Source organism: Salinivibrio sp. PR5, assembly GCF_001996085.1.
Lineage (GTDB): Bacteria > Pseudomonadota > Gammaproteobacteria > Enterobacterales > Vibrionaceae > Salinivibrio > Salinivibrio proteolyticus.
Window position 1 is genome coordinate 1 of sequence record NZ_MUFK01000025.1, and the last position, 48,104, is coordinate 48,104.

Annotated in this window: 44 protein-coding genes, 2 pseudogenes and 1 other annotated feature; of the genes and pseudogenes, 17 read left to right on the forward strand and 29 right to left on the reverse strand. The window is 49.1% G+C overall.

The features are described from left to right. Nucleotides 1–325: 325 nt before the first annotated feature. Together BZG82_RS09915 and BZG82_RS09920 are read left to right on the forward strand one after the other, a co-directional pair. Nucleotides 326–1,468 carry an efflux RND transporter periplasmic adaptor subunit gene (locus tag BZG82_RS09915; protein WP_077765751.1) on the forward strand — a complete coding sequence of 381 codons (1,143 nt, stop codon included), beginning with the start codon at nt 326–328 and terminating at the stop codon, nt 1,466–1,468. After that, nucleotides 1,461–4,586, forward strand: coding sequence for an efflux RND transporter permease subunit (locus BZG82_RS09920; protein WP_077765752.1), 3,126 nt, complete (start codon nt 1,461–1,463; stop codon nt 4,584–4,586). The genes BZG82_RS09915 and BZG82_RS09920 overlap by 8 nt, the downstream gene beginning before the upstream one ends. Here the strand turns inward: BZG82_RS09920 and BZG82_RS09925 are convergent. From BZG82_RS09925 to sohB, 3 genes are all read right to left on the reverse strand, one after another. Next, nucleotides 4,573–5,496 (reverse strand): TIGR01212 family radical SAM protein, encoded by a 924-nt coding sequence (locus BZG82_RS09925; RefSeq protein WP_077480186.1) that lies wholly within the window; start codon nt 5,494–5,496, stop codon nt 4,573–4,575. The genes BZG82_RS09920 and BZG82_RS09925 overlap by 14 nt on opposite strands. A gap of 141 nt (nt 5,497–5,637) precedes the next feature. After that, complete coding sequence (gene topA / locus BZG82_RS09930) at nt 5,638–8,271, reverse strand: type I DNA topoisomerase (protein ID WP_077480185.1); 2,634 nt, start codon at nt 8,269–8,271, stop codon at nt 5,638–5,640. Between the two features lie 398 nt (nt 8,272–8,669). Next, nucleotides 8,670–9,722: a protease SohB gene (sohB, locus tag BZG82_RS09935; RefSeq protein ID WP_077480188.1), complete on the reverse strand. Its 1,053-nt coding sequence runs from the start codon at nt 9,720–9,722 to the stop codon at nt 8,670–8,672. 125 nt (nt 9,723–9,847) lie between these two features. Between sohB and BZG82_RS09940 the strand changes: the two genes are divergently transcribed. Next, on the forward strand, nt 9,848–10,591 hold the full coding sequence (locus BZG82_RS09940) for a YciK family oxidoreductase (RefSeq protein ID WP_069590141.1): 744 nt from the start codon (nt 9,848–9,850) through the stop codon (nt 10,589–10,591). Between the two features lie 43 nt (nt 10,592–10,634). Here the strand turns inward: BZG82_RS09940 and BZG82_RS09945 are convergent, their stop codons facing one another. From BZG82_RS09945 to rnm, 5 genes are all read right to left on the reverse strand, one after another. Continuing rightward, nucleotides 10,635–12,770 (reverse strand): TonB-dependent siderophore receptor, encoded by a 2,136-nt coding sequence (locus BZG82_RS09945; protein WP_077765753.1) that lies wholly within the window; start codon nt 12,768–12,770, stop codon nt 10,635–10,637. An 83-nt stretch (nt 12,771–12,853) separates the two neighbouring features. Further along, the gene (locus tag BZG82_RS09950) at nt 12,854–13,753 is read right to left on the reverse strand and encodes an AraC family transcriptional regulator (protein ID WP_198928548.1); all 900 of its coding nucleotides are present in this window, start codon (nt 13,751–13,753) and stop codon (nt 12,854–12,856) included. Between the two features lie 179 nt (nt 13,754–13,932). Continuing rightward, the gene (gene rluB / locus BZG82_RS09955) at nt 13,933–14,916 is read right to left on the reverse strand and encodes a 23S rRNA pseudouridine(2605) synthase RluB (RefSeq protein ID WP_077765755.1); all 984 of its coding nucleotides are present in this window, start codon (nt 14,914–14,916) and stop codon (nt 13,933–13,935) included. Between the two features lie 291 nt (nt 14,917–15,207). Continuing rightward, the gene (locus BZG82_RS09965; protein WP_077662973.1) at nt 15,208–15,828 is read right to left on the reverse strand and encodes an L-threonylcarbamoyladenylate synthase; all 621 of its coding nucleotides are present in this window, start codon (nt 15,826–15,828) and stop codon (nt 15,208–15,210) included. Nucleotides 15,829–15,918: 90 nt separating this feature from the next. After that, nucleotides 15,919–16,821 (reverse strand): RNase RNM, encoded by a 903-nt coding sequence (gene rnm, locus BZG82_RS09970; RefSeq protein ID WP_077765757.1) that lies wholly within the window; start codon nt 16,819–16,821, stop codon nt 15,919–15,921. A gap of 415 nt (nt 16,822–17,236) precedes the next feature. Continuing rightward, nucleotides 17,237–17,331: a sequence feature (Trp leader region), on the forward strand. 83 nt (nt 17,332–17,414) lie between these two features. Between rnm and aroF the strand changes: the two genes are divergently transcribed. The 7 genes from aroF (at nt 17,415) to trpA (ending at nt 25,243) form a co-directional block, all read left to right on the forward strand. After that, nucleotides 17,415–18,428 carry a 3-deoxy-7-phosphoheptulonate synthase gene (gene aroF, locus BZG82_RS09975; protein ID WP_077765780.1) on the forward strand — a complete coding sequence of 338 codons (1,014 nt, stop codon included), beginning with the start codon at nt 17,415–17,417 and terminating at the stop codon, nt 18,426–18,428. Next, nucleotides 18,425–20,029 (forward strand): anthranilate synthase component 1, encoded by a 1,605-nt coding sequence (locus BZG82_RS09980; protein WP_077765758.1) that lies wholly within the window; start codon nt 18,425–18,427, stop codon nt 20,027–20,029. The genes aroF and BZG82_RS09980 overlap by 4 nt, the downstream gene beginning before the upstream one ends. Next, nucleotides 20,026–20,640 (forward strand): aminodeoxychorismate/anthranilate synthase component II, encoded by a 615-nt coding sequence (locus tag BZG82_RS09985; RefSeq protein ID WP_046073433.1) that lies wholly within the window; start codon nt 20,026–20,028, stop codon nt 20,638–20,640. The genes BZG82_RS09980 and BZG82_RS09985 overlap by 4 nt, the downstream gene beginning before the upstream one ends. 80 nt (nt 20,641–20,720) lie before the next feature. After that, nucleotides 20,721–21,725 (forward strand): anthranilate phosphoribosyltransferase, encoded by a 1,005-nt coding sequence (trpD, locus tag BZG82_RS09990; protein ID WP_077765759.1) that lies wholly within the window; start codon nt 20,721–20,723, stop codon nt 21,723–21,725. Further along, complete coding sequence (trpCF, locus tag BZG82_RS09995; protein ID WP_077765760.1) at nt 21,722–23,110, forward strand: bifunctional indole-3-glycerol-phosphate synthase TrpC/phosphoribosylanthranilate isomerase TrpF; 1,389 nt, start codon at nt 21,722–21,724, stop codon at nt 23,108–23,110. Before trpD ends, trpCF begins: the two co-directional genes overlap by 4 nt. A 121-nt stretch (nt 23,111–23,231) precedes the next feature. Next, nucleotides 23,232–24,425, forward strand: coding sequence for a tryptophan synthase subunit beta (trpB, locus tag BZG82_RS10000; protein ID WP_077577960.1), 1,194 nt, complete (start codon nt 23,232–23,234; stop codon nt 24,423–24,425). After that, the gene (gene trpA, locus BZG82_RS10005) at nt 24,425–25,243 is read left to right on the forward strand and encodes a tryptophan synthase subunit alpha (RefSeq protein ID WP_443216483.1); all 819 of its coding nucleotides are present in this window, start codon (nt 24,425–24,427) and stop codon (nt 25,241–25,243) included. Before trpB ends, trpA begins: the two co-directional genes overlap by 1 nt. Before the next feature lie 32 nt (nt 25,244–25,275). On the opposite strand, the gene BZG82_RS10010 is transcribed toward trpA, so the two are convergent. The 4 genes from BZG82_RS10010 to cls all read right to left on the reverse strand — a co-directional run bounded on the left by BZG82_RS10010 (nt 25,276) and on the right by cls (nt 29,339). Further along, nucleotides 25,276–26,493, reverse strand: coding sequence for a GGDEF domain-containing protein (locus BZG82_RS10010; protein WP_077765762.1), 1,218 nt, complete (start codon nt 26,491–26,493; stop codon nt 25,276–25,278). A 10-nt stretch (nt 26,494–26,503) separates the two neighbouring features. Then, complete coding sequence (locus BZG82_RS10015) at nt 26,504–27,046, reverse strand: hypothetical protein (RefSeq protein WP_077765763.1); 543 nt, start codon at nt 27,044–27,046, stop codon at nt 26,504–26,506. 304 nt (nt 27,047–27,350) lie between these two features. Next, on the reverse strand, nt 27,351–27,656 hold the full coding sequence (locus BZG82_RS10020; RefSeq protein WP_069590104.1) for a hypothetical protein: 306 nt from the start codon (nt 27,654–27,656) through the stop codon (nt 27,351–27,353). Nucleotides 27,657–27,878: 222 nt separating this feature from the next. Then, nucleotides 27,879–29,339: a cardiolipin synthase gene (cls, locus tag BZG82_RS10025; protein WP_069590102.1), complete on the reverse strand. Its 1,461-nt coding sequence runs from the start codon at nt 29,337–29,339 to the stop codon at nt 27,879–27,881. Between the two features lie 566 nt (nt 29,340–29,905). On the opposite strand from cls, the gene BZG82_RS10030 reads away from it, so the two are divergent. From BZG82_RS10030 to yciA, 3 genes are all read left to right on the forward strand, one after another. Continuing rightward, nucleotides 29,906–31,249: a sodium-dependent transporter gene (locus BZG82_RS10030; RefSeq protein WP_077765764.1), complete on the forward strand. Its 1,344-nt coding sequence runs from the start codon at nt 29,906–29,908 to the stop codon at nt 31,247–31,249. A 150-nt stretch (nt 31,250–31,399) separates the two neighbouring features. Further along, nucleotides 31,400–31,942 carry a septation protein A gene (locus BZG82_RS10035; RefSeq protein ID WP_077480171.1) on the forward strand — a complete coding sequence of 181 codons (543 nt, stop codon included), beginning with the start codon at nt 31,400–31,402 and terminating at the stop codon, nt 31,940–31,942. Between the two features lie 93 nt (nt 31,943–32,035). Continuing rightward, nucleotides 32,036–32,434 carry an acyl-CoA thioester hydrolase YciA gene (gene yciA / locus BZG82_RS10040; protein ID WP_069590096.1) on the forward strand — a complete coding sequence of 133 codons (399 nt, stop codon included), beginning with the start codon at nt 32,036–32,038 and terminating at the stop codon, nt 32,432–32,434. 126 nt (nt 32,435–32,560) lie between these two features. On the opposite strand, the gene BZG82_RS10045 is transcribed toward yciA, so the two are convergent. The 8 genes from BZG82_RS10045 to BZG82_RS10080 form a co-directional block, all read right to left on the reverse strand. Then, complete coding sequence (locus tag BZG82_RS10045; protein ID WP_077480170.1) at nt 32,561–32,920, reverse strand: hypothetical protein; 360 nt, start codon at nt 32,918–32,920, stop codon at nt 32,561–32,563. A gap of 157 nt (nt 32,921–33,077) precedes the next feature. Beyond that, nucleotides 33,078–33,818: an SDR family NAD(P)-dependent oxidoreductase gene (locus BZG82_RS10050; RefSeq protein ID WP_077765765.1), complete on the reverse strand. Its 741-nt coding sequence runs from the start codon at nt 33,816–33,818 to the stop codon at nt 33,078–33,080. Between the two features lie 31 nt (nt 33,819–33,849). Continuing rightward, on the reverse strand, nt 33,850–34,245 hold the full coding sequence (locus tag BZG82_RS10055) for a GFA family protein (RefSeq protein ID WP_077765766.1): 396 nt from the start codon (nt 34,243–34,245) through the stop codon (nt 33,850–33,852). Beyond that, the gene (locus BZG82_RS10060) at nt 34,242–34,739 is read right to left on the reverse strand and encodes an ASCH domain-containing protein (RefSeq protein WP_077765767.1); all 498 of its coding nucleotides are present in this window, start codon (nt 34,737–34,739) and stop codon (nt 34,242–34,244) included. Before BZG82_RS10060 ends, BZG82_RS10055 begins: the two co-directional genes overlap by 4 nt. A gap of 21 nt (nt 34,740–34,760) precedes the next feature. After that, nucleotides 34,761–35,309, reverse strand: a complete 549-nt coding sequence (locus tag BZG82_RS10065) for a GNAT family N-acetyltransferase (RefSeq protein WP_077765768.1) — start codon at nt 35,307–35,309, stop codon at nt 34,761–34,763. A gap of 56 nt (nt 35,310–35,365) precedes the next feature. Further along, nucleotides 35,366–35,704, reverse strand: coding sequence for a hypothetical protein (locus tag BZG82_RS10070; protein ID WP_077765769.1), 339 nt, complete (start codon nt 35,702–35,704; stop codon nt 35,366–35,368). A gap of 348 nt (nt 35,705–36,052) precedes the next feature. Further along, complete coding sequence (pip, locus tag BZG82_RS10075) at nt 36,053–37,003, reverse strand: prolyl aminopeptidase (protein ID WP_077765770.1); 951 nt, start codon at nt 37,001–37,003, stop codon at nt 36,053–36,055. Nucleotides 37,004–37,399: 396 nt separating this feature from the next. Next, on the reverse strand, nt 37,400–37,876 hold the full coding sequence (locus tag BZG82_RS10080) for a GNAT family N-acetyltransferase (protein ID WP_077765771.1): 477 nt from the start codon (nt 37,874–37,876) through the stop codon (nt 37,400–37,402). A gap of 30 nt (nt 37,877–37,906) precedes the next feature. Here BZG82_RS10080 and BZG82_RS10085 point away from each other — a divergent pair. Then, nucleotides 37,907–38,134: pseudogene (locus BZG82_RS10085) on the forward strand (IS110 family transposase); the annotation flags it as partial. A 338-nt stretch (nt 38,135–38,472) separates the two neighbouring features. On the opposite strand, the gene BZG82_RS10090 reads toward BZG82_RS10085, so the two are convergent. The 3 genes from BZG82_RS10090 to BZG82_RS10100 form a co-directional block, all read right to left on the reverse strand. Continuing rightward, complete coding sequence (locus BZG82_RS10090) at nt 38,473–38,886, reverse strand: hypothetical protein (RefSeq protein ID WP_077765772.1); 414 nt, start codon at nt 38,884–38,886, stop codon at nt 38,473–38,475. Between the two features lie 465 nt (nt 38,887–39,351). Beyond that, nucleotides 39,352–39,699, reverse strand: a complete 348-nt coding sequence (locus BZG82_RS10095; protein ID WP_077482047.1) for a hypothetical protein — start codon at nt 39,697–39,699, stop codon at nt 39,352–39,354. Nucleotides 39,700–39,815: 116 nt separating this feature from the next. Further along, nucleotides 39,816–40,463 (reverse strand): HAD family hydrolase, encoded by a 648-nt coding sequence (locus tag BZG82_RS10100; protein WP_077663537.1) that lies wholly within the window; start codon nt 40,461–40,463, stop codon nt 39,816–39,818. Between the two features lie 215 nt (nt 40,464–40,678). On the opposite strand from BZG82_RS10100, the pseudogene BZG82_RS10105 reads away from it, so the two are divergent. After that, nucleotides 40,679–40,903 (forward strand): annotated as a pseudogene (locus BZG82_RS10105) (IS110 family transposase); the annotation flags it as partial. Nucleotides 40,904–41,062: 159 nt separating this feature from the next. Here BZG82_RS10105 and BZG82_RS10110 read toward each other — a convergent pair. Next, a complete protein-coding gene (locus BZG82_RS10110) occupies nt 41,063–41,452 on the reverse strand; it encodes a hypothetical protein (protein WP_241837366.1) in 390 nt (129 codons plus the stop codon). 75 nt (nt 41,453–41,527) lie between these two features. Between BZG82_RS10110 and BZG82_RS10115 the strand changes: the two genes are divergently transcribed. Then, nucleotides 41,528–42,727, forward strand: a complete 1,200-nt coding sequence (locus BZG82_RS10115) for an IS4 family transposase (protein ID WP_077765774.1) — start codon at nt 41,528–41,530, stop codon at nt 42,725–42,727. A gap of 206 nt (nt 42,728–42,933) precedes the next feature. Further along, nucleotides 42,934–43,977: an IS110 family transposase gene (locus tag BZG82_RS10120; RefSeq protein WP_077765775.1), complete on the forward strand. Its 1,044-nt coding sequence runs from the start codon at nt 42,934–42,936 to the stop codon at nt 43,975–43,977. Nucleotides 43,978–44,398: 421 nt separating this feature from the next. Here the strand turns inward: BZG82_RS10120 and BZG82_RS10125 are convergent, their stop codons facing one another. From BZG82_RS10125 to BZG82_RS10145, 5 genes are all read right to left on the reverse strand, one after another. Then, nucleotides 44,399–44,923: a GNAT family N-acetyltransferase gene (locus BZG82_RS10125; RefSeq protein WP_077479192.1), complete on the reverse strand. Its 525-nt coding sequence runs from the start codon at nt 44,921–44,923 to the stop codon at nt 44,399–44,401. Nucleotides 44,924–44,950: 27 nt separating this feature from the next. Beyond that, nucleotides 44,951–45,649, reverse strand: a complete 699-nt coding sequence (locus tag BZG82_RS10130) for a hypothetical protein (RefSeq protein ID WP_077765776.1) — start codon at nt 45,647–45,649, stop codon at nt 44,951–44,953. A gap of 111 nt (nt 45,650–45,760) precedes the next feature. After that, the gene (locus tag BZG82_RS10135; protein WP_077765777.1) at nt 45,761–46,129 is read right to left on the reverse strand and encodes a hypothetical protein; all 369 of its coding nucleotides are present in this window, start codon (nt 46,127–46,129) and stop codon (nt 45,761–45,763) included. Nucleotides 46,130–46,210: 81 nt separating this feature from the next. Beyond that, nucleotides 46,211–47,002 (reverse strand): hypothetical protein, encoded by a 792-nt coding sequence (locus BZG82_RS10140; RefSeq protein ID WP_077765778.1) that lies wholly within the window; start codon nt 47,000–47,002, stop codon nt 46,211–46,213. Nucleotides 47,003–47,091: 89 nt separating this feature from the next. Beyond that, the gene (locus BZG82_RS10145) at nt 47,092–47,715 is read right to left on the reverse strand and encodes a hypothetical protein (RefSeq protein ID WP_077765779.1); all 624 of its coding nucleotides are present in this window, start codon (nt 47,713–47,715) and stop codon (nt 47,092–47,094) included. Nucleotides 47,716–48,104 lie beyond the last annotated feature (389 nt).

A 48,104-nucleotide genomic window follows, 5' to 3' on the forward strand; every position in this document is an offset into this window, starting at 1 on the left:
GTGATCACCCGCACTAATTGATGAAACATGAAATTTTAAAACGAAAAATAAGAACAACCAATCAAAGCCATCTAAGCATGTGCAACTGACGATATAAGGGATCGTCAACATAAGCGAAAACGTATTACTAAACATAGCGATGAACATGGACATATTGCTGATGAGAGGCGAAGGGAGTTAAACCTTTAAAAACAAGACCATCATCAAAGGTTCATGACGAGCACAGTCCGTCAAACGGTTTTGCGTGATAACTTGGTCAATACTTAATAGGAAAATCAGACACGTCGTCTGTAACGATAACCAGCTGAACAGGGATCCACTGTAAATGAAAGGACTTCGTTGGGTTGCGCCACCGCTTATTCTTGCCCTTGGCTACCTTGCCTATACGGCAATCGCTGCGACTGAACCTCAAACTGAGGCAGACATTGTTTCACAAGCCGCGCCAGTGGTAGAAACCCAAGTCATCTCTCCGATGCAACACCAAGTGGTACTCCGCGCTCACGGTGAAGTGATGCCGCTTGAGAGCACCCAAGTCTCGGCTCAGGTTTCAGGCGAAGTGGTCAGTTGGCATCCAAGCTTTGTTGCTGGCGGTATTGTGAAACGTGGAGAAATCCTTTTTGCCATCGAACCCGATAATTATGAGGCTGCTGTGCTAAGCGCTGAAGCGGATCTCGCCAGTGCCAAAGCCGCGCTGATTGAAGAACAAGCGCAAGCCGCTGTCGCTCAGCGACAAGCGAAGACACTCCCCGCCTCACAAGTAACAGACTTGTACTTGAGAAAGCCTCAAGTTTTGAGTGCACAGGCGCGCGTCAAATCCGCACAGGCCGCGCTCAAACGCGCACAGCGCGATCTTGAAAACTGTAAGGTGACGGCACCTTATGATGCGTTAGTCGTATCTCGCGAAATTGGGGTTGGCCAATACATCAACGTCGGAACGCCTATCGCCACTCTCAACAATATTGAATCAGCGGAGATTCATCTCCCCATTCCCGGCTTTGACAGTGCTTTTCTGCCGACGCAGTTGGCTGATATCGGGGCCACTATTACACGTAACAGTGCGCAACCCGTTTCTCGGCAAGGAAAGGTCGTTAGAGATTTAGGGGTGGTTGAAAAGCGCACCCGAATGATGCAAGTGGTTGTAAGGCTTGATGACCCTTATGGGATCAATAGCGACGCAATGCCTCTTCCGTTCGGTAGCTATGTCGAAGTCACGTTTACGGGCACCACACTGAGTAACGTTTTTAAATTACCTCAGGAGTTAATTCAGAATCGACAAGTTTGGGTGGTAAACGATAACAATGAACTGATGCCACGGACGATACGAGTCGTCCGCACGGAAGGCGAATTTATGTTTGCCGACCAAGGTCTAGAGCCAAACGACAGGCTGGTCCTCACCCTACCGGAATTTCCAGAAAAGGGAATGACGGTACGCCTCGCCTCTCAAGTCGCGGAGGCCAATGATGAGTGACACGACACAATCACGTGGCCTGATCGCCTACTTTGCCCATAACCCGGTCGCAGCCAACCTGATCATGATTTTTATTATTGTGATGGGGGTCGCTAGCTACTTTTTTATCCAGCGTCAGATGTTCCCCAACATTGAAATCAATTATATCCATATCACCGCCGACTACCCTGGCGCCTCACCACAAGAAGTTGAAGAAAGTATCTTGGTCAAAGTGGAGGAAGCCATCAAAGATGTCAGTGGCATTGAGTCTGTGGTTTCTACGGCAAGACGAGGCTATGGCCGCGTCGCGATTGAAGTCGATGTCGGCGAAGATCTCAACCTTGTCCTTGATAGAGTCAAACAAAAAGTCGATGCCCTATCAAACTTACCCGGCAATATGGAACCACTGACTGTCGCGCAAGTTGAGTTTCGACAAACCGTAATAAGCATGGCGGTGGTAGGAGATAAACCCCTCACCGAGCTTAAGCCTGTGGCGCAGAAAATTGAAGATGAACTGCTCCAACTTGAAGACGTAACACTGGTTGAACTCAGCGCTCCTACCTATGAAATTGCGATTGAAGTCCCTCCACAGGTACTACAGAAATACAATCTCACCTTGAATCAGGTCAGTGATGCCATCGCCCGTTATTCTGCGAATTTCTCTGCGGGTGAAGTTCGCACCAACAATGGCATGATCTCCATTAGGGTTGAGAACCAGCGATATCGCGGTGACGAATTCCGCTCGATTCCGATCAAAATTGGTCCCAATGGCAGCCGTTTGCTGCTTCAAGATATTGCCACTATTAAAGATGGCTTCACCGAAGGCGATCTGTATTTTAAATACTCAGGGCAAAATGCCATTTTCTTAAATGTACAAGCGACCGCATCCGAAAATATGGTGACGGTCGCCGACGCGGTGAACCAGTACATTGACGCCAAAAACCAGACCTTACCGCCAGGGTTAAAGCTAAAGTCGGTCGTTGATATGACCTACTACCTAAACGCTCGCCTCGATATGATGCTTAAAAACCTGCTTCAAGGGGCGGTATTAGTTGCGCTATTGCTTACCGTTTTCTTGCGTTTCAAGCTCGCGATGTGGGTAATGATTGGCCTACCAGTGTGCTTTTTAGGTGCCGTGATGTTAATGCCATTGATTGGCGTGAGCATCAATATTGTCTCGCTCTTCGCATTTATTATGGTGTTGGGGATTGTTGTCGATGATGCCATCGTAATCGGTGAAAGTGTCTACACCCAAGTTGAAAAAGTCGGCGGTGGCGTGGATAACGTGGTTAAAGGGGCACAACGCGTCGCGACACCCGCCACATTCGGCGTACTCACCACCATTGCGGTGTTCGCTCCCTTTATCATGTCTAGCGGCCCAGAGCGCGCCTTTTTCTTCGGTATCGCATCGATCGTCATGTTGTGTCTGGTGTTTAGCTTAATTGAGTCTAAGCTGATTTTACCGGCTCACCTTGCACACACCCATTTTACGCCCCCCAAGCACCACAGTGTGAGGGAGCGATTCAACCAACAATTCCAACGGTTTATCCGTGGCCCCTACCAACGAGCAGTCACATTCTGCGTCCATTGGCGCTGGTCGGTGCTTGCCACCTTCATCACCCTGCTGGCGATTGCGATTGGTCTGGTTACTGCGAACCATGTGCGTATGGTGCCAACACCTAAAGTCCCGCATGACTTTCCTAGCATCAATCTGACCATGAATAACAATGCGTCCAGTGAACAAACCATTGACGCCCTCAAAGCGATTGAGAGCATGGTATATCGCGTTGATGACCAAATCGCGTTAGAAACTGGGCAACACATCATTAAAGACACCCTCGTATTTAACGATGGGCGCACATCTGGCGAGTTGGTGATCCCCTTGGTCGATGACGACGTTCGTCCTTTCACCACCTTTGAGCTGTCTCGTCGTTGGCGCGAAGCAATGCCAGATATTCCCGGTGTGAAAACACTCACGATTCAGGATGATGTTAATGGCGGTGAAGACGGCGACGAGTTTGGCTACCTCCTGTTCGGACCCGATATCACTACCTTGAATCAAGCGGGGCGTGCACTGATGTCTCGACTTAATCAGCAGCCCGGTCTTTATGATATCTCCTCATCAATTGATTCAGGGAGTCAAGAGGTACTCATCTCACTTACACCCATCGCTTATGATCTCGGGCTCGATCTCACTACCATTGCCATGCAAGTAGGAGGGAGCTTTTATGGCGGCGAAGCGCAACGAATGATCCGCGACGGCGAAGAGGTGAAAGTGATGGTGCGTTACCCCAAACTCACCCGTGAAGCCTTCTCATCTCTGCGTTATGCCATCATCACCACGCCATCAGGCCAACAAGTGATGTTGGGAGATGTCGTGGAGCTAAAACAACAGCCGGGCGTGAACAGTTTACGACGAGAGGCTGGGTTCCGTACCGTGTATGTATATGGCGCGATCGACGAAGAACAAGTGGAGCCTAGCGCAATTATCAACACCATCGATCAAGACATCCTTCCCGAAATTCTGACGCGTTATCCCGATGTCACCACCGAGCTCAGCGGCTCAATAGAAGAACAGCAAGCGCAGCAAAACGAGCAAATTTTATTCTTTATTGCAGGGATGATTGTGGTGTATGCCCTGCTCGCAGTACCGCTAAAAAGCTACACGCAGCCGTTGATCATTATGTCCGTGATCCCCTTTAGCCTAACCGGCGCCATCTGGGGGCACTATTGGTTTGATATCGATCTGAGCTTGATGTCGACATTTGGTCTGATCGCAGCTGCAGGTGTGGTGGTGAATGACTCCTTGGTGATGACGGATTACATCAATCGTGCGCGAGAAGCGGGGGTTGCCATCAAACAAGCGGTGATAGACGCCGGTTGTGCGCGTTTTCGTGCCATCACGCTCACCTCCATCACCACCTTTGCAGGGGTACTCCCCATCATGTTTGAAACCAGCCTGCAGGCACGGTTTGTGATCCCCATGGCGGTCGCACTCGGTTTTGCGGTGATGTTTGCAACCCTGCTGACACTATTCTTGGTCCCATGCTTGTATCTTATTTTACAAGACATTGGCCACCTTTTTCGCCGTCTTGCGACGCGTTTACTCCCCAATCGGCATCACGCTAACGAGGCATAAATGGCCGGCCGAGTGCTGCGCCTTGCGCGCCTGATCTGTCCAGCTGGTTCGCGATTTCCGTCATCGCGAGCCAGCGGTTCTCGCACCATAAAGGGGCCAGCAATGTGGGTGGACGGGCACTGGCAGACACACGATGATATACCACCTCTGGCGGAGTTCGCTGGATCATCATGGTCGCGCTGCGTACATAGTCTTCCAAAGACATCGCAAACTGACGCCCTGCTCGCCACGCCTTCGCCATGGTGCTGCCTTCAACAATATGCAATGGGTGGAGCTTAATCCCATCCGTCCCGACACCCACGACCCGATCAATGGTTTGCTGGTGTGTCGCCAAGTCTTCGCCCGGTAAGCCCACAATCAAGTGGGTACAGACTTTTATGCCCAACGCGCGCGCCTGCTGGGTAACAGCTTCATAGACGGCAACATCATGGCCGCGATTAATACGCTTTAGGGTTTTATCGTGAGCGGTTTGTAAGCCAAGCTCTAACCAAACCTCAAACCCTTGTTGGTGATAGTCTGCCAACAACGCCAATACGGCCTGTGGCACACAATCAGGGCGTGTACCGACACAAAGCCCCACCATGTTTTCCCGCGCGAGTGCTTGCTCGTACAAGGCTTTTAAGCGTGTGACTTCGTCGTAAGTACTGGTATAGGCCTGAAAATAGGCAAGATAGCGTCGAGCGCGATCGACTTCTTTGGCGCGTTGCTGTAGTTGCTGGCTCACCGAGCCATGCTGAGCCTGCTCATCGGCAAACGAAGCCACATTGCAAAATGTGCACCCGCCTCGCCCAAGCGTACCATCACGATTGGGGCAGCTAAAACCGCCATGCAATGTGAGCTTATGAACACGTTCGCCATAACGGTATTTTAAGTCTTGGCCCAGTGTATTGACTAATTGATGAAGCTCCATGTGGCCTCAGAGATGAAATGAAAGGCGGCATTTTAGCAATTGGTATCGAGAAGATATTGGGGCGGATCAAGCGAAGGTTCACTCGTGCCTACAACGAAAAAACCCGCCGTACTGGCGGGTTTGAATCACAAGCGCTTCGGCTTAGTCAGCCTTGGCTTTTTTCTTACGTTTGTCGGTGACTTCCCACTGACCATCAACAAAGAACGCTGACCAACCTGTCGGTTTTCCGTCTTCTTCACTGCGCACATAGTTTTCTTTCGTTTTGCGCGCAAAGCGAACCACTGTCGGACGTCCTTCCGGATCTTCCTGTGGCGCATCTGCTAAGTATTTGAACTTATCAGAAATACGGTCTTTAAAGCGGTGAAGTTCTTCAACCAAAGGTGCGCGCGTTTCACGAGATTTCGGGAAGTTACTCGCGGCCATAAATAGGCCCGATGCGCCATCACGCAACACGAAATACGCGTCCGAGTTTTCACACGGCAACTCGGGGAAATGCACTGGATCTTCTTTCGGTGGAGCAATCTCACCATTTTTGAGGATCTTACGCGTGTTCTTACATTCCTCGTTGGTACATCCCATGTATTTACCGAAACGACCATTTTTCAGCACCATGTCGCTACCACACTTGTCGCACTCAACGACCGGGCCATCGTAGCCTTTTGGCTTGAATTCACCTTTTTCGACCACATAACCTTCACAGCTTGGGTTATTACCACAAACGTGCAGTTTTCGGTGCTGGTCGATCAGGTAAGAATCCATGGCGGTTTCGCAAATCGGACAACGCTTCATCGCCCGAAGATCGGCCGTTTCAACGTCTTCCTCAAGCACGTTGACAATACCATCTTCATCCATCAGGTTGATGGTGGTTTTACAACGCTCTTTCGGTGGTAACGCATAGCCCGAACAACCAAGGAATACCCCTGTCGACGCGGTACGAATACCCATTTTACGGCCACAGGTTGGACAGTCGATATCTGTCATCACCATGTAGTTGGGCTTCATACCACCGTCGTCTTCGTCTTGCTCTGCGGTTTCCAGCTCCGAGGTAAAGTCGGCAAAGAAGTTATCGAGCACCGCTTTCCAATCGATATCACCGACGGCAATTTTGTCTAACGACGCTTCCATCCGCGCGGTAAAGTCATAATCCATCAGATCAGCGAAGCTATGGTTGAGTCGATCCGTCACAATTTCGCCCATTTTCTCAGCATAAAAGCGACGGTTTTCAACCCGCACATACCCGCGGTCTTGAATGGTGGAAATGATAGACGCATAGGTCGATGGTCGACCGATCCCCCGCTTTTCAAGCTCTTTTACCAGTGCGGCCTCAGTAAAGCGTGCCGGTGGCTTGGTAAAGTGCTGCTTAGGATCAAGCTGCTCTAACTTGAGGGTTTCACCCACATCGACAGCCGGTAAGGTTTGGTCCTCGTTCTTGCCCGATGGGCGTTGAACGCGTGTCCAACCATCAAAGCGCAGCGTGCGTCCTTTCGCTTTCAGCGAGAAATCACCGGCTGCGACGGTCAGTGTGGTTGAATCATACTTCGCGGGCATCATTTGACAGGCAACAAACTGGCGCCAAATCAAGTCATACAGACGATGAGCGTCTGGGTCCATGCCTTGTAGATCACTCGCGCTCACACCCACGTCAGAGGGACGAATCGCTTCGTGCGCTTCCTGTGCATTCGCCTTCGCACCATACACAATGGGAGACTCTGGCAAGTATTGCTCGCCATATTCACTCGCAATGTGGCCACGGGCCGCTTCCACCGCTTCTTTGCTGAGGTTGGTCGAGTCGGTACGCATGTAGGTGATGTAACCGGCTTCATACAAACGCTGAGCCAGCATCATGGTCTTTTTCACCCCAAAGCCCAAGCGAGTACTGGCCGCCTGCTGCAATGTCGAGGTGATATAAGGCGCAGACGGTTTGCTGGTCGACGGACGATCTTCGCGATCGCGTACCACAAAGCTTGCATGCTCAAGCGCCGACACCGCCGCCATGGCCTGATCTTTGTTCTTCGGCTTGAACGCCTTGCCGTTTTGTTGTGCAACCAGCAAACGAAGTGCCTGTGCGTTCGGCGTTAGGGTATCCGCATGCACATCCCAGAATTCCTCTGGAATAAAGGCTTTAATCTCATGCTCGCGTTCAACCAGCAGTTTTACCGCCACCGACTGAACACGACCCGCCGATAGGCCACGCGCAACTTTTTTCCACAGCAACGGCGAGACCATAAACCCGACGACGCGGTCGAGGAAACGGCGGGCTTGCTGCGCATTGACGCCATCAATATTAACATCGCCCGGTGTTTCAAAGGCTTGTGTAATCGCATTTTTGGTGATTTCGTTAAACACCACGCGTTTGAAGCGATCATGGTCGCCACCGATCAGTTCCCGCAGGTGCCAAGCAATGGCTTCCCCTTCGCGGTCCAAATCCGTTGCGAGATAAACGTGATCCGCTTTTTCCGCTAGCTGCTTGAGTTCGGCAACCACTTTCTCCTTACCCGGCAGGACTTGGTATTTCGCTTGCCAACCATTGTAAGGATCGACGCCCATCTTGTTGATGAGCGCCTTCTTTTCTTTTTCTTTCTTAATTCGCGCTTTTTCTTCGGCGCTGAGCCCTTTCGTTGACACTGGAGCGGCTTTTTTGCCGCCCTGCGTCGAACCAGTTGGCAGGTCACGAACATGCCCGACACTCGACTTCACGATAAAGTCTTTGCCGAGGTATTTGTTGATCGTTTTCGCCTTTGCTGGGGACTCCACGATGACGAGAGATTTGCCCATAATGACCTAATGTACGCCCTTTGCGCTAAAAACTGTCGATAATTCGTTGCGTTGCAAACTCATGATAGTGAGTAAGACGCTTTCTGTTTTACAATATTGAGCGAGTCTGACCGAATATCAACTAAATTCGCAGTAAAACACGCTGATTGCTTCTCCCTTCCACAATTGTTAGTTAATTGTGATCATTTATTGTGGTCCATCTTTTTAAGACAGGTTCGGGAAAAAACGCGCTAATCATTACCATTGCGACCCGATAAATAGCCAAACAGAAACGATAATTTTTGGCTTGGCTCACAATATTTGTGTGTTTGACTCCAATCATAGCCAAGATTTTGCTCACTCCGCGGTTGAAACCACACCATCACGGTGAAACGTGATGGTGTGCTGCCAAACAACCGTTAAATCAAGGGACGCTGGCCGCGGCTGATCCATTTAAGTAGCACGCGATCAGCAACCTCTGCTGAGGCGCCTGCAAGCTTTTCTGCGATGTTTTTACGCTGATGATAGCTCACAGCAAGGACATGACGCTCGCTGTTTGCCGCCTCAAATAAATATTCATCGCTAGTGCTCACCGCATCGATAAGACCCAAATCAATGGCTTGATTACCGAACCAATGCTCACCCGTTGCCACGGCATCCACATTTAATGTCGGACGATGCTCAGTAATAAACCCTTTGAAAAGGTCGTGGGTTTCTTCTAACTCGGTTTGGAATTTTTCACGTGCTTTATCCGTGTTTTCACCAAACATCGTCAGGGTGCGCTTAAATTCACCGGCGGTCAGTTGCTCAAACTCGATATCGTTCTTCTTCAGTAACTTATTAAAGTTTGGTAATTGCGCAATCACACCAATTGACCCGATGATGGCAAACGGTGCTGCAATGATTTTATCCGCCACACACGCCATCATATAGCCACCGCTGGCGGCGACTTTATCGACCGAAATGGTCAAACGCACGCCCGCTTTCCGAATTCTTGCTAACTGCGAAGCGGCAAGACCATAGCCATGCACCATGCCACCGCCACTTTCTAGACGCACTAACACTTCATCGTCAGCTGTCGCCACCGCGAGAATGGCAGAAATTTCTTCTCGTAACCCTTCCACTTCTCGGGCATCGATACTGCCCTTAAAGGTCAGTACAAACAATCGCGGCTCACGTGACGGGTTGTGCTCGCTGTCTTTCTTCGCCGCGGCTTTTTGGGCTTTCTTTTCCGCCTTCTTGGCTTTTTTCTCTGCCTTATCACGCGCCTTTAGCTCAGCCTCATTGTAAAGGTGGTGTTCCAGTGCTTCACGATGATGCTTAAAGCTCTCGGTCAGATCGGTGATCTTCAGGCTCCCCTTTTGTCCACCCTTGTCGTTCGCGGCACGAACCAGGGCAACCAGTACCACTGCAGCCACTAAAAAGGTGATGACTTTGGCCAAAAACAGCCCATAATCCGCAATAAATTCCAATGTTGTATCCTCTTTGTCTCGCTTTGGTGGCAATGCCTTAATACAGCGCATCACGCGCTTGGTTGTCACACATCACCCGCAACCTTACAATAATCTACGTTTAACAATAAATAAGGATTTGTATCGTGGAATATCAAGTTACCTCAAATGCCCTAGCAGGTCGCGTCATTTTAGTGACCGGTGCAGGCGCAGGTATTGGCCGTCAAGCCGCATTAAGTTACGCCGAAAAAGGCGCAACGGTTATTTTGCTGGGCCGTACTGTGAAAAAGCTTGAAGCCGTATACGATGAGATTGATGCGATGGGCGCGCCACAGCCAGCCATTATCCCATTGGATATGCTCGGCGCTACGCGTCAGCATTACATGGATATGGCCGATACCATCGAGCAACAGTTTGGTCGCTTAGATGGCGTATTGCATAACGCGGGGCTACTTGGCGTACTCAGCCCTTTTGACCAAATTGATGAGAAGTCGCACGATGATGTCATGCAGGTGAATGTCAAAGCGACCATGCTAATGACACAAGCCCTACTCCCGTTGCTGAAGAAGTCGGATGACGCACGCATTGTATTTACCACATCAACGGTAGGCCACCAAGGTCGTGCTTATTGGGGCAGTTATGCGATATCTAAGTTTGCGACCGAAGGTATGATGCAAGTACTGGCGGATGAGATGTCTGACACCAAGGTCCGTGTCAATGCCATCAACCCGGGCGGCACCCGCACCAGTATGCGCGCCAGCGCGTTCCCCGGCGAGGATCCACAAACATTGAAAACCCCACTCGATATTATGCCGCTGTATATTTACCTGATGGCGCCAGAAGGTATTAACGAGCACGGTCAGTGTATTGATGCGCAACCAAAACGCTAATCGATAACGCCCCAAAACTGGGGCGCTTTTCGTATTTCACTGGTTAAAAATCGACGCTGAGCTTGGCCTTGATATTTCGCTCATCGCCATACCAACAGTTCAACTCATCTAAACAGCTATATGTGGTCTTATCGAACAAGTTCGTTGCAGATAGCGACACTTTTGCCCCCGAAAGCGACGAGGAAAGCTGCGATAAGTCATAGCGAATCGCGGTGTCAAACACCGTATAATCCGGCACGGTAAAGGTATTGTTGGCGTTACCCTGTGACTCACCCACATAACGCGCACCAACACTGATTCGTGTCCCCGCACTGACTTGATGATTCAGCCATGCACTGGCAGTTTGCTCTGGCACCCAAACAGGCGTTTTTCCCTCAAGATTAGGATCGTCCGTAATTTCCATATCCATGTAGCCGTAAGTCAGTGACACGTCTGTGTCGACACTCAGCGCGTGATCGAGAGAGACTTCTATCCCACGAGATCGAATTTCACCGGTTTGAATTTTCGCATAGGAGTCGTTGGGATCGTTGACCAAGGCATCCTGTTTTTTGAGCTCAAACAGCGCCAGATTGAATCCCGTCGTGCCATCTAGTGAAAGATATTTAAGCCCCGCTTCCCATTGTTTACCCGTGGATGGATCAAATACGTTACCGCGGTTATCCATATCCGTGGGTTCAAAACTTTCTGAATAGCTGAGATAAGGCGATATACCGTTGTTGAATTGATACATTGCCCCAGCACGAAATGCTAAATTGTAGTGGCGAATCGTTTTATCGGATCCACTGGGCGTACCTGCATACAGGGTGCGTTGGTCATCTTTTAACTGATATTCATCGTACCGCGCACCGGCAAGCAAAACCCATTGTTTCCAAAGGATTTGATCTTGAGCATAGATGCCCGTCTGCGCCACCTCGATATCGTGCTGATCTTGATAAACAAAGGTCAACGCGCTTGGGTCAATCTGATGGTTATTGGGGTGAAAAATATCAATATCCGGCACGACACCCGCTAGCGTGTCGTCATAGCTAACATCAGAAGACATATTCTGATAATCGAGCCCCAATAAGGTGTAATGTTGCGATTTCCCCCAACGTAAATCTCCTGATAGCTGGGTGTCGACAACCCAAGACGTCATAGATTCGTCGGTAAGATAGGCATTGCGTGGGTAGTGCTGACCATCACTGCTCTTCTGGTGATACATGTTTTTTTGCAGCAAATCTGCATCCGTGTAGCGTGCGGTATGAAGTACTGACCAATCGGCAGAAAGCTGATGCTGCACCTTGTACCCGAGCATCAAGAATTCTCGGTCGTAGGTGTTCCAATGGTTATCACCGGAGAAGCTGTCGCTCGATAAACGGCCTGTGTCACTATGCAATACCGAGCCTTTAGCGGGTAATGAAGTATAGATTCCCGCCGCCGGATCTGCTTGGTAATAAAGGTTAACGTTCACCAAGGTATCTGGCGATACCCGCCAATCTAGCGATGGGGCAACCACATACCGCTCTTCTTCCGAGTCACCCGCCTGACCGTCTTTTTGCCGAGCCAGTGACACCATTCGATAAGCCAGTGAGGTATCTGATATTGCGCCCGTACTGTCGACCGACACCTCACGCAACGCGTCCGAATCGGTACTCACCGCCACGCGATGTGCAGCTTGCTGTTGCGGCGTCTTCGCAATCATGTTCACCATGCCACCCGGTGGAATATTCCCGTATAACACCGACGTCGGCCCTTTAAAAACTTCGACTTGTTCGATGGCAATCGGATCGATTTGCGGCTGCAAATTCCACGTGTTGTAAGGCACTGCGAGACCATCAAAGAAGTTTTGATAGTTAATAAAGCCCCGAATATTAAACAAATCGAGGCGCGTCACTGCCCCACCTCGCAACTCCGTATTAACGCCGGGGGTGTAGCGCACCACTTCACTTAATGAACTGGCTTGGCGCTGCTCGATGGTGTCGCTATCAATCACCGTTATTGCCTGCGGCGTCTCTTCTGGTGCCAGTACTGTTTTAGTAGCGGTATTTCGGTAGGTATCGCCCAGCACGTGAATGGTTTCAATATCACTCTGTTCATTCTCAGCATGGGCCAACGCACTGGTAAGTGTCCCCATGATAACAAGTGCTAACGGCGAGCGTCGCCAACCATTGGCGAATACGCGAGATGTTGGTGCCTGCATTAAAACGTCCTTCTTACAACTCAAACAACTTAAATAGAAAACGAAATCATTCGCATTGTAAGGACGGGACTGATAAAAACTGTTCAATTTGGTGCAAGGTGTGTGGTATCGAGCGGCACCCAATAGTGCATCACAGCGTGCTGATCGGCAGGCTGATAGTGTGGAGGATAAACTTCTAGCTCAACCCCGTCGGTACATGTGTAGCCAGATTGAGGCAGCCAATGGTAGATAAAAGCCTTAAGCGTTTCCGGTAATGCACTCACTGGGCCAGTATGTGTGATCACCGCATAGGTTGTGGCAGGGATTGCCCAGTGAGTGATCGCATTGTCTTCAGGCGGATACATTGTGATTTGACCGGCTAAATAGGGTAAAGGCTCCCCCAGTGTCTCCGCTTGGGTAACGTTAATCGCGCCAATACTCTCACACTCACCGGCATACCATGATGACTGATGGACGTGTTGCCAAAGCTCAGGCACGACATGGGTAAAGTCGGGCTGTGATGAAAATAATCCTCGAATGTAGCCAAGCTGGCCTACTAGGTACATTGGCTCTCGCGTTTGAATATGCACAGACAGCCAAGATGGTTGAGAGGTTGCCAGACTAGCAATATGCATCGGTGTGCGAATACCGTCCATCACACCGCGCTGCCGATAGTGACGCGGGGTCATACCAAAATACTGCCGAAATGCACGCGAGAAACTCGCCTCAGAGCCAAAGCCATACATCAACGCAATATCAATAACACGGCTTTGACCCATGACAAGCTGTTGCGCCGCTTGCCCGAGTTTTAGCTCTCGTACGTAGTGCGCAACGTTGATCCCAGTTTGTTCCGAAAAAACTCGCTGCAACTGCCAACGTGACCAGCAACTTAACGCAGCTAGGTCTGCCACATTTAAGGATTGGTCAAGGTTGGCATGAATATACGCCAACACACGTTCGATTCGGTTAAAACGTGTGGCGATGTGCTGCTCGGCCGCTTTCATCACATCCATTTACTAGTAAAACGATAAGTAGCACATTATCACAAACAAGAATCGTTATCATGTGGATGAAAATAGAATGAGAGGCAATGCAGGTTGAAGAAAGGTAAAAACGGCGCATAAAAAACCCGGCAGGTGCCGGGCTTCAGGTAACGCTTTTTAAAATGCCGCTCTATAAAACGTCATTTGCGGGTGCGCGGTTTACCTTTGCCACGCGGCGCGCCTGCTCGAGGGTTGCCTTGTTTAGGCTTAGGTCCACTGCTTTTCGGCCCACCAGCGGGTGCGTTACCACGACGCGCTTGGCGCGCTTTTTTCGGTTTGCTATCGGAATCAATACGTTCTTCATAGCGGCGAACAGCACGGCGAATTTTCTGGCGTGATTTTTTGCGCTTCTGATCCTCTGGGGTGATCACTGTTTGTGATTCTGGCTTCATTTCAACCATTTCTCGCAAGTAGTTCACTTCTTTTAACTCCATCTCGCGCCAGCCACCACGTGGCAAGTCTTTCTCGAGATAGATATCGCCATAACGAACACGCTTCAGACGGCTCACCGTCACCCCTTGGGTTTCCCACAAACGGCGCACCTCACGGTTGCGTCCCTCGGTGATCACCACATAGAAGGTATGATTCATGCCTTCGCCACCCGCGTAAACAACGTCCTCAAAACGCGCTACGCCGTCTTCTAGCTCAACACCAGAGACAAGATTACGCACCATGTCTTCGTTCACCTCACCGAATACACGTACCATGTATTCACGCTGCACTTGGCGGCTTGGATGCATTAATCGGTTTGCTAATTCACCATCAGTGGTAAATAGCAACAAGCCTGATGTGTTTGCATCCAGACGACCGACAGCAACCCAACGGGCGTCTCTTAGCTTGGGAAGACGATCAAAGACAGTACGACGACCTTCTGGATCGCTACGCGTACACAATTCACCTTCCGGTTTGTTGTATGCGAGGACTCGACACACAGACTCAGAAGGCGCACTTAGTTGAACAGGATGACCGTCTACACGCACCAGCGCACTCGGGTCATCAAGACGATCGCCGAGCTTGGCAACCACACCGTTCACACTCACACGCCCTGATTGGATATAGCTTTCCATCTCACGACGTGAACCTACGCCAGCACGCGCTAGCACCTTCTGCAATTTTTCGCTCATGTTTGTCTTACCTTACTGTCGCCTTCACAGGCGTCATTACTGTCACGGTTGGCATTAATTGGTTTGCTGACGGGTTTCGTCACCAGGAGGCGAATAATACCAAGAACCCAAGGGATAGAGAAACAGTTTCGGCTGGCTCTGACTTTTTAAAATAAAAAAACGCCCAGCAAGGCGGCTGGGCGGGAATGGAAGGTCAACATGTCGCTGACACAACATCAGAACTAGCACATTGTCACAATGCAATCGCATTGTATGAGTCATTACGGCTCATGGTGACACTTGGTTCATTTTTTATTCAAATGGTTGTGGATCACCACTGCCGTGGCGGCGAATTTCTGGGTTGCCTTCACTAAAATCAACCACTGTGGTGGGGTGCTCACCCAATACGCCACCGTGCATAATCAAATCCACACTGTGCTCTAAATGATCGCGAATCTCCTCAGGATCGGATTCGGTAAAGTCGTTACCCGGCAAAATCAATGACGTCGACATCAAGGGTTCGCCCAGCGCTTCCAGCAAATCCAAAGCGATACGGTTATCCGGTACGCGAATACCAATGGTCTTACGCTTCGGGTTCATTAATCGACGCGGCACTTCTTTCGTCGCCTTCAAAATGAAGGTGTAAGCACCGGGGGTGTTATTTCGAATCAAGCGAAACGCGGTATTATCCACCCGAGCGTAAAGCGATAACTCGGATAAATCACGACATAGCAACGTAAAGTTATGGTCTTTGTCGAGATCACGAATCCGGCAAATACGTTCTAGCGCCTGTTTGTTTTCTAGTTGGCAGCCTAATGCGTAGCCCGAATCGGTCGGATAAATAATCACCCCACCATTTCGGATAATCGCCACCGCTTGATTAATCAGCCTCGCTTGCGGATTCTCTGGGTGGACGTAAAAAAACTGACTCATGGTTCCTCCTGCTTTAGCTCCGCCACACTAGGATGCTCAACCGCGATCCAGCGTTGGTGGCTAGCGCGCCGGATAATCCTTCTTATAGGTCTATTGTAACGCGTCTGGCTTGTCGCTATCTAGTTGATTTGCTGATTGCCATTTTTGTTCAGCCGCGTCTAACCATGTCCAGTCATGCCAAATCGGCTGACTGTCTTTGGGTAGCCATAAGTTGCGGCCCAGCTCTGTCCACGGAGAGGGATAATGAAAATCCGATCCCAGCGAGGCCAACAATCCATAATCTCGCGCGTAATCGGCCAGCAAACGACGCTCTTGTTGCGACTGCTGAGGAAGAGCGACTTCGATAGCATCGCCATTGGCTTCAGAAAACGCAGCCAGTAATCGTTTCAGCCACTTGGCTTTGAGTTTGTATCGACCCGGATGAGCAAGCACCGCTTTTCCCCCAGCCTCATGGATCGCTTCAACGGCCTCTGCAATCGAGCACCAATTGGGCGGCGCATAACCGGTGTTCCCTCGGGTTAAAAAGCGCTTAAAACAGGCTTGCATGGTTTTCGCGTGGCCTTGCTCGACCAACCAGCGCGCAAAATGCGCTCGGGTGAGCGGCGCATCGCCAGCCAGTTCACGCGCACCCGCGAGTGCCCCTGTGTAATGCGAACGCTCTAACCGCTCAGCAATCAGCTCAGCCCGTTGTTGGCGTCGCTCAGCTTGTTCCGCAATCAATGCGGTTAATGCCGGGTGCTGGGGATCGACATTTAATCCCACAATGTGGATATCAAAGTTCTGCCACAAGGTTGAAACCTCAATACCGTTGACCAGTGTAAGGGGCAAGTTTTGATGGTCGATTTCTGCTTGCGCCTCCACCAGCCCGGCGGTGGTGTCGTGGTCGGTAATCGCCAACACGCCCACGCGACGCTCGACCGCGCGCTGCACCAAATCTTTTGGTGATAGGCGACCGTCGGAAGCAGTGGTATGGCTATGTAAATCAATGATCATGATGTATCGGGTTTCCTTAATGTGCTCGCGCCTTGGCACTGTCAGTGTGTGTCTTATCAGCCTGAGGCTGAGCACGCGCTACGGGGCTCAGTCAATGCGAACGCGCCAAGTTAATCAGCGCTTAGCGAGCACGGTGAATATCTTTGTTGTTTATTATCGTGTGCTTATTCCGCACTTTTTCTGCATTCTTTTCGATTTCCCCGTTGACACAGAAGCAAAATATCAGTTTACTAGTACACAAGTTAACGCGCACCGTTTCTCTGTCTTGGGGAGCGATATGGCGCTAAGGGTAACAGTCACAACGGAGTCTCGCAGCATGTATTTCAACGCCGCGTCTAGATCACATTCGATTCACACTGCACCAGCTGCCGCACAGGCCGTGAGTGTATTGGCGACATCCATGACCTCTGTTGCGCTTATTTGGTGGCACGGCTCCTCACGGGCGGTGTGACGCGCTGTATAAACAGCTACCTTATTCACAACGCCCGCCACTGATGCGGGCGTTTTTGTCTCTTAGTTTTGCCATCACGCGTTATCGTGCCACCACGCAATCAGCCACGGTAACCGGCAACCATAGTTTAAAAGGATATTTGATGATTATTGTACTTAAGCCCCAAGCCACCGAGCAGGATGCCAACGTCCTCCTCAATCAAATCGAGCAATGCGGTTTAAAACCGCTTTATATGCCGGGAGTGGAACGCATTGTATTGGGCGCGCTGGGTGATGAACGTGTGCTGCAACAATGCCATTTTGAAGCCAACCCTCTGGTTGAGGAAGTCAAACCGATTCTAACCAAGTACAAACGCGTGAGCCGCGATGTACAGCCGCATGACAGCGTGGTGCATATCGGCAATGTACCTGTAGGCGGTCAACACTTCGTGGTCATGGCAGGTCCCTGCTCGGTGGAGTCCGAACAACAGCTATTGTCTGTGGCCGAGCGCGTTAAAACCCATGGCGCACGTGTGTTACGGGGCGGCGCCTTTAAACCTCGCACCAGCCCTTATGATTTCCAAGGCATGGGGGTTGAAGGATTAAAACTGCTCAAACAAGCCAGTGACCTGACCGGCATGCCAACCGTGTCAGAAGTAATGGAAATTAGCCAAGTCGACGCCGTGTGCGAGTACATTGATTGCTTGCAAATTGGCGCACGTAACATGCAAAACTATGGCTTGCTCAAAGCGGTAGGCGAAACGGGTAAACCTGTCTTGTTAAAACGTGGGCTTTCCGCCACTATCGAAGAATGTTTGCTGGCGGCGGAATATATTGTCGATGCAGGTAACCCCAATGTGATTTTATGTGAACGCGGTATTCGCACTTACGAAACCGCCACACGTAACACCTTGGATTTGAATGCCGTGGCCTTGATGAAGCAGCGCAGCCATTTGCCTGTGCTGGTCGACCCAAGCCATGGTACCGGCGTGCGAGAGCTGGTGACGCCACTATCACGCGCCGCAGCGGCCGTGGGCGCGGATGGCATCATTGTGGAAAGCCACTTAAACCCAAGCGAAGCACTGTCAGACGGCCACCAAGCATTAACCGGCGATATGTTCGCGCAGCTAATGCAAGAACTTACCCCCTTTGTGCAAGCGGCAGGGAGAAAGCTGTGAACACTCATGATCCCCAACATGGCGAGCTTGATACGCTCCAACTTTCGGTGCCTTATGTCGCCGACCCGACCGAGTTGTATGCCGCCGTGTGCCAAGATAAGCCTTATAGCATGCTGTTGGAATCGGCAGAGATTGACTCCAAACGCGACCTTAAAAGCCTGATGCTGATTGATGCCGCCGTGCGCATTGAGTGCCGCGGGCAGCGCGTTACCTTACAAGCGCTCACCCATAATGGCAGCCATTTGCTGGAGAGCATCGCCCAGAGCGCAGCGCTGAAAGCCCTTGCCTGTAAGTTAGCGCAGGCCGACGATGGAGACTTTCCCTCCCTGACGTTGACGTTCCGCCATCCCAACGACAATGGCGCGCTGTTGGATGAAGACGCCCGTCTGCGCCAAGCGTCGGTGTTTGATGCCCTGCGTGTTATCAAACAAAGTATCGCGTTGGATAATCAACCGGACGATGCGCTCTTTATCGGTGGCCTGTTTGCCTATGATTTGGTGGCCAGCACTGAAACGCTACCGGCGGTGGACGGCACCGAGCACTGCCCCGACTACCTGTTTTATGTCGCGGAAAGCTTACTGGTGATTGACCACCAGCACCGCCAAGCACGCCTACAAGGCACCTTATTTGGTGGTGATAACGCCAGCGCCCACTATGTGGATTTATCGCGTCGCTTGCAGAGCATCAAAGAAGCCTGCTTATCGCCTGCGCCGCTTCCAGAAGCGCCCGTGGTGACCGATCACAGCGTTGCGGTTTCCGTCTCTGATTCAGACTTTTGTCAGCAAGTTGAAGCGCTGAAAAAGCACGTGATTGCCGGAGATGTGTTTCAAGTGGTGCCATCGCGCCGCTTTACCCTCGCCTGTCCCTCGCCGCTCAATGCTTATCGAGCGTTGAAGCGTGGCAACCCTAGCCCGTATATGTTTTATCTGCGTGATAGCGAATTTAGCTTGTTTGGCGCCTCGCCGGAAAGCGCCCTCAAATATACTCAAGCGACTAATCAGGTGGAGATTTATCCCATCGCGGGTACGCGCCGACGGGGAAAAACCGCCCAAGGCGACATTGATCACGACTTAGATAGCCGCATTGAGCTTGAGCTGCGCAATGATGAAAAAGAAAATGCCGAGCACATGATGCTGGTCGATTTGGCCCGCAACGATGTGGCGCGAATTAGCACGCCCGGCAGCCGCCATGTCGCCGACTTGCTCAAAGTCGACCGCTACAGCCACGTCATGCATTTAGTTTCTCGGGTGGTGGGTCAACTGAAACCTGATTTAGACGCACTGCATGCGTACCAAGCCTGTATGAATATGGGCACGCTCACCGGTGCGCCCAAGCTTCGCGCGATGCAACTTATCCGTGACACCGAACAGTGCCGTCGCGGCAGTTATGGCGGGGCCGTGGGCTATTTTACCGGTTCGGGTGAGATGGATACCTGTATTGTGATCCGCTCTGCCTACGTTGAAAACGGCGTTGCCACCGTGCAAGCCGGCGCGGGTGTAGTGTTTGATTCTGACCCTCAAGCCGAAGCGGACGAAACCCGCGGCAAAGCACAAGCGGTGATCCATGCGATTCAAACCGCCCATCAAGGAGGCCAATCATGAGTACCCCGCCAATGGACATCGTCCTGCTCGATAACATGGACTCCTTTACCTATAACTTAGTGGATCAATTTCGCGCACTCGGTTACCCGGTCACGGTGTTCCGCAATCATTTAGAGGCTGAGGCGATTGCTCGCCACATTCGAACCCTGCCCCAACCACTGCTGGTGCTCTCGCCCGGCCCTGGCGCGCCGGCTGACGCTGGCTGTATGCCCGCATTGATTGAAAAACTGCGCGGCCAAGTGCCAATGCTGGGGATTTGCCTAGGTCAGCAAGCGATCGTCGAAGCCTACGGCGGCACAGTCGCCGGTGCTGGCACCATCATGCACGGCAAGGCATCGGCCATGCATCACCAACAGCATGCGGTATTTGGCCCATTGGCATCCCCACTCACCGTGGCTCGTTACCACTCACTGGTGGCGACTGAGGTGCCTGCCAGCTTGGATGTCATCGCCACCGTATTTGATGGCGACGATCAAAAAGTAATGGCGGTGGTGAGCAATACCGACTACGTGGTCGGTTATCAATTCCATCCAGAGTCCATTTTGACCGCACAAGGCGCAGCTCTGCTCACCCACACTATCGATTGGGCGAGTGGCTACTATCAGTGCTAACAATAGCATCAGCGCTAACAACAACACGTGCCAGATAAGCACGGAGCTCGAACAGACAAATACCGAGGTTAAGTACAGTGATGGATCAACTACTAGAGACGCTCTACCAACAACAGTCACTCAGCCAAGCGCAAAGCGAGCAGCTGTTTAGTGCGATCATTCAGGGTGAACTCGAGCCAGCACGATTGGCGGCTGCGTTAACCGCATTGAAGATTAAAGGGGAAACGCCTGAAGAAATCGCGGGCGCAGCAAAAGCACTCACCGACAACGCCGAACCTTTCCCCCGCCCCAGTTATCCGTTTGCCGATATCGTTGGGACGGGAGGCGATGGCGCGAACACCATTAATATTTCAACCACGGCCGCCTTTGTCGCCGCCGCCTGTGGCGTTAAAGTGGCCAAACACGGTAACCGCGGAGTGTCGAGCAAATCAGGCTCATCGGATTTACTCGCCGCCTTTGGCATTGATTTGGCGATGCCTGCCGACCGTGCTCGCGAGGCCTTGGATAATCTGGGGGTTTGCTTTTTATTCGCGCCGCAATACCACACCGGCGTACGACACGCGATGCCCGTGCGCCAAGCGATGAAAACGCGCACCATCTTCAATCTGCTTGGGCCGTTAATTAATCCGGCGAAACCTAGCATTGAGCTGATGGGCGTCTACGACCAAGCCTTAGTTGCGCCAATTGCACAAACCATGCAAAACCTCAATATGACGCGCGCTGCTGTGGTTCATGGTGACGGTCTGGATGAAGTAGCTATCCACGGCCCCACGACGGTGGCAGAAATCACCCCGACCCAAATTGAGCATTACACCTTAACCCCCAGCGACTTTGGTGTATCTCAATATCCGCTGGACAGCATTGCCGGTGGCACGCCGGAGCAGAACCGGGCGATGATCAGCGCGATTTTGCAAGGTAAAGGCACAGACGCCCAGCAAGCGGCGGTGGCTGTCAATGTGGCACTCTTGCTACGCTTATTCGGACAAGAAGACTTGAAAGCAAACACACAACAGGCCTTGGACGTGATGGCGTCGGGCAAGCCTTACACCATCATGCAAGCGTTAGCACAAAGGAGCGCAGTATGACCACCTCAGCCCTCAACGACACCATTTTAGGCCGCATTGTCGATGACAAAAAACGCTGGGTGGCCGCGCGCAAGCGCACTCAGCCGCTGGACAGCTTTATCGACCAACTGACGCCCAGTGATCGTGACTTTCGTGCTGCACTGGCCGCGCCGGGCTCACAGTTTATCTTGGAGTGCAAAAAAGCCTCACCTTCAAAAGGGTTGATTCGAGAAGACTTCGATCCGGCCAGTATCGCCCGTGCCTACCGACCCTTTGCCGCGGCCATTTCAGTCCTGACGGACGAGGACTACTTTCAGGGCAGTTTTGACTTCTTACCGATCGTACGCGAACAAGTCGATGCGCCTGTGCTTTGCAAAGATTTTATTATCGACCCTTATCAGGTTTACCTCGCGCGTCATTATCAAGCCGATGCGATCTTATTGATGCTGTCAGTACTCGACGACGCCGAATACCGCGAGCTGGCCGATTTAGCCGAGTCGCTAAAGCTGGGCGTGCTTACCGAAGTGAGCACCGAAGACGAGCTCGCGCGTGCCAATGCCTTAGGGGCGGTGGTGATTGGCATTAACAACCGGAATTTACGTGATTTAAGCATCGATCGCGATCGCACCAAACGTTTAGCACCACAAGTGGGCGAAAAAGCGATCGTGATTTCAGAAAGTGGTATTCATAGCCACCGTCATGTGCGCGATCTTGCCCACCACGCGGATGGCTTTTTGATTGGCAGTGCATTAATGGCAGAGCCCGATCTGACCCTCGCGCTACGTAAAGTGATCCTGGGGGAAAATAAAGTCTGTGGGCTCACCACCGCTGATGATGCCCTCGCCGCCTATCAGGCAGGCGCGGTCTACGGTGGACTTATTTTTGTTGAGCACTCCCCGCGCGCGGTGACATCCGCCGTGGCCGAGCGCGTACAGCAAGGCGCGCCGCTGCGCTATGTGGGCGTGTTCCAAAATCATGCGCTAGATACCGTGGCTGAGTACGCACAACAGCTCAGCCTTCACGCGGTGCAACTGCATGGTGACGAAGACGCAGCATATCTACAAGCACTGCGCGAAAAGCTCCCTAAGCACTGTGAAATTTGGAAAGCGCACGGTGTCTCTGATGTCGCACCGGCTTTAGACGGTGTGAATGCTGACCGCCACCTTATCGACAGCCGAGTCGGCCAACAATCTGGCGGCACGGGTAAAACCTTTGATTGGCACCTGATCCCTAAAACCGCCAAAGACAAAGTCATGATTGCCGGCGGGCTCACCCCCGAGAATGCGGCCAAAGCGGCTGAACAGGGCTGCCTCGGGCTGGATTTTAACTCGGGCGTCGAGCATGCGCCCGGCGTGAAAGATGCCAACAAGTTACAAGCGGCGTTCCGCGCCCTTCGCCGCTATTGATTTTTCGAGATAGTTGATTTTCCGGGATGGTTGATTTCCCGAGATAATTTAGCTGAGAGGATAGATGTCGCCAAGACCGTCAAACTATCTCGGCCCCAGTTAAAGACGTAAAAGGATAATTATGAGCAAGCTTAACCCGTATTTTGGCGAATTTGGTGGTCAGTATGTGCCCCAAATTCTAGTGCCTGCGCTTGATCAGCTCGAACAGGCGTTTATTGATGCCCAAGACGACCCGAAATTTAAAGACGATTTTATCCGCCTGCTGCAAGAGTATGCCGGACGACCCACCGCGTTGACGCTTTGTCGTAACCTCACCAAAGGGACGAACACCAAGCTGTATCTTAAGCGAGAGGACTTGCTGCACGGTGGTGCGCACAAAACCAACCAAGTACTGGGCCAAGCGATGCTTGCCCAGCGTATGGGCAAATCAGAGATCATTGCCGAAACCGGAGCCGGCCAACACGGTGTGGCGACTGCGCTGGCGTGTGCGCTACTGGGACTGAAATGCCGCATCTACATGGGCGCCAAAGACGTTGAGCGCCAAAGTCCTAATGTGTTTCGAATGAAGCTGATGGGTGCCACCGTCATCCCAGTACATGCGGGCTCTGCGACGTTAAAAGATGCATGTAACGAAGCGATGCGCGACTGGTCAGCCAACTATGATACCGCCCACTATTTGCTCGGTACTGCGGCGGGCCCGCACCCCTTCCCGACCATTGTGCGCGAGTTTCAACGCATTATTGGTGAGGAAACCCGTGCGCAAATTCAGCAGGTAGAAGGCCGATTGCCGGATGCGGTAATCGCCTGTGTGGGTGGCGGCTCAAACGCCATTGGCATGTTTGCTGACTTTATCGATGACAAAGACGTGCGTTTAATTGGTGTTGAGCCGGCAGGCAAAGGACTCGATACCGATCAACACGGCGCGCCCTTAAAGCACGGCAAACCCGGTATTTTCTTCGGTATGAAGTCCCCATTGATGCAAGATGAATATGGCCAAGTCGAAGAGTCGTATTCAGTCTCAGCCGGATTGGACTTCCCGTCGGTGGGGCCACAGCATGCGCATCTTAACGCCATTGGTCGCGCCGAATATCCGGCGGTCACCGACGATGAAGCCTTAGAAGCGTTTCAAGCTCTTGCGCGCAACGAAGGTATTATTCCCGCGCTAGAATCTGCCCATGCACTGGCTCAAGCCCAAAAAATGATTGCCGCTGATCCTGAAAAAGAGCAGCTTTTGGTGGTCAATCTATCCGGACGTGGTGATAAAGATATCTTTACTGTATATGACATTTTAGAAGGCAAAGGAGAGCTGTCATGATGGCATCATCAACTCGATATCAAGCGATGTTCGCAAATCTGGATGCCAAACAGCAAGGTGCCTTTGTTCCTTTTGTCACCTTGGGGGATCCAAATCCAGAACAATCACTCGCCGTGGTCGATGCCTTGGTTGAGGGCGGTGCCGACGCGCTGGAGCTTGGTATGCCGTTTTCCGACCCATTGGCTGATGGGCCAACTATTCAAGACGCGACATTACGTGCCCGAGCCGCTGGCACCACACCCGATACCTGTTTCGACATGCTGGCAGCCATTCGCGCCAAGCATCCGACCATTCCGATTGGGTTGCTGATGTATGCCAACCTCGTCTACGCCCGTGGTATTGACGCTTTTTACCGCCGGTGTGCGGACGTCGGGGTCGATTCGGTGCTGGTAGCAGATGTGCCAATTGCTGAATCTGCGCCATTTCGCGAACAAGCGCTAGCGCATGGTATTGATCCGATTTTTATTGCGCCACCCAACGCAGACGATGCCACCTTAGCTAAGGTGGCGGAGCTCGGTCGTGGCTATACCTATCTGGTGTCGCGCGCGGGGGTAACTGGGGCCGAGGCCAAGGCGGGAACGCCTGTTGAGCACTTACTCGGCACCTTGCATCATCATGAAGCACCGCGTCCGCTGCTTGGCTTTGGCATCTCGACCCCTGAGCAAGTCAAAGCGGCAATTAGCGCCGGGGCGGCAGGCGCCATTTCTGGCTCGGCGGTGGTGAAGATCATCGAGCAGCATCAACATGATGTACCCACGATGCTGGCGAAACTAACGGAATTCGTCAAAACCATGAAAGCGGCGACAGCACGCCAATAATACCAAGCTGGATAACACTGAGCTTGATAACACTAAGCGTTGGGCGATGTCTGTTCAGCATCGCCCTGCGGATGGCTACTTACCTGATAGGTGACCTCTTCGAACCGCGATTCCTCACGACTGTGCCGTTTTCCATTGGGAGGCTGCATGGTGTCATGATACACGCGATATTGGTTCTTCCCTGCCCGCTTTGCGGCGTACATTGCCGTGTCCGCATGGGTCAGTAAACGCTCTCCACTCAGTTTATCCTTTCCATGCGCGATACCCACGCTAGCCGACACTTGGCAGAGGTATGTGTCAATGAGGATCGGTTGATGCGCCACGTCGACAAGAACACGAGCAAGCACTATCGACTCATCGTCGCGCTGATAAGGCATCACCACTGCAAACTCGTCGCCTCCTAACCGTGCAATGACCGCATGCGGCGGGAGTGCCATCGCTAGCTTTTCTGCCAACGCAGACAGAAAAAGATCGCCCACATCATGGCCAAAGTTGTCGTTAATCGCCTTAAAGCCATCAAGGTCGATCACCAATATCGCCATATTATGAGTATTGAATACATAGCGACCGTTTAACGTATCAAACAGCCAATGGCGATTGTGCAACCCTGTCAGTTGGTCTTCGCGCGCTAAGCGATAATAGCGTTTGGCATCCAATGCCAGCAGCATCAATACTGTCGCGCCCACGGCTATCATCCCTAACGTCATCACGGTGGTCAGTTGTCCGAGCTGGTTAAGTAACCGCGTATGCTCGCGATAACCATTACCCGGCATGGCTAACGATTGCTGAAAAAAGCCATCGAGCAATTGACGCTGCTGGCGATAATGCGCAATCAGCTGGCTCATGCCCTGACTGGAAAAGCGCAAGGCATAGAAGCGGCTTTCATACCCTTTAAGATCAGCGAACAGGGTTTTTAGTAGCGCCGTCGGATGCGCCTGTTCCGTATCACCACTATTCGCCATTGTTATCGCAACCGGAAAGCGACTCCATAAGATCTCGTGCTGAATCGCCAACTGATCAAAACTGCTCTTTCCACCTTGGTAGCGTTCCAGCAAGCTGATCAGCGCATCGTACTCTTTGGACAGGCTGAGCATATACCACACAAGCTTGCTTTGGCCGTTGGTTAGGCGCTCAGATAACGCGGTGATCTTATTGGTGGTTACCACCACACCGATTGCCATGATCGCAATACACACCACTAAAATAGTGCGTTTAATCGGCATCACCTTCAGTTGGGCATTTCTCATCATTCGTCACTCCTTAGGGCTGGCACGTTATGTCAGTCAGCTGCCACACCATTGCCGAATAGAATCGGTCAGTCTGAATGGCCGGGTATTGGTCGAGAGGAAACACTAACCAAAGTGGACCGAGTGTTCTGAGTGTCATCGCTTGCCCGTTGCGTTTCATCGCAATCACTGGCTGATAACGTGCCACCATGTCGGCACTGAGTATCGCTTGGTATCGATTCATCGCGCTCAGTGTTAAGTCAGCACATTCCCCCATCCCCGCAGCGTCCAAAACGGTTGATAGCGCCACACCCTCAAAACGTTGCTCACCTTGGGTAAATGGGGTTTGAGTGGTGATTTGTGCCGAAGGTAATGCCTCGAGCGCCTGTCGATTGAATCGCACACTATGCTCTGGAGTAACACTGACGGTGAGATTGATCGGCACGCGCAAGGCGGCAACAGCGCTGAAGGTAATCAAAACGCCAATCACCACCATCGCGACAGTGGGGGCTTGAACTAAACCACGCAGCAATACAATGGGTGCTGCAAGAAAGGCTGTGCGAGGTTTTTCTTTCATTTTTCACCAGTTACATCATAACGACAACCGGAGACTTGTCGGTCAGCAGCAAGGGGCTTGAAGCTGGCCTCACAAATGTAAGTCACGTGTCTGTATTACGTCACGGATGTGACGCTGTTGGGACTAGTGTGCTTGAAAGGGGTTAACGATTTATAGTGTTTGAGCCAGCATTTATTAACAAATCTCACAATTGAGATAAACTCGCAGCACAAAAAAAGTTAGGGATAGAGAGCAGGCAGGGGCAATAGGCCATAAACAAAAAAGCCTGCCGATACTCTGTGTATCGACAGGCAAACAACGCTGATTAGCTAAGATCGCGCATTAATATTTCAAGCTCTTCCTGAGCCTGATCAATCAAGGACGCCAGCTCGTTTGCATCATCATGATGCATTGGCAGTGCCCAATTTTCTCGTCTTCCCGGCTCGACATGCTCTGCGACCAGCTGGGTGATTTTTCCTTTACGCTCAAACTTCACCTCATCAAATTCCGCGAGGTGCGGTTTTTTTTCGTTGGCAATCTGGATCAACACATTGCCATTTGGCACAACCCGCACGTGCGCCTTTCGCGCGGGTGTGGTGTTCAATGTATAACTGCGTGAACGGATAGACATGTCTACCTCCTGTCACTCGATATGGGGCACTAGTAAGTGTAGTAACTCTGCCCTCAAACGGCAGCGAAAGGCGCCGGATTTTTAGGATATAAGGGAATAAATGGTTACCAATTGTGAGGCACTTAATAATCTTAATACTGACAAGCGATTAGGATAACGGCCCCTATACGGTAAGCATAACCAAACGCACTTTGTGCATGTTCAATCAAACGCGCGCGCCGATCATAACAACGGACTGAACATGTAGAAAAACTGTTCAATCGGCTTGTGATAAACCGGTCGTTGTTGCCACGTTTTAGGTTCCACTCGCAAAGACTGGGTGAGATAGCGCTGATGTAGCGCGTTCACGCTGGCACAAAAATCGGGATCATCGACCGTGAGCGTTAACTCAAAGTTCAACCATAAGCTGCGCATGTCGAGGTTTACGGTGCCAATCAAACAGTACTTTTCATCAACCAACACAGATTTGGTGTGCAGTAAGCCGCCGCCAAAGCGGTAGATCTCAATACCTGAGGCCATTAGATCAGCAAAGAAGGATCGACTGGCCCACTCCACCATTAAGGAATCGTTTTTCTCCGGCACAATCACTGTCACTTTCACGCCTCGTTGCGCTGCCGTTTGTAAGCTAAACAGTAGCCCTTCACTCGGCACCAAATACGGCGTGGTAATGGTAATGCTGTCATGGGCTTGGTGGATAGCCAAGGTTAACACCTGTTGGATCATACCATCCGGCAAACCCGGTCCCGATGGAATGGCTTGCACCGCGTGATTGGCATGTTGGTGATCTTCAATGAGTGAGCATTCTGGTTGTGCGGGTAAATTGCGCAGTCCCGTTTCTACTTCCCAATCCCAAGAAAAGATGCTGCTGAGCACAGGAACGGTGGGGCCGGTAACACGTACCATCACGTCTACCCATTGACCCACACCCGCGTTTTGTTTAAAAAAGCGCGGATCGACCATGTTCATCGAGCCCGTGTATGCCAGATGATTATCGATGATCACCACTTTGCGGTGCTGGCGAATGTCGAGCCGACGGAAAAACATCCGAAACGGATTGACGGCCAGTGCTTCAATTAGCTCTATCCCCGCTTCTCGCATCACACTCGGCCATTTGCTGCGGAAAAACGTCTTACTCCCCGCAGAATCAAGCATGATACGAACCGGTATGCCCCGCTTCGCGGTATCACAAGCGGCTTGCGCAACCTCATCGGCATGGCCGCCAGGATGCCAAATATAAAACACCATGTTCACGCTTTGTGTAGCGTGACGAATATCAAAGGCAATGGATTTAAGAATATCTGCCGGATCGGTCTGCAAGTGAAGTTGGTTGCCCGTTAATTCAGGGACACCAATCCGCGCTTGGCATAATTGGTTAACATGATGAGATTGCTCGCGCACGTGCTGAGGACGATGCGCCGGACACGCCTGTAAGCTGAGCAACCATTGCCGATACGGTTCAAACATCGCTTTGGCACGTACCGCACGCGTCTTCCCGAGATTGAGCTCGCCAAATAGCAGGTAGGCGATCACACCGACAATCGGCAGGATGTAAATAATCATCAACCATGCGATAGACACCCCGAGCGCACGACGCTTAAAGACCACACGAATAGTGACCGCCGCGATCGTTAGCCAATACGCGAGTAACAAAATAAGAGTCAGGATCTCGTAGACTTTTTCCATGCTTGTTTGCGCACACCTTATTGTTGGAATCGACGGGTTATCAACCACATGGTCTTCCCCTATTCTGCCTAGCTTGCCTCTGGGTGCAAGCAGTGTTTTGTCTAGATTTATGACAACACCAGTCACCAAAAGTGAAATAGCCCACAGTAGTAATGTCATAGATGAATAACCGACACAGAAATACGTGACGCAACATCACCTTGTTAACATTGTGTTAAATCAATAATTGCGACAGAGAAAGCCACTGTGGTACTGACTATAGACAGTGAATCGCACTCACTATCGGCGAATAAGTAAGCAGGCGCGGAAAGAATATCGGGAAGTTGGCTCGTTTGGGGGTATTACATACGGCAAGATCTTCAAATTTTACGCATAAACTGTTTTACTTACGAGCCTTAGAGGAACGAATCACTAGCTTCGCTCTGTAATTATAAGTTTACACACCATAAGGTGTCGCTCGCGCATCAGCGATGGGCATTATGAGCAGTATCAATCATCTATACCCAAGCTGCTGGACGCACTCGCGTAGAGCTAAACGGGTATGTCGCATAAACTGACGAGTAGATATGGCAAACACACAACGCGCACAATTTTCATCCCGATTAGGGTTTATCTTGGCGGCAGCCGGCTCAGCGATTGGGCTGGGCAATATTTGGGGGTTCCCGACCCAAACAGCTTCAAACGGCGGCGCCGTTTTTCTGTTCATTTATTTGATCATGGTTTTTGTCCTAGCGTATCCCCTTTTAATAGCAGAACTCACTATTGGACGCTACGGCAACGCTAACCCGGTTCGGTCTTTATCCTCAGTGGCAGGTGGGCAAAAGTGGTTGGGTCGCTTGCTCGGCTTAGTCGGTATGCTCGGAGCAACCGGTATCCTTAGCTTCTATGCCATTGTCGCCGGTTGGCTGGTCGGCTTTATGGTGTCACCACTGCTCACCGCGCTGGGCTTTGTTAATGCGGCGAACTGGTTAGAGTCATTTAGCGAAACCCGTAACCTTGCCCTTATGCTGTGCTTTATGGTGCCAACTATTTTGGTGGTTCGTAACGGGATTGCTAACGGGATCGAGCGTTGGTCGTCTCGCTTAATGCCAGTACTGTTTTTACTCTTCGTGGTGATGGTGGTGTACATCTTGTTCCAACCTGGCGCGATTGAGGGGTTAAAAATGTACCTGATCCCCGATCCTTCTCACCTCTCGCCAAGTCTGGTGGTAAGTGCAATGGGGCAGGCTTTCTTCTCGCTCTCCCTCGGTGTGTGCGTAATGATGGTTTATGGCTCTTACTTATCCAAGTCAGCCAGTATTCCCAAAACTGCCGCCCAAGTGGCACTGCTCGATACCGGTATCGCCTTTATTGCCGGACTATTGATTATGCCAGCGATGTTCGTTGCGCAGCATAACGGGGTAGCGATTTACAGTGAAAGCGGGGATCTACTCAGCAGCGATACGCTGGTGTTCAACGTCTTGCCTGCCATGTTCGATACCATGGGCAGTGCTGGCTTGTTTATCGGCTTCGCTTTCTTCTTACTGATGGTCATTGCGGCTCTCACATCGGCCATTTCAATGCTTGAAGTGCCCGTGGCTTGTGCGACCGAAGAACTGCGCCAGTCTCGCGAGAAAGCCGTTTGGTGGATTGGTGGTTTGATCACCCTTGCCTCTGCCACCATTGTGTATAACTTTGGCGATCTGTTCGGCTTGGTGGTTACCGTGACCACCGAATACGCACAGCCTATTCTCGGCCTGCTGTTTGCCTTGGTCGCAGGTTGGCTATGGCACCGTAACGAAATCTTGAAAGAGCTGGTGCAAGGTAGCCCTGAGCTTGGCGAAACCTGGTTTTGGAAGATCTGGCCGGGCTATGTACGAGTGATTTGCCCGATCTTAATGATCTTGGTCTTTGGCTGGGACTGGATCTAACCGCACACCGCTCAGTGCATGAGATGTTATGCGCTGGGCGGTATCTTCTCTTCCCCCTTTTTGCGCCATTTCGTATTTCCTCCCCTCGCCACAATTGGTTACACTTCCAAAACATTTGTTCAATCCGCCTAAAAGGCATCGTGTCGTTTTATGAAACAACTGATTGATTTTATTCCACTCATTATCTTCTTCGCGCTGTATAAGTTTTACGATATTTATGTCGCCACAGGCGCCTTGATCATCGCGACCCTGATCCAAGTCGCCTTAGTGTGGGTGCTGTATAAAAAAGTGGAGAAAATGCAGATTGTCACTGCGGCTTTAGTGGCGGTGTTTGGGGGAATGACACTCTTCTTCCATGATGACAACTTCATTAAATGGAAAGTGACCATCGTCTATGTGTTGTTTGCGGTGGGCTTGGTGGCCTCTGAGCTGATGGGTAAACCCTTAATCAAAAACATGCTCAGCAAAGAACTGGACTTACCCGATCGTGTATGGCGCACCATTAACTGGGCGTGGGTGAGTTTTTTCTCGGTATTAGCCGGGGTCAATATTTACGTCGCATACAGCATGCCGCTTGATGTTTGGGTGAACTTTAAAGTGTTTGGCACCATGATCTTAACGTTCTTATATCTCATCGCGACCGGTGTCTACATCTACCGCCATATGCCCAAAGAGAGCAACTCGGACCAATAAAAACTTGCCCAAATGCTGTGTCAGAGGTCACAATTCTAATCTTATCCTGAAAAAAAGGGGCTAGCCCCTTTTGAATAAGATGTGAAGAGAGCCATGTCTGACAATAAAAACAACTGCCCACGCGGCCAACTGTTGCTGCGTACACTTGCGATGCCAGCCGATACCAATGCCAATGGCGATATCTTTGGCGGCTGGATTATGTCTCAGCTCGATTTAGCCGGCGCAATCCTCGCCAAAGAAATCTCTGGTGGACGTGTCGTGACTGTCTCAGTGAACGAAATTACCTTCAAAGCGCCCGTTAGCGTGGGTGATGTAGTCTGCTGCTATGGTACATGCAGTCGCATTGGTAATACCTCGATGAGTGTCGCGCTCGAAGTATGGGTAAAACCGGTTAAGCATGACGGTGTCGGCGAACGCTACAAGGTGAGCGATGCCGTATTTAACTATGTTGCCATTGATGAAAGCGGTCGTCCGCGTCCGATCAAAAAATAAAAAAAGGGCCTGCTAATCAACAGGCCCTTATTCTTCAACTCATCGCCACATCACTAGCGAGCGACTTCGCGCTACAACACGCTGGTTAAGCTAAGCAGCGCAGGTGTTGATGTGGTTTGCTACGCCCTAGTCAGCGCTTGCGTTTCTTTTACATTGCCAACTGTCGTAGTCATCGCCGATTTGCATACGCGATTCAGATAACGCCTCAACGTCGTACTGAAATCGCCGAGTGCCATTCCATGCTGGCGTAATGTATACGGTTTCAATCTCTGACAGATAGGCTTGGCTAAAGCTATCATTGCTCTGAAATTCAAAAGGATTGTAAACCAGCTTAATCGTGTCGTTGATTAACTCCCACTCACCCGTAGCATTGTATGAAAAGCGCGCACTTTCCTCGCCAAGAAAATATTCAACACGCCCATTTAATACGAACTCCTTGTGATCTTTTAATGCCCAACTTTCCTCATAAACTTTGTCTCCCTGCATAGTAAATGAGCATATCCACTGCCCCGTTACGTTACTCTTATTGATCGGCAGTTCAGACGCTACCGCGGAGGATAACCCCAACGAAGAGAAAAAAAGTACAACACATGTATTTAGCGATTTCATATTAATGTGATTCTCTTAATCCTATGTAAATGGCCTATACCAAAGAGAGGCCACCATCAACAACGAGCGTATGGCCGACGATATAACTGGCTTTATCCGAGAGCAAGAACTCAATGGCATCAACAACCTCCTCCACGCGTGCAAAGCGCTTGGCGGGCACTTGCTCTTCAACATCGAGCTTTATTGTCGGTTGACGAGTTTGTCGCTCGTCCCACCTTGGTGTCCACGTCACGCCCGGCGCCACAGCGTTAATACGGATATTATTTCTGATTGCTTCTAGCGCGACGGATTGTGTTAGCCCTTCTAGGGCATGCTTTGCCGCACTGTACATCGCTGCATTTGGCGTTGGTCGCAAGCCATTGATTGAGCTGACATTGACAATGGCTCCACCTGTCTCCATCAACTTAATTTGATACTGCAAGCATTGGGCGTGTCCCCAGAAGTCATTATTTAGCGTTTCTTTCAACGCAAACATATCAACTTGATGATAAAGACCACCAGAACCTAACGCCGGTGAGGCATTATTGATTGCAATATCTAACTGACCATATTGCTCGCGAATATAGCGGAAAAGCTGCTCTAGCGAAGCCTGATCGGCTAAATTAGCTTGTTGATAATCAACGGTTTTAAGTGCAGGGTATTCAGTAACAACGGCCTGCCACACGTCTACGTTGCGCGAGCACGTGATCACTTGATAACCTGCCTCAACTAGCCGCAGAACACAGCCTAAACCGATTCCTTTCGACCCACCCGATACAAATGCCAATTTCGTCATAGCCACCCCTCAAAACGATATCCACGACATGTTAGCGATCCGCTGGATGATGAACTCCATCCATCACGGGAATATTCTCCAACTCGAACGGATTGACGCCATCTAAGCAGGCAATATTGAACCCAAACTCACTCGGATTGGAGCGACGTTGGTGATGGGTGTAAATGCCACAGCGTGAGCAGAAATAGTGCTTAGCAGTGTGAGTATTAAAGGAATACACACTGAGTTGCTCACTGCCAGCAACGACACGCAATTGTGCAAGCTTGACTGAGCCAACAATGGCGCCTCGGCGTCGACACATTGAGCAATCGCAGCGTCTGGGGTTTTCAATCCCATTGGGTAACGCGAGGGCTAACACAACTGCCCCGCAGTGACAGCGCGCCAAGTGTTCGGGTTGGATGAGCGTTTGACCGACTTGTTTTATCATGCGCTTACCTGCTCAGTTTCATGGTGATCAAGCGGATAGACTTTCTCAAAGCGCTCTAACACCAAAGGGGATTGAGTTGTAAACGGCACGCCGAGTGCCTGCCCCTCTTGCTCAAAAAACGCAAGATGTGCCTGCCGCCACCACGCATAACTCTTGTCGCCTTCTCCTTCCGCTGCGGCGAACTCAGCAGTCACTTGATCAAACGGGCACTCGCTCACTTCAGTCACTTTAATAATACAAACCGGCTGCTGCGCCCAGTTAAGCACCACGGTTAAACGCCCGACTTGCGGGTAAGGTTCATTCTCTATCTCGTAGCATACTTTTAAGCTGCACGATGCGCGCTTTATGCCTTGATCAATCAAACGGGCGCATTCGTTGGCATTGTATTCATCCGCGCAAAAGTACTCGGCAATCGTTTCAGGCACCGCCTGACGTTCTGCTTCACTTAAGGTGGCAAGGTAGGCGTTTAAAAATGCCTGTTGTTCTGTATTCATGAGTATCCTTGATCTCTCTACCTAATTCGCAATTTTCCACGTTGCGCGATCTAAACCATAAATGGCATGGTCAACAATGCGTCCGTTTAAATTTTCAGCACGACGTATTACGCCTTCGAGTGTGAACCCTAAACGCTCACAGACCTTTCGGCTTGGCGTGTTTTCCGTTGCCGCCGATATCTGTACTTTTTCCATACCAAACTGGGTAAACGCCAGCTCAATGAGCTTAGCCACGGCTTGACTCACAATCCCTTTCCCTTGGTGTAAAGAACTCAGCCAATAGCCTATTTCCACCTTTTTAAGCGACTGATTGATAGTGTTATAACTCACACTGCCTACCAATTGCCCCTGATAAATAATGCCACATACCAATGATTTACCTTCTGCATAATCGTGAAGGGATTTTTTAATAAAGCTCAAAAAGAACGCTTCATCATGGGCATGCGGTGGCCACACTAACCATTGGCTTAAATACTCCTGATCGCGGGTAACGATATCCAGATAAATCGGCGCAAAGCGTGTATTGATAAGTTCCAGTTTTAGGTCACGATTAACATCCAATGTAAACATACTTTCCTCATTATTAATGCGACACAATTGTCGACGTTTATTATTTTCAGTGCGGTTTATTCAATCATCCAATTCGCGGCGCCAGCTCCCGCCTCCTGAAAGCGAAGTTTTATCGGATAGCTGTCACCACAGCCTTCGACAATCCATAGCTCTCGCCACATTCTTGTGCCTACCTCGCCTGACGGCATTTCGCGCACATAAGGCACAAATTCATTCGGCTGCTCACAGCCTTGTGACGCCACCGTAACCAGCACTCCTGCCATGGCATCTTGGATCAATTTTTGATTAGCTAGCGATCCTTCTTGGATCGTTCCTTCTGGTAGCGACTGCGCCATCGAGGAAAAAGAGACCGCCAAGACACCAAACGCGAGTAAAGCCCGTAGCCAATTAATCATACTCAAAAACGCCCTTAAAAAATGAGTCATCAACAATCTCAATGGAGGGTTCTAAAGACAGCATTCAATCTCCATGAACATCAGCCACAAACGCCTCTCTCACTCATCATATTGCGATAACTCCACCAATGCAGATTGAATCGTTGCAGCTGCTCATAGTTTTGCCAGTATTTGAATATGGCTGTGAGCAACAAAACCTAACGACTCACAAAGGCGTCGAGAGGCAATATTTTCCCGGTTGGCTCGATATCTGGCGATACGCCCCCCTCTCCTCAGCCTCTTTGACCCACCGTGAAATCAGTGCTTTGCTGACTACACTTTGGTGTCACTAAGATAGACAATGAATGTCTATTTACGAAACTTATCCAGTGCAGCCGTCATCGCTTCAGGAAAACCAATCCCACCATGACCAGCTTCTTCCAAGATACATAACTCACTCTTCGGCCACGCACGATGTAGCGCCAAAGCAATATCAAGCGGCCCAGAAATATCCCATCGACCGTGGATTAGGACAGCCGGAATATCTTCGATACGGTTGATACCCGCCATCAACTCACCATCTTTTAAAAAACAATCATGGCTCCAATAGTGCGTTACAGCACGAGAAAATATAAGGCTAAACTCTGGTTCTCTGTAACGTGGGTCGGGCTTCCAATCTGGCATAAGTGAAACATGGGTGTCCTCCCAACGACACCATTCGAGTGCAGCCTGTTCGCGTATTTTTGGATCTGGGTCAGCCAAGAGTCGTGCATAGGCAGCAGTTATATCGCCACTTTGCTTTGCTTCAGGTACTAACGCGCAAAAACGCTCCCACTCACGAGGAAAGACTCTACCCATATCCCGCGTGATCCAATCGATTTCACGTCGTGTTCCAGTCGTTACGGCCCCAAGCACCATCGCTCTGACTCGCTCTGGATATCGCTGAGCGTATACAAGACCTAGTGTCACCCCCCAGGACCCACCCACAACAACCCAATTATCGATATTAAGGTGCTCACGAAGGGCTTCGATATCAGCAATCAGGTGATCGGTCGTGTTTGTACTCAAATCAGCATCAGGCTCAGACATGAGCGGAAGGCTACGACCACAACCTCGCTGATCAAATAGAATGGCACGATAGGCTTCGGGATCAAAATTACGCCTTGCACCAGAACCACAACCACTTCCGGGCCCACCATGAAGATAAATAGCTGGAGTTCCTTCAGGATGGCCAACCTCTTCCCAATAAATTCTGTGACCATCACTAACTTCTAACATACCCGAATTAAACGGCTCAATCGGTGGGTAACGTTTTGTCATCCTTGTTCTGACTCCATCTATCAATGAATTTCTAACAACGCCTTAAAGGGTGAATACCGTATCAATCAACTTTCAGCAGACCACGTTAACCACTAAAAGCCACTGCAAAAACCTCACTAGGTTCAGTGATTGAAGACATACTCGCTTAACTCGTTCCCACGCTCCTGCGTGGGAACGGGAAGTAATGTTTAATGGCCCCGTCACATGATTGGCAGGCAGCGGTGAGACCGCAGTAAGAGACCTTCTATATGTGTTTACCGTAAGCAATGACTTAATGTCGGAAATGACAGAGCGAAGTAGACGACTTTGTTGTTCGAGAACATTAGCTGCTGGCGTAGCCCAAAAAATGCTATTGCCTATTGACCGGAGAAGGGCTCATATGTGTTATACGATGCCTCACACCAAGCGCTGAAACTGACCGTTTTTAACTTTGAAACCTAGTTTGTTAAACAAAGCTTGAGACCGAAAGTTACCCTCATCAATATCTGCATACAATCTTTCAATACCCAAAGATTGAGCATGTGAAAATAATAAACTAAGAGCTTCCGACATATACCCTTGTCGCCAGTACGATGAATTTAGTAAGCATCCGACTTCACAGGAATCACCGTTATCACTAAAGCTATGTAAGCCGCAGGTTCCAATAACCTTGTTTGTCGCTTGATCCATAATCGCCCATTCCAACGATTCACCTGATTTCTCTAGTCGAGCAACGCTTTCTAGCATCTGAACTATCAGATCTTTCGATGTAAAAACTGGGTCTGAGGCAAATTCCATTGTTTGAATATCACCATAAATTTCAAACAAATCATCAGAATCATTCGTTTGAATTGACCTCAATATGATTCTACTTCCGTGTAAATCCGGCTTCATTTTTCTCCTTAATCGTATAATGCTCAATTAATTCACGGCGGCAAAACCAAGAACGACCGCATTGATTCCTATAACATTGCTTCTCTTCTCAGGGGCGGTAACTTTCCGCTGGCTTATATCTATCCAAAAGCGATGAGGGCCACTCGCGATTTACTTCGCCGCCGAACCAAAATCATGCGTCACGGTGCTGATTTGAAAGCCCATGTCTCCAACACCTTTAGTCAGTACAATCATCCTGCACCTAATCTCCAACTACGCTATCCCTAGGCCAGAGAGCTGGTTCGCAACCGCTTCAACGGACAACAACGTTGCTTACCCCCAAACTGAGCCTGAAGATAACTGGAAAACAAACGTTTAGCTTTCTTTTTGAATAGCGCCTGCGTGGGAACGGGAAGTCATGTCTAATGGCCCTGTCATATGATTGGCAGGCAGCGGTGAGACCGCAGTAAGAGACCTTCTATACGTGTTTGCCGTGAGCAATGACTTAATGGCGGAAATGACAGAACGAAGTAGACGACTTTGTTGTTCGAGAGCATTGGCTGCTGGCGCAGCCAAAACATGCTATTGCCCATTGACCGGAGAAGGGCTCATATGTGTTATGTTTCGTAGCCCAAGATTTCGATACCCTTATCAGTCCTCACTATCGGAAATTCGCCAACCTCGCAAAGTTCTATCAGAAACCTCTCTAAATTCAGGTCACGGTATGTAGTAGGAGCATTTTCATAAGGCTGATATGAATAAGTTTTTGGGATACATATGCGTTCAATGTGCTTGTACTCGACAGGTCCACCACAGCCTTTAACGGGATCATCAATTGCCGAATCCCACACCTGTTGGTTACTAGGAGCATTACCAAAGAAAACTTTTTCAGTATCCGTAAAATGATACTCAATACCAGAAAAATCTGCTCCATATTCTGCCATTACAAGAAAGAATTTCTTCCATTTATGGTTGGACATTAAACACACTGAGTATTTCTGTCTCAGAGCTTTATCATTGTGAGCTTTCATTTGAACCTTACAGAAACATAACGCCCAACTCAGCGGGCAATTGAAGCGCAGCGCAAATTGATCCGCTGCAGTTGTTTGTTATGACTGATTCTCAAGCCACTTCTCCGCTTCTTCTTTGAGATGCATTAGAAATTTTTGCTCGGCTTGCTCTCTCGGTAAGTCGGTGTAATACAGGATACGAGAACCATCTCGGCAATCCCAAACCTCCCTGAGCCAACAAAATATATGTAACTCGTTCCCACGCTCCTGCGTGGGAACAGGAAGTAATGTCTAATGGCCCTGTCACATGATTGGCAGGCAGCGGTGAGACCGCAGTAAGAGACCTTCTATATGTGTTTGCCGTAAGCAATGACTTAATGGCGCAAATGACAGAACGAAGTAGACGACTTTGCTGTTCGAGAGCATTGGCTGCTGCGCAGCCAAAAAAAGGCTATTGCCTATTGATCGGAGAAGGGCTCATATGTGTTATACGCGTTCTCCACGATTGAACGCAACTACAGTAGCGCGTAATTTAGTTAGCTTAAACTCTGTAAGTAACACTGTAACAAAAGACAATATAGAAACGGAGATAAGTGCAACATTAATCAAAGCATTACCACTAAACTCATAAATACCTGACAGACCAATAAATAGCAAAAGACAGGAAATTATCGATAGAATCGAATCATTCGTTTTCACTTTATACTCATCAGCAGGTATATCTTTTATTATCGAAACCGGATTTGAGAGCCCGTCAAGCCGAACTGCAATTTTTCCTTTTTTAATTTTTACTTTTAGGCCAGAACTTCTTAACGAATTAGCTAAATCTTCCATGATTGATTATCTCCATTTCTGCGAGCGCATAACGCAAAGCACAGTTGCAAAATACTTGGCACTATATTTTGCGAAGCAAAATTTGTGACATGTATTTTGTCAATTGATGCGCCTTGTTATACGAACATTTCCTCATATGTGCTGATTGCTTTAACTGCACCGGTTAGGTCATTTTTACCATTAAAGTCATGCTTAACAGCAATGACGTCACAGCCACTAGATTTACCAGCACGAATACCCGCTGTAGAATCTTCAAACACAATTGTTTGGTCAGGTGAAGCAGCTAATTTGCCAAGAGCTAAAGTATAGGCTTCAGGATCAGGCTTATGCTTAGTTACGTGCTCCTGCGTGATAACAAGGTCAAAAGCATTCTCTAGCTGTAACGAGGCTAAAATATTAGCCACCATCCATGTTGCTGCTGAACTAACAACTCCACACTTTTTACCTGCTAGTTTTAACTGTTCTATGTAAGCCTTAGCCCCAACATTTAGCTCAAGACCATCATTGAGCAACTGTTCGTAATGAGCTCGAAAGTAGCAATTAAACTCTGTTAAGTCAGGAGCAATATTTGCATTTTCAAAGAAGTGACCCGTTACAACCTGCCAACTTTCACCCATAACATCTTTGTAAATGTTGTAGTCTACGTGTGCGCCATAATCTAAACACGCTAATGCTAACGCTTTGCCCTTTAAAGGTTCTGAATTTACTAATGTTCCGTCCATATCGAACAGATAAACTTCATAATCTTTCAATTCACTCTCCATGTTAAATTTTCGAGTTCGTATAACGCTAAGCCAAGTAGTGAGCAACGCAATACGAAGTCACTGCATAATACCTTAAACACATAAATCAACGCATACTAAAAATGCCACGCGTTGCGAATCTGTTTTAAGCGCTTTGATACTCATTGAGCCTTCTCCTCCAGCTTAACCAGCAGGCTAAGCTGGAAGGCGACAAATCCAAAAAAGGAGAAGACTCGATGAGATTTTATAACCAACAGCATGATTATTACTGCGGCATCGATCTGCATGCGCGCATTCTTTACGTCTGTATCATTGATTCTGCGGGTAACTCCGTGGTTCATAAGAAAGTTGACGCCACCCCTGACGCACTCTTAGACACTCTTGCGCCCTTTCAAGACCAAATTGTTGTCGGCATCGAGTGTATGCATTGCTGGTATTGGGTGAGTGACCTTTGCCGCGATAGACGGCAGTAAGAGACCTTCTATATGTGTTTGCCGTAAGCAATGACTTAATGGCGCAAATGACAGAGCGAAGTAGACGACTTTGTTGTTCGAGAGCATTGGCTGCTGGCGCAGCCAAAAAATGCTATTGCCTATTGACCGGAGAAGGGCTCATATGTGTTATAAGGCGGGCTCAAGGACAATATCCTGACCATCAACTTCAATTAGCCCGAAGTCACCTTCTAACGAAAGGGAGCCTTGTAAATAAGAGACTCCTTCAACTTCACCTAATGTTGGAATATCACTTAAAGTCGTCTTTCTAGCAGATAGCTGCATTCCCTTAAAACGAACAGTTATCGCTTTACCTTGCTTATTACTGWCAAAGAGTTTGACCTTCTGATCGGACTCTAAAAGGAATAGCATTTCAATATAGGTATCATCAAAACTTTGATTAAGCGAGAGTAACTCTGAATCAATTAGACAATTTAGTTCCATATTTCTCCAAGCCTTATAACGCCCCGTTCTAGGGAATCCCCTCATAAATATCTTTTGAAACAATGAGGTAGACACGCATCGCTCCCTCTGATCTAATGAATTTCGCCAAAAACACACTCGATACAGACAGATTCAATAGCGATGCTAACGATGCGTGATGACCAAATCCTACTACAAACACTGTCAAAACAGTGCCCCAACATTCACAAAAAACGGCTTATTTCTCTTACTCTTGCTACTAAAACCTTGCTCGACGGCGCTGATTTAACCCTCACCAAGCTTGGGCGCGCACTTGAGACACAAACCTCAGTTAAACATGCGATTAAACGTATCGACCGCCTATTAGGCAATACGCTGTTACATCAAGAGAAAAATCTCATTTATCGCTGGCATGCGCATCTGATTACGCGCGCCAATCCTTGTCCCGTCATCTTGGTTGATTGGTCGGATGTGCGTGAGCAATTGCGCTATATGACACTGCGTGCTTCTATCGCCGTGGATGGGCGTGCCGTCACTTTGTATGAGCAAGCCTTTGAATATGGCGACTATAACTCGCCTCGCACCCATCAACGCTTTCTCGATACGCTCCAAGGGATATTGCCTGACGGTTGCCACCCAATCTTGGTCACCGATGCTGGCTTTAGAAATACTTGGTTCCGACAAGTGGCACAAAAAGGCTGGTTCTGGTTAGGCCGCGTACGTGGCGAGGTCTCGATTAAAACCCATCAGCACCCGTGGCAATCCAATAAGCAGTTTTACCCTGACGCATCAGCTAAACCTCACACTCTTGGGCCCTGTTTATTAGCGAAGCGTTCGCCTCTTCATTGCTTTGCGTATCTCTACAAAGGTGCCCCAAAAGGACGCAAAGTGCATCGTCATAGCCGCACCTGCCAGCGTCATTCCGCCAACGCGCTTTATCAAAAAGGGAGCAGTGAACCTTGGTTGCTCGTAACGAATATCCCCACGCATGCAATGAATGCGGTCCAAATCACGCGGCTTTATGCCAAGCGTATGCAGATAGAAGAAGCCTTTAGAGACTTAAAAAGCACCGCCTACGGCATGGCACTTCGACACAACCGGACGCGCTGTGTAAAACGGCTCAATATCTTGCTACTCATTGCCCTGCTTGCCGATATCTTAATGTGGTGGAATGGCTTAGTGGCGACCCAAGCAGGTTGGCATTATCACTTTCAAGCCAACACCATCAAGCATCGTCGCGTGCTCTCGATACCTCGTCTTGGTCGCGAGGTCAGAAACCATCGGCGATACCTGATTAAGCTAACCCAATATCAGTGGGCCATCAGGGAATATCAACGGCTAACGCATACGATGGGGCTCGGTCAATTATGAGGGGATCCGCCAGCGCCGCGTTAAGTAGTGAGCAACATTACCACTTAACCTAAACCATTGTGCCGTAAACACTAAATTCATGGCAAACTAAAAATGCCTAGCGTTGCGAATCTGCCTTAAACGCTTTGATACTCATTGAGCCTTCTCCTYCAGCTTAACCAWCAGGCTAAGCTGGAAGGCGACAAAYCCAAAAAGGAGAAGACTCGATKAGATTTTATAACCAACAGCAYGATTATTACTGCGGCATCGATCTGCATGCGCGCATTCTTTACGTCTGTATCATTGATTCTGCGGGTAACACCGTGGTTCATAAGAAAGTTGACGCCAACCCTGACGCACTCTTAGACATTCTTGCGCCCTTTCAAGACCAAATTGTTGTCGGCGTCGAGTGTATGCATTGCTGGTATTGGGTGAGTGACCTTTGCCTCGATTACGCCTTTGACTTTGTGCTCGGCCATGCCTTGTACATGAAAGCCATTCACGGCGGCAAAACCAAAAACGACCGCATTGACTCCTATAAGATTGCTTCTCTTCTCAGGGGTGGTAACTTTCCGCTGGCTTATGTCTATCCAAAAGCAATGAGGGCTACTCGCGATTTGCTTCGCCGCCGAACCAAAATCATGCGTCACGGCGCTGACTTGAAAGCCCATGTCTCCAACACCTTTAGYCAGTACAATCACCCTGCACCTAACCTTCAACTGCGCTATCCCTACGCCAGAGAGGAGGTTCGCAACCGCTTCAACGAACCAGCAATAAACCGCAATCTCGATATCGATTTRAACGTGATTGCCTTCTACACCAAAGAGCTGGCAAGCGTTGAACACTTCATCGAGCAAAATGYCAAACAACACAACCCACAAGACTACCAACTGCTACAAACCATCCCTGGCATTGGCCGCATTCTGGCACTGACTATCTTGTATGAAATTGGCAACATCCAACGTTTTCCAACTGTCCAACAGTTCGCGTCTTATTCGCGACTGATTAAATGCAAAGCCGAATCTGCGGGAAAACAATACGGGACCAATGGCAACAAAATCGGTAACGCACACCTTAAATGGGCGTTCTCTGAAGCGGCGGTGCTTTATCTTCGCGGCAATGAAAAGGCCAGGAAATACCTAAACCGATTACAAAAKCGAATGAGTAAAGCCAAAGCACTCTCTGCACTCGCCCACAAGCTGGGGCGCTGCGTTTACTTCATGTTGAGGAACAAAACCGTGTTTGACGAACACAAATTTTTACCCGAGTAAGTCGCACAATGGGGTGAGCTGAACGTCTAACTGGTGCTGAGAAGGAGCACGCTGCTGACTGAGTTCATTGGGCATTAAGCCCCAATGGTCTGCTGTGCCAATGGTTGTCCAAGCCCCTTTGCTTTGATTAGCCGCCCCATTGTTGCGCACCCAAGCGAACAACAAAGTTGCTTACACCCAAACTGAGCCTGAAGATAACTGGAAAACAAACGTTTAGCCTTCTTTTTGAATAGCGCCTGCTTGGGTTAACCGAATAATGTCTAATGGCCCTGTCACATGATTGGCAGGCAGCGGTGAGACCGCAGTAAGAGACCTTCTATATGTGTTTGCCGTAAGCAATGACTTAATGGCGGAAATGACAGAGCGAAGTAGACGACTTTGTTGTTCGAGAGCATTGGCTGCTGACTTGTTAGGCGAATTTTCAAAGAGTTATGCGCATATCTGCACAATTGAAAAGACCATCGCCCAAAGTCGGAAATCGTGCATGATTTGTGAGCGTACCATAATTTGAGAAACCCGACTTTTCTAAAACTCGTATGCTTGCGAGATGCTCAATAAACGGATTGGTTCTTACCTCTTTTACACCCAAACTTTTCAAGTATTGTAGACCAGAGCGGCACAACTCAGTTGCAATGCCTTGATTACTAAATTGATCTGATATACCAAAATGAATTTCAGCATATTGCTCATTAAATACGAAAACAACTAAACCAAACACAAAGTCATCTGGACTCGCTGCAACTCCATACAAACAAACTTTGGGAGCATTTTCTGAATAGAATTTTCGCCATTGCTTAATTTTCGTGAGCGTGGTTTCAACTGTATCGTGGGGCAATGTCGATATGTACTTTGCTGAACTGCTTGAGCCTGAATACATATTGAACAAAGAATTTGCATCAGCTTCTCGAAGCTCTCTGACTCTAAAAATTCCACTTTCGTAGTTCATTACACCTCCATTCGCCTAACGCCTAAATCAGCCGCGCGCTTTTCTGCGTTGGCTGGATTTAATTGTTAGTTTCATGAATGTGCGCTCCCAAAAGCCAGCTTCAGAATCGACTGTATAGCTGGGATTTATTTTTTGTACCTCGTTTAATATTCGACCTTCTGTTTCCTTAGCTTCTGCAGATGATCGCTCGCTGTAATATTCACCAATTTTAAATATCGTTAGGCTCAGAGCTGTACCTACCTCAAAAGCAACGATCATTCTCGTGAAACCTCCTTCCGCAATGATTTTCGAATCTCCTAAGGTTGCCATAACAACTATTGAGTAATATAGGCTGTTTAGATAAGTAAAAGTGAGATCTTGAAAGTAGCTAAAGAAACCATCGAATGAAAACAAGTCATAATTGTTGTCAGTCTTAATCTCGCGCAGACCGGATATCATTTGCTCTTTTGCATCGATTACTCCAATAAAAAAGTAACCTCCAGCACACAGAACAGCCAATGTAATAAAGAGGAACTTGAGCTCTTTGATTGACGTTTCGTTTTTGCTTAGCTGTTTAATTACATCAATTAGCAACTTACCAATATAGCTATAGAGAACAATAGCTAATAAAACTAAAAGCACCCCTGCTAAAGAGTGGCCTCTCGCATAGGGAATCACAAGGCCCATTACAAACACACAGGCCGTGAAAAAAAGGTTCTTTGAGTAAATTCTAGTTAAGTCTTCCATATGTCCTTGAGAAACTAACGCCCGGCTCACCGAGCAAATTTTTGATGGCGGCTTTTGTGCGTGTTTTTGCACAAAAGGTGACAGCGGAAATTTGTCCGGTGCAGCCGCTTGTTATAAGCTTTGATTCAAGTATGCCAAGAGCCATTTTTGTGCTGAGAACCAAGCAATAGATGCCGATAAAATCACCAATGATAAAAACTGAAAGGTAGGCCAAATCAAATCAGCCGTTGCCACCCAGTTACCCATCGCCACTGCCGACCACGTAGTGAACATGACATGGGCCAAAAACCAGTTCTTTTTCCACAATAGCGGTAACAACATAGCCCATAGTAGACCAACCCCAAGCCCAGCCTGAACTGCTAACCAAGATACTCCACCCAAAACAATTGTTGCACATAGTACAGCAATAGAAATCAACACCAGCCAGCCTGAGTGAATCACTAACTTGGAGTTCAGTTCAGCGAGAGATTCTTTTTCCATGAAATTGCCTCCTGCTTATAACGCCGCGCTCTGCGGCAAGTTTGGAGCGCAGCGGAAAATTTGTCCAACAGCAGCGCCTTGTTAGAAAAATACACCGTAGATACCTGAGCTTATGCCAATAATACTTGCTAAAAAAGACAAGGCCCAATGTTTGGCAATGTACTCCAATATGATTTTTGGATGAATTCCATGTTTATCTCGCCAAGTTGAATTCGTTTTGATACTGCCATCAATAACCCTGCTCAGTATATTAGCAAGTACATCGACTTTTCTGAGAGTAGATTGGTGTAGCTTAACAAACTCTTTATTTTCAAATGCTGCGGCTTCCCCTGGGCCATCAAGCAAATCTAATGCAGTTATATGATTCGCCTCCATCAGATTTACCAGCCGTGGATGTTCAATATACTTATTGCCAAAAATTGCTACCAAAGCTCTAGATAGATCAAATTTGCGCGATTCATCTAGCTCAATCGGTTTACCTTTTAATACACGATATCTGTGTTCAAGTGCGGGGAAACCGTAGTTTATATCTCGCATATTCCAATGAACCCAATCATAGCTTTTATGCTTGTCCATGAATTCGTAGAATTCTTTTAGCATCTCTTTTTCGAGTTTGTCATATTCACTATCAATATCAGTGAATGCTACACCTTTTAGCTCAGCGATTTTATGGATTGAAAATGAAGCAGTTTGACCACTTGCGTAGTTTCTTGCCGCAATTGAGGTAACCCTTGGGGTTTGACCTTCGGGCCTGTCATAAAAGCTTTCACATGAATAGTGAACAACTAATACATGCTCTTCTCGGCCCGAGATTTCATCTAGGTGCTTTTGAGCTTTCCTTCTTCTTTCTAATTTCTTTAGCTCAGATGGCATGATCTTCCTTTTTTCTAACGCTTCAATAACCGGCGCAGCTTTGCTGCGTCCGGCGCCGAAGGCGCGAAGTTGATTGATTCTTTATAAGCCTACTTTCCCGCAACTTTCATACCTGCGATAGCCTGAACCATCGTATTAGCTTGGTCTTCACTTACCATAAGAGTTGTTCGGTAAAAGTTACAGTCCTCAACTGTGCAATTCTTTAACACTATGATTCCAGTTAAGAACGTATTGTTTGGAAGCGGAATGATATCCCCTGTTTCATTGAAACTTGTACGAATAAAATTGCCACCCATCAACGCAAGCGCAGCCGGACCAACAAATGAGCAACGTTTAAAATGCTTATTTTCATGAACCTGAACACCAGGAACCCTTAGTTCTTCGACTGGAATGACAAGATCCTTAAAGCTCTCTTGAAGAGGATTAACATGGCTTTTAGGTTGACTAACTATACGAGTGTATTCAGCTTGAGCTGATTGGTTTTCTGCCGCTTTTATAAGGTAAAAAATTAGAGCAATAAGTATTGCGCATACAAAACCAATAGAAACCCAGGCGAACATACCAAGCTCTTTAAAGAAAGGTGAATCCGAAGCTAAAAATCCCCCCGTTGTACCTCCGCCCGCGATAACTGTGATAGTTACTATTTTCCACGCCCAATCAACAAATGACATTCCAGTGTTAAATATATTTATCGAGTCTAGTACTTTTTTCATTATATTCCCTTAACATCGATTCGTCTCGCTAGGCTTATAACTTTAAGCTAACGGGCACGAATGCGGCGCGATAATGCCAAAGGCGCGCCGCGTTTGTGTCACAGTGTGGCACGCAGTGACACACGTGTTAAGCGCTTTGTTAGAATCCGTCTCGCCCACATTTCTCCGCATACAGAAAAAGTAAATCAAAGCATGTTTTACACTTGGTGACTTAATAGTTTCCACTAATTTGACTTTTTGCCAATATAAGATGTTGCCGTAAATAGAACCGACATGAAAAGTTGAACATACAAACTTGAAAAATAGGGCTCACTGCTTACTCTAGCAAGTATATTCCAAATCCCCATGTTGACGAGAAAAATAATCAATGTGCCACCAAACTTATGTTT

Bases quoted from the DNA above. Each gene is read 5' to 3' on its own strand.
- BZG82_RS09915 (WP_077765751.1), top strand. From the start codon at position 326: ATGAAAGGACTTCGTTGGGTTGCGCCACCGCTTATTCTTGCCCTTGGC.
- BZG82_RS09920 (WP_077765752.1), top strand. From the start codon at position 1,461: ATGAGTGACACGACACAATCACGTGGCCTGATCGCCTACTTTGCCCAT.
- BZG82_RS09925 (WP_077480186.1), bottom strand. From the start codon at position 5,496: ATGGAGCTTCATCAATTAGTCAATACACTGGGCCAAGACTTAAAATAC.
- topA (WP_077480185.1), bottom strand. From the start codon at position 8,271: ATGGGCAAATCTCTCGTCATCGTGGAGTCCCCAGCAAAGGCGAAAACG.
- BZG82_RS09945 (WP_077765753.1), bottom strand. From the start codon at position 12,770: ATGCAGGCACCAACATCTCGCGTATTCGCCAATGGTTGGCGACGCTCG.
- BZG82_RS09950 (WP_198928548.1), bottom strand. From the start codon at position 13,753: ATGAAAGCGGCCGAGCAGCACATCGCCACACGTTTTAACCGAATCGAA.
- rluB (WP_077765755.1), bottom strand. From the start codon at position 14,916: ATGAGCGAAAAATTGCAGAAGGTGCTAGCGCGTGCTGGCGTAGGTTCA.
- BZG82_RS09965 (WP_077662973.1), bottom strand. From the start codon at position 15,828: ATGAGTCAGTTTTTTTACGTCCACCCAGAGAATCCGCAAGCGAGGCTG.
- rnm (WP_077765757.1), bottom strand. From the start codon at position 16,821: ATGATCATTGATTTACATAGCCATACCACTGCTTCCGACGGTCGCCTA.
- aroF (WP_077765780.1), top strand. From the start codon at position 17,415: ATGATTATTGTACTTAAGCCCCAAGCCACCGAGCAGGATGCCAACGTC.
- BZG82_RS09985 (WP_046073433.1), top strand. From the start codon at position 20,026: ATGAGTACCCCGCCAATGGACATCGTCCTGCTCGATAACATGGACTCC.
- trpD (WP_077765759.1), top strand. From the start codon at position 20,721: ATGGATCAACTACTAGAGACGCTCTACCAACAACAGTCACTCAGCCAA.
- trpCF (WP_077765760.1), top strand. From the start codon at position 21,722: ATGACCACCTCAGCCCTCAACGACACCATTTTAGGCCGCATTGTCGAT.
- trpB (WP_077577960.1), top strand. From the start codon at position 23,232: ATGAGCAAGCTTAACCCGTATTTTGGCGAATTTGGTGGTCAGTATGTG.
- trpA (WP_443216483.1), top strand. From the start codon at position 24,425: ATGGCATCATCAACTCGATATCAAGCGATGTTCGCAAATCTGGATGCC.
- BZG82_RS10010 (WP_077765762.1), bottom strand. From the start codon at position 26,493: ATGATGAGAAATGCCCAACTGAAGGTGATGCCGATTAAACGCACTATT.
- BZG82_RS10015 (WP_077765763.1), bottom strand. From the start codon at position 27,046: ATGAAAGAAAAACCTCGCACAGCCTTTCTTGCAGCACCCATTGTATTG.
- BZG82_RS10020 (WP_069590104.1), bottom strand. From the start codon at position 27,656: ATGTCTATCCGTTCACGCAGTTATACATTGAACACCACACCCGCGCGA.
- cls (WP_069590102.1), bottom strand. From the start codon at position 29,339: ATGGAAAAAGTCTACGAGATCCTGACTCTTATTTTGTTACTCGCGTAT.
- BZG82_RS10030 (WP_077765764.1), top strand. From the start codon at position 29,906: ATGGCAAACACACAACGCGCACAATTTTCATCCCGATTAGGGTTTATC.
- BZG82_RS10035 (WP_077480171.1), top strand. From the start codon at position 31,400: ATGAAACAACTGATTGATTTTATTCCACTCATTATCTTCTTCGCGCTG.
- yciA (WP_069590096.1), top strand. From the start codon at position 32,036: ATGTCTGACAATAAAAACAACTGCCCACGCGGCCAACTGTTGCTGCGT.
- BZG82_RS10045 (WP_077480170.1), bottom strand. From the start codon at position 32,920: ATGCAGGGAGACAAAGTTTATGAGGAAAGTTGGGCATTAAAAGATCAC.
- BZG82_RS10050 (WP_077765765.1), bottom strand. From the start codon at position 33,818: ATGACGAAATTGGCATTTGTATCGGGTGGGTCGAAAGGAATCGGTTTA.
- BZG82_RS10055 (WP_077765766.1), bottom strand. From the start codon at position 34,245: ATGATAAAACAAGTCGGTCAAACGCTCATCCAACCCGAACACTTGGCG.
- BZG82_RS10060 (WP_077765767.1), bottom strand. From the start codon at position 34,739: ATGAATACAGAACAACAGGCATTTTTAAACGCCTACCTTGCCACCTTA.
- BZG82_RS10065 (WP_077765768.1), bottom strand. From the start codon at position 35,309: ATGTTTACATTGGATGTTAATCGTGACCTAAAACTGGAACTTATCAAT.
- BZG82_RS10070 (WP_077765769.1), bottom strand. From the start codon at position 35,704: ATGATTAATTGGCTACGGGCTTTACTCGCGTTTGGTGTCTTGGCGGTC.
- pip (WP_077765770.1), bottom strand. From the start codon at position 37,003: ATGACAAAACGTTACCCACCGATTGAGCCGTTTAATTCGGGTATGTTA.
- BZG82_RS10080 (WP_077765771.1), bottom strand. From the start codon at position 37,876: ATGAAGCCGGATTTACACGGAAGTAGAATCATATTGAGGTCAATTCAA.
- BZG82_RS10090 (WP_077765772.1), bottom strand. From the start codon at position 38,886: ATGAAAGCTCACAATGATAAAGCTCTGAGACAGAAATACTCAGTGTGT.
- BZG82_RS10095 (WP_077482047.1), bottom strand. From the start codon at position 39,699: ATGGAAGATTTAGCTAATTCGTTAAGAAGTTCTGGCCTAAAAGTAAAA.
- BZG82_RS10100 (WP_077663537.1), bottom strand. From the start codon at position 40,463: ATGGAGAGTGAATTGAAAGATTATGAAGTTTATCTGTTCGATATGGAC.
- BZG82_RS10115 (WP_077765774.1), top strand. From the start codon at position 41,528: ATGCGTGATGACCAAATCCTACTACAAACACTGTCAAAACAGTGCCCC.
- BZG82_RS10125 (WP_077479192.1), bottom strand. From the start codon at position 44,923: ATGAACTACGAAAGTGGAATTTTTAGAGTCAGAGAGCTTCGAGAAGCT.
- BZG82_RS10130 (WP_077765776.1), bottom strand. From the start codon at position 45,649: ATGGAAGACTTAACTAGAATTTACTCAAAGAACCTTTTTTTCACGGCC.
- BZG82_RS10135 (WP_077765777.1), bottom strand. From the start codon at position 46,129: ATGGAAAAAGAATCTCTCGCTGAACTGAACTCCAAGTTAGTGATTCAC.
- BZG82_RS10140 (WP_077765778.1), bottom strand. From the start codon at position 47,002: ATGCCATCTGAGCTAAAGAAATTAGAAAGAAGAAGGAAAGCTCAAAAG.
- BZG82_RS10145 (WP_077765779.1), bottom strand. From the start codon at position 47,715: ATGAAAAAAGTACTAGACTCGATAAATATATTTAACACTGGAATGTCA.